Source organism: Rhizobium sp. PRIMUS64 (assembly GCF_023006465.1).
GTDB classification, from domain to species: domain Bacteria; phylum Pseudomonadota; class Alphaproteobacteria; order Rhizobiales; family Rhizobiaceae; genus Rhizobium; species Rhizobium leguminosarum.
Genome location: NZ_JALBGX010000030.1, coordinates 1 through 57671, shown reverse-complemented (window position 1 = coordinate 57671; position 57671 = coordinate 1). Strand labels below are relative to the sequence as shown.

Annotated in this window: 46 protein-coding genes and 1 pseudogene (1 of these 47 running past the window's edge); 30 read left to right on the top strand and 17 right to left on the bottom strand. The window is 58.7% G+C overall.

Translation table 11 applies throughout. The annotated features are described in order from the left end of the window. From repC to repA, 3 genes are all read right to left on the bottom strand, one after another. Window positions 1-561 carry the beginning of a plasmid replication protein RepC gene (gene repC, locus MOV76_RS14650; protein ID WP_247264762.1) on the bottom strand. Its footprint begins 705 nt before the window's first position, so only the first 561 of its 1266 coding nucleotides appear in the window; the start codon lies at window positions 559-561; its stop codon lies beyond the left edge, outside the window. Between the two features lie 239 nt (window positions 562-800). Further along, window positions 801-1841 (bottom strand): plasmid partitioning protein RepB, encoded by a 1041-nt coding sequence (gene repB / locus MOV76_RS14645; protein WP_115157772.1) that lies wholly within the window; start codon window positions 1839-1841, stop codon window positions 801-803. Continuing rightward, window positions 1826-3043 (bottom strand): plasmid partitioning protein RepA, encoded by a 1218-nt coding sequence (gene repA / locus MOV76_RS14640; protein ID WP_018448900.1) that lies wholly within the window; start codon window positions 3041-3043, stop codon window positions 1826-1828. Before repA ends, repB begins: the two co-directional genes overlap by 16 nt. A gap of 362 nt (window positions 3044-3405) precedes the next feature. Between repA and MOV76_RS14635 the strand changes: the two genes are divergently transcribed. Continuing rightward, on the top strand, window positions 3406-3600 hold the full coding sequence (locus MOV76_RS14635; protein ID WP_018448899.1) for an acyl-homoserine-lactone synthase: 195 nt from the start codon (window positions 3406-3408) through the stop codon (window positions 3598-3600). Between the two features lie 287 nt (window positions 3601-3887). Next, complete coding sequence (locus MOV76_RS14630; protein WP_026231063.1) at window positions 3888-4154, top strand: WGR domain-containing protein; 267 nt, start codon at window positions 3888-3890, stop codon at window positions 4152-4154. Between the two features lie 108 nt (window positions 4155-4262). On the opposite strand, the gene MOV76_RS14625 is transcribed toward MOV76_RS14630, so the two are convergent. Beyond that, a complete protein-coding gene (locus tag MOV76_RS14625) occupies window positions 4263-4703 on the bottom strand; it encodes an RbsD/FucU family protein (protein WP_193445187.1) in 441 nt (146 codons plus the stop codon). Between the two features lie 200 nt (window positions 4704-4903). Here MOV76_RS14625 and MOV76_RS14620 point away from each other — a divergent pair, with 200 nt between their 5' ends. The 5 genes from MOV76_RS14620 (at window position 4904) to otsA (ending at window position 11378) form a co-directional block, all read left to right on the top strand. After that, window positions 4904-5902, top strand: coding sequence for a LacI family DNA-binding transcriptional regulator (locus tag MOV76_RS14620; RefSeq protein WP_247264761.1), 999 nt, complete (start codon window positions 4904-4906; stop codon window positions 5900-5902). Then, window positions 5899-7416, top strand: a complete 1518-nt coding sequence (locus tag MOV76_RS14615; protein WP_258719772.1) for a sugar ABC transporter ATP-binding protein — start codon at window positions 5899-5901, stop codon at window positions 7414-7416. Before MOV76_RS14620 ends, MOV76_RS14615 begins: the two co-directional genes overlap by 4 nt. Then, on the top strand, window positions 7416-8459 hold the full coding sequence (locus tag MOV76_RS14610) for an ABC transporter permease (protein ID WP_018247080.1): 1044 nt from the start codon (window positions 7416-7418) through the stop codon (window positions 8457-8459). Before MOV76_RS14615 ends, MOV76_RS14610 begins: the two co-directional genes overlap by 1 nt. Window positions 8460-8512: 53 nt before the next feature. After that, the gene (locus tag MOV76_RS14605; protein WP_247264759.1) at window positions 8513-9502 is read left to right on the top strand and encodes a substrate-binding domain-containing protein; all 990 of its coding nucleotides are present in this window, start codon (window positions 8513-8515) and stop codon (window positions 9500-9502) included. Between the two features lie 484 nt (window positions 9503-9986). Beyond that, window positions 9987-11378 carry an alpha,alpha-trehalose-phosphate synthase (UDP-forming) gene (gene otsA / locus MOV76_RS14600; protein ID WP_247264758.1) on the top strand — a complete coding sequence of 464 codons (1392 nt, stop codon included), beginning with the start codon at window positions 9987-9989 and terminating at the stop codon, window positions 11376-11378. Between the two features lie 205 nt (window positions 11379-11583). Here otsA and MOV76_RS14595 read toward each other — a convergent pair whose 3' ends face one another. Both MOV76_RS14595 and MOV76_RS14585 read right to left on the bottom strand, forming a co-directional pair. Further along, a complete protein-coding gene (locus tag MOV76_RS14595) occupies window positions 11584-12537 on the bottom strand; it encodes a sulfonate ABC transporter substrate-binding protein (protein ID WP_247264757.1) in 954 nt (317 codons plus the stop codon). Between the two features lie 330 nt (window positions 12538-12867). Continuing rightward, complete coding sequence (locus MOV76_RS14585) at window positions 12868-13818, bottom strand: LysR family transcriptional regulator (protein ID WP_018247085.1); 951 nt, start codon at window positions 13816-13818, stop codon at window positions 12868-12870. 94 nt (window positions 13819-13912) lie between these two features. Here MOV76_RS14585 and MOV76_RS14580 point away from each other — a divergent pair, with 94 nt between their 5' ends. Genes MOV76_RS14580 through MOV76_RS14540 form a run of 9 tightly spaced genes read left to right on the top strand, consistent with a single transcriptional unit; the run spans window position 13913 to window position 23240 of the window. Then, window positions 13913-14776, top strand: coding sequence for a dioxygenase (locus MOV76_RS14580; protein WP_247264756.1), 864 nt, complete (start codon window positions 13913-13915; stop codon window positions 14774-14776). Continuing rightward, window positions 14773-15831, top strand: coding sequence for a maleylacetate reductase (locus MOV76_RS14575; RefSeq protein WP_247264755.1), 1059 nt, complete (start codon window positions 14773-14775; stop codon window positions 15829-15831). The genes MOV76_RS14580 and MOV76_RS14575 overlap by 4 nt, the downstream gene beginning before the upstream one ends. Window positions 15832-15885: 54 nt before the next feature. Beyond that, entirely contained in the window at window positions 15886-17166 is a 1281-nt protein-coding gene (locus tag MOV76_RS14570) for an ABC transporter substrate-binding protein (RefSeq protein ID WP_247264754.1), read from the top strand. A 51-nt stretch (window positions 17167-17217) separates the two neighbouring features. After that, window positions 17218-17937 (top strand): ABC transporter ATP-binding protein, encoded by a 720-nt coding sequence (locus MOV76_RS14565; RefSeq protein WP_247264753.1) that lies wholly within the window; start codon window positions 17218-17220, stop codon window positions 17935-17937. After that, on the top strand, window positions 17937-18656 hold the full coding sequence (locus tag MOV76_RS14560) for an ABC transporter ATP-binding protein (protein ID WP_247264752.1): 720 nt from the start codon (window positions 17937-17939) through the stop codon (window positions 18654-18656). Before MOV76_RS14565 ends, MOV76_RS14560 begins: the two co-directional genes overlap by 1 nt. Next, window positions 18643-19506: a branched-chain amino acid ABC transporter permease gene (locus MOV76_RS14555; RefSeq protein WP_047622218.1), complete on the top strand. Its 864-nt coding sequence runs from the start codon at window positions 18643-18645 to the stop codon at window positions 19504-19506. The genes MOV76_RS14560 and MOV76_RS14555 overlap by 14 nt, the downstream gene beginning before the upstream one ends. A 9-nt stretch (window positions 19507-19515) precedes the next feature. Next, window positions 19516-20601, top strand: a complete 1086-nt coding sequence (locus tag MOV76_RS14550; RefSeq protein ID WP_247264751.1) for a branched-chain amino acid ABC transporter permease — start codon at window positions 19516-19518, stop codon at window positions 20599-20601. Continuing rightward, window positions 20594-22348 carry an FAD-dependent monooxygenase gene (locus tag MOV76_RS14545; RefSeq protein ID WP_247264750.1) on the top strand — a complete coding sequence of 585 codons (1755 nt, stop codon included), beginning with the start codon at window positions 20594-20596 and terminating at the stop codon, window positions 22346-22348. Before MOV76_RS14550 ends, MOV76_RS14545 begins: the two co-directional genes overlap by 8 nt. A 7-nt stretch (window positions 22349-22355) precedes the next feature. Next, window positions 22356-23240, top strand: a complete 885-nt coding sequence (locus MOV76_RS14540) for an intradiol ring-cleavage dioxygenase (RefSeq protein ID WP_247264766.1) — start codon at window positions 22356-22358, stop codon at window positions 23238-23240. A gap of 177 nt (window positions 23241-23417) precedes the next feature. Here the strand turns inward: MOV76_RS14540 and MOV76_RS14535 are convergent, their stop codons facing one another. From MOV76_RS14535 to MOV76_RS14500, 8 genes and pseudogenes are all read right to left on the bottom strand, one after another. Next, a complete protein-coding gene (locus MOV76_RS14535) occupies window positions 23418-24947 on the bottom strand; it encodes an aldehyde dehydrogenase (NADP(+)) (protein WP_247264749.1) in 1530 nt (509 codons plus the stop codon). A 550-nt stretch (window positions 24948-25497) separates the two neighbouring features. Then, window positions 25498-26588, bottom strand: a pseudogene (locus MOV76_RS14530) (GDP-L-fucose synthase family protein). Beyond that, window positions 26581-27684, bottom strand: coding sequence for a GDP-mannose 4,6-dehydratase (gmd, locus tag MOV76_RS14525; protein ID WP_112907995.1), 1104 nt, complete (start codon window positions 27682-27684; stop codon window positions 26581-26583). The pseudogene MOV76_RS14530 and the gene gmd overlap by 8 nt, the downstream one beginning before the upstream one ends. Before the next feature lie 100 nt (window positions 27685-27784). Continuing rightward, window positions 27785-29989 carry a polysaccharide biosynthesis tyrosine autokinase gene (locus tag MOV76_RS14520; protein ID WP_247264748.1) on the bottom strand — a complete coding sequence of 735 codons (2205 nt, stop codon included), beginning with the start codon at window positions 29987-29989 and terminating at the stop codon, window positions 27785-27787. Next, the gene (locus MOV76_RS14515) at window positions 29986-31128 is read right to left on the bottom strand and encodes a glycosyltransferase family 4 protein (protein ID WP_247264747.1); all 1143 of its coding nucleotides are present in this window, start codon (window positions 31126-31128) and stop codon (window positions 29986-29988) included. The genes MOV76_RS14520 and MOV76_RS14515 overlap by 4 nt, the downstream gene beginning before the upstream one ends. After that, window positions 31122-32222 (bottom strand): glycosyltransferase family 4 protein, encoded by a 1101-nt coding sequence (locus tag MOV76_RS14510; RefSeq protein ID WP_247264746.1) that lies wholly within the window; start codon window positions 32220-32222, stop codon window positions 31122-31124. Before MOV76_RS14510 ends, MOV76_RS14515 begins: the two co-directional genes overlap by 7 nt. Continuing rightward, the gene (locus MOV76_RS14505) at window positions 32219-33169 is read right to left on the bottom strand and encodes a glycosyltransferase (RefSeq protein WP_247264745.1); all 951 of its coding nucleotides are present in this window, start codon (window positions 33167-33169) and stop codon (window positions 32219-32221) included. Before MOV76_RS14505 ends, MOV76_RS14510 begins: the two co-directional genes overlap by 4 nt. A 9-nt stretch (window positions 33170-33178) precedes the next feature. Then, window positions 33179-33355 (bottom strand): hypothetical protein, encoded by a 177-nt coding sequence (locus MOV76_RS14500; RefSeq protein ID WP_247264744.1) that lies wholly within the window; start codon window positions 33353-33355, stop codon window positions 33179-33181. 414 nt (window positions 33356-33769) lie between these two features. Here MOV76_RS14500 and MOV76_RS14495 point away from each other — a divergent pair, with 414 nt between their 5' ends. From MOV76_RS14495 to MOV76_RS14465, 7 genes are all read left to right on the top strand, one after another. Next, window positions 33770-35089 (top strand): O-antigen ligase, encoded by a 1320-nt coding sequence (locus tag MOV76_RS14495; RefSeq protein WP_247264743.1) that lies wholly within the window; start codon window positions 33770-33772, stop codon window positions 35087-35089. Further along, on the top strand, window positions 35086-37212 hold the full coding sequence (locus tag MOV76_RS14490) for a right-handed parallel beta-helix repeat-containing protein (protein WP_247264742.1): 2127 nt from the start codon (window positions 35086-35088) through the stop codon (window positions 37210-37212). The genes MOV76_RS14495 and MOV76_RS14490 overlap by 4 nt, the downstream gene beginning before the upstream one ends. A 721-nt stretch (window positions 37213-37933) precedes the next feature. After that, window positions 37934-38800 (top strand): WecB/TagA/CpsF family glycosyltransferase, encoded by an 867-nt coding sequence (locus MOV76_RS14485; RefSeq protein WP_047622230.1) that lies wholly within the window; start codon window positions 37934-37936, stop codon window positions 38798-38800. A gap of 7 nt (window positions 38801-38807) precedes the next feature. After that, window positions 38808-40301, top strand: a complete 1494-nt coding sequence (locus tag MOV76_RS14480; RefSeq protein ID WP_247264741.1) for a sugar transferase — start codon at window positions 38808-38810, stop codon at window positions 40299-40301. Window positions 40302-40346: 45 nt separating this feature from the next. After that, window positions 40347-41399 carry a UDP-glucuronic acid decarboxylase family protein gene (locus MOV76_RS14475; protein ID WP_247264740.1) on the top strand — a complete coding sequence of 351 codons (1053 nt, stop codon included), beginning with the start codon at window positions 40347-40349 and terminating at the stop codon, window positions 41397-41399. Next, window positions 41396-42442 carry a glycosyltransferase family 8 protein gene (locus MOV76_RS14470; protein ID WP_247264739.1) on the top strand — a complete coding sequence of 349 codons (1047 nt, stop codon included), beginning with the start codon at window positions 41396-41398 and terminating at the stop codon, window positions 42440-42442. Before MOV76_RS14475 ends, MOV76_RS14470 begins: the two co-directional genes overlap by 4 nt. A 94-nt stretch (window positions 42443-42536) precedes the next feature. Further along, window positions 42537-43526 (top strand): glycosyltransferase, encoded by a 990-nt coding sequence (locus tag MOV76_RS14465; RefSeq protein ID WP_247264738.1) that lies wholly within the window; start codon window positions 42537-42539, stop codon window positions 43524-43526. A gap of 245 nt (window positions 43527-43771) precedes the next feature. On the opposite strand, the gene MOV76_RS14460 is transcribed toward MOV76_RS14465, so the two are convergent. Continuing rightward, a complete protein-coding gene (locus MOV76_RS14460) occupies window positions 43772-44536 on the bottom strand; it encodes a response regulator transcription factor (protein WP_131647635.1) in 765 nt (254 codons plus the stop codon). 554 nt (window positions 44537-45090) lie between these two features. Between MOV76_RS14460 and MOV76_RS14455 the strand changes: the two genes are divergently transcribed. From MOV76_RS14455 to MOV76_RS14430, 6 genes are read left to right on the top strand one after another with little or no spacing between them, the layout of a single operon-like run. Then, window positions 45091-45597 (top strand): acyltransferase, encoded by a 507-nt coding sequence (locus MOV76_RS14455; RefSeq protein ID WP_247264765.1) that lies wholly within the window; start codon window positions 45091-45093, stop codon window positions 45595-45597. After that, complete coding sequence (locus MOV76_RS14450; RefSeq protein ID WP_247264737.1) at window positions 45594-46631, top strand: Gfo/Idh/MocA family protein; 1038 nt, start codon at window positions 45594-45596, stop codon at window positions 46629-46631. Before MOV76_RS14455 ends, MOV76_RS14450 begins: the two co-directional genes overlap by 4 nt. After that, complete coding sequence (locus MOV76_RS14445; protein ID WP_247264736.1) at window positions 46628-47731, top strand: DegT/DnrJ/EryC1/StrS aminotransferase family protein; 1104 nt, start codon at window positions 46628-46630, stop codon at window positions 47729-47731. The genes MOV76_RS14450 and MOV76_RS14445 overlap by 4 nt, the downstream gene beginning before the upstream one ends. Further along, window positions 47721-48440 carry a DapH/DapD/GlmU-related protein gene (locus MOV76_RS14440; protein ID WP_247264735.1) on the top strand — a complete coding sequence of 240 codons (720 nt, stop codon included), beginning with the start codon at window positions 47721-47723 and terminating at the stop codon, window positions 48438-48440. The genes MOV76_RS14445 and MOV76_RS14440 overlap by 11 nt, the downstream gene beginning before the upstream one ends. Beyond that, a complete protein-coding gene (locus MOV76_RS14435) occupies window positions 48437-49408 on the top strand; it encodes an NAD-dependent epimerase/dehydratase family protein (RefSeq protein WP_247264734.1) in 972 nt (323 codons plus the stop codon). Before MOV76_RS14440 ends, MOV76_RS14435 begins: the two co-directional genes overlap by 4 nt. Then, window positions 49405-50622 (top strand): DegT/DnrJ/EryC1/StrS aminotransferase family protein, encoded by a 1218-nt coding sequence (locus MOV76_RS14430; protein WP_247264733.1) that lies wholly within the window; start codon window positions 49405-49407, stop codon window positions 50620-50622. Before MOV76_RS14435 ends, MOV76_RS14430 begins: the two co-directional genes overlap by 4 nt. A gap of 84 nt (window positions 50623-50706) precedes the next feature. Here the strand turns inward: MOV76_RS14430 and MOV76_RS14425 are convergent, their stop codons facing one another. Then, window positions 50707-52215 carry an O-antigen translocase gene (locus MOV76_RS14425; RefSeq protein WP_168319847.1) on the bottom strand — a complete coding sequence of 503 codons (1509 nt, stop codon included), beginning with the start codon at window positions 52213-52215 and terminating at the stop codon, window positions 50707-50709. An 80-nt stretch (window positions 52216-52295) separates the two neighbouring features. Continuing rightward, window positions 52296-53606: a polysaccharide biosynthesis/export family protein gene (locus MOV76_RS14420; protein WP_247264732.1), complete on the bottom strand. Its 1311-nt coding sequence runs from the start codon at window positions 53604-53606 to the stop codon at window positions 52296-52298. Between the two features lie 638 nt (window positions 53607-54244). Here MOV76_RS14420 and MOV76_RS14415 point away from each other — a divergent pair. Then, the coding region (locus MOV76_RS14415) for a N,N-dimethylformamidase beta subunit family domain-containing protein (protein WP_247264731.1) at window positions 54245-57671 on the top strand (3427 nt) is incomplete at its 3' end.

Below are 57671 nucleotides of genomic sequence, written 5' to 3'. Positions count from 1 at the left end.
ATCCGCCTTCTCCGGGAATGCTTCGCAGGCATCGATGATTGCCCTGGAAAACCGCGTAACCGCTCGCCGCGCATCCTGGGTAGCCTTCAGTTCCCTTTGATAGTTGTCAACGCTCTCCTTGATCTCCGCAAGCCGCACGCGCGCCGGCGTAAAATCGAGCCCGAAGCCGCTGGCAACCATTCCGTCATTGTCGCGGTACACGAAGCGCCGGCCCGTTGGGCTGTCTCGGTAGGCAGCGATCCCAGCTTCAACGATCCTGCGGAGGCACCGCGTAACCGTGCGCTCGGAGCGCAGCGTGTATTCTGCGAGCTTGGCGTTCGAAATTGCAACGATCGGCCTGCCGGCCCCTTTCCAGTCATCGCCGCGCGAGAGGCCAAGGAGAATGTCCAGGACATGATAGGTCGTGCCGTCGATCCCAAGGATCGGCGCTGCTTTCTTCAACAGGAGGGAGATCTCCGATTTCGAGGTGTCCGGGATGTCGTTGGCCATCGCCATTCGCGCGCTTGCGAGAATGGCCGGACTGACGCGTCTGAACGATGCGATTGCCGTTGCTTCTGTCATTAGCTAGCCTGCCCGCAGCGCCTTAGCGTGCGGCTCCATCGAGATTCTTGTTGATGAAAGCCAGCAGACGGGCACAGTTTTTCGTTCCCAGCTGTTACGCAGGGGTTGATTGTGCCAGCGGTCCGTCATAGAATCAGTTTGTTAGAGCTGATGTCGACGGGACGTTTTCGTACTGTCGGCTAGGATTTTAAGGGTTCGCCGATTGCCGTCGGTGAGCCCTTTCCTATTTCTGAACCAGCCTACCGCATCGGCGTCTCCCCGTTTTGTTGCCGGTACTCGTCCACCAGTGCCGGAAGCTTTTCGATGAGCCAGGCCGACAGGCCTGGCATCTTGCTTTCCGGAATTGTAATGAGCGTTGAGGAACGCGAGGATTTCGCGGTAATCACCGCGCCGCCACCGATCTCGATCTCTTCGCCGCGATCTCCGCTGGCTGCCTTGTGTTCCAGGGCGTTCATGAGCGCGGCGAAGCGCTGATCGCTTGGGGACGCAACCCATGTCCTCGTCGACGTCACCTGGTCAATGATAACCTGGGCTGCGGCCGGAGCCCTACCGTCCTTGAAATGGGCGGCGAGCTTTTCCCACTTCGGCCGGCCAATTGAAGGCGCCGAACCGATCCTGGCGATCAGTTCGGCCGGGAACTGTTCTGCGATCCCAATCAGCATCGAAATATAGGTCAGCTTGCCGTCTGCCCTGCCGAGGGCGGCAGCAATCGTCTCCCGGCGGAAGCCGCGCGACTTGAGGGTTGCAGCGAACAGCGCCTGCTCGATGAACGAGAGATTGGCGCGTTCGGTATTCTCGATCCCTTGAGCGACCACCAACTCGTCGTCGGTGAGCTCACGGATGATCGCTTTTACCGGCCGTTCAAGAATCTGACAGGCCCGCAAACGCCTATGGCCATAAGCGACCTGAAAGTAGCCTTGCTTGTCAGGGGAGGGGCGAACGAGGATGGGAAGTCTCTGGCCGCTTTCGCGGATGCCCTCAACGAAACCCTGAAATAACGGATCTCCCTCGATGTCGAGGCGATCCCTGACAAAGGAGGGAACGACATGGGCGGAGTCAATTTCGACAATTGCTTCAGAACCGCTCAGTTGTTCACGAAGGCGGTCGTTCTCCTCTTCCACGGCGACAAAGGCCCGGTCCATCGACTTGACGGCCCCAGATCCAACTTTGACCGCGGGACCTGCCGAGATCTGTTTCGCAAGCTCAGCGGAATCGACATTCCCAAAAAGGGTTTTCATCCGATTGGAGCGTTCTTTGGCATTGGTCATGACCGTCCCCATACCGATTGGATGTGGTTGAAGATCTCGAGATTGACAGCATCGACGGAGTCCAAGGCGCGTGTGAGGGTGTCACGACCGACAGAACCGCGTGCCATTTCGTAAAGGCTCTTCTTCTCCAAGCCGGCGCTGGCAATTGCCGTCGTGTCCACCACGGCTGGCGCCAGCACGTCCTCGCCAAACAGTGAGCGCAGGAGTGCGACGACATTCACCTGAGGAACATCGTTCGGATTATGCCTAGTGATGACATATCGAATGAAATCGTGTTCAAGAATACCGCCACGTTCCTCGATCACGTGCATGACATCGCTCAACATTGCCAGGAACTGGTTCATGCTGGCAACGTCGATCATCGCCGGATGAACGGTGATCAGCAGCGAGGTGGCGGCACAGAGAGCGCCCAGCGTAAGATAACCCAGCTGCGGCGGCGCATCGATCACGACGACATCATAGTCGTCCGCGACGCTGTTTATGACGGCGCCGAGCCGCCGGAAAAAGATCCCGTCGCCGCGGCCGCCGCCGCTTGCAATCGCCTGGGGCGTCTCATGCTCGTATTCCATGAGTTCCAGGTTGCCCGGTATCAGATCGATGCCGTCAAAATAGGTATTGCGGATGATGTCGCGCATCGGCCGTCGGTTGTCTTCGTCATAGCGAATGGCCGCATAAATGGTCTCGTTCTCGCTGACATCGAACTCGGGCTGATAGCCGAACATGGCCGACAAGGATGCCTGCGGGTCGAGATCGATTGCCAGCACTCGCAAACCGGCCAGCGCGAGATAATGGGTAAGATGGACGGTCGTCGTCGTTTTGGCGGATCCGCCCTTGAAGTTTGCAACCGCGATGACCTGCAGCTTTTCGCCGGGGCGCCGGCGCGGCAAGAAATCCAACGCTTCCACAGGACGTTTGGTTGCCAGGTATCGTCGGAGTTCATTGACCTGGGCGAGCGTGTAGCTCCTGCGGCCATTCTCCAGTCGCTCCGGCATTGCGCCTTCGCCGTCCAACGACATTTGGCGGAGGGTCGATTCTGCGATCCCGAGCATGCTGGCAACGTCGCGTGATGTGAACGTGCGCAACGATTTCATCGCTTCAGGCGGATACATATGTGTCCGAAGCGACTGCAACTGCGCTGACAACATCTGCGCTTGGCGTGTAATCTTCGCAGCGGAGGATTCGCTCGTTTGCTTGCGTGTCGTCATCTGATCCATTTTCACCTCGCGACGGTTTTTCACCGATGATCGCGCATTTTCCGTCGCAAAGGTTGCAGGTATCGAGTGAGTCGTCAAACCTTCTTTGGTTAACGAAAATTTAATAAACAACTTGCTGCCAACACCGTCATCCGGCGCTCCACCATATTTTTCAACGACTTGAAGGCGTGGAGCGTCGCTGAGCGGTTGTTTTCATACCCGCACTTTTGCGGGTGGCGGTACTATGTGCACGGGCCGCCCTGGTATGGACAAGGCACACCTCCCGCGGCAGCGACGAGCGACTCGCAGATTTGTGACTGGAATCAAACCGCTTCTTTGCGCAAATCACGATCCGCGCACCAGCACAATTGCGGAGCGGGATCATGAAGCTGATAGCAATCCAGGCGCCGACGTCGAGCAAGGACGCAGCGCTTCTCGGTCAAATCTACCACCTCCGGGCGCGCGTCGTCGCGGACCGGCTCGCCTGGAACGTCTCCAGATCCAATGGTCGGGAGCGCGATCAATTCGACGAAATCGAACCGACCTATATTCTTGCCTTAGCGGATAGGGGATATTGACGTGGTGATCGGTTGCGCACGGCTGCTGCCCGCCATTGGCCTGACCATGCTTTCGCCAGGCGGCTCGACGCACATCCGTCATGATCGAAAGCTCGCGCTTCTACGTCGATACTGTGTGTCCTCGTTAAGCCGGGGAGGGGGCCTTGCGCCACCTCACGTTCGGGATGTTTGCAGATATCCTACGGCCACTCGCCCAAGTACCATCCTTCACGGAAATGAATCAGTCGCATGTGATTGATTCAAATGTGTCGTTGGACGTCGCCGTCCCGTTTGACGATGATGCCAACATGACTGTGCAGCCCTACCACCTCTATATCGAACGAGCGGATCCGGCGAAGAACATGGCGCGCTACTACGCCATAGAGATTGGGCAGACGCTGTTTGGAGAGCCCTGCCTGACGCGGCGATGGGGACGGATCGGCAGGCGTGGGCAGGAAAAGCACCATGTCTTCGAACGGGAGGAGGAGGCAGTTCGACTGTTCCTCGACCTGGTGAAACAAAAACGTGCTCGCGGCTACCGACCGAAAACAACTATCCGGTATTTGCGGGGCTGACCTCGTTCTTCTTCTTTCCTTCACAGCCGAAGCGAGGGTGCCCGCACATGAAGAGGCCGCAATGCAGCAAGGGTGGCAAGTCGCAGATTTGTTAGTCGGAGAGAACCCTCAGACCACGCCCTTCTTAAGGATGAAGTTCCCATAGGCGCGTGATTCCGCCGTCTGGATGACTGCAAACGATCGCATCGCGATGGGATAGTACGCAAACCTCTCGACCGGTTGGCTCGCTATCGAACGCCCCTCTGCTTCACTGCAAACGGCGAGGACGTCTTTGTGTACTTCCAGCAGCTCGCCTGGCGCGTCGACGGCCTCCATGTGCATCAGAGGCGTCTCACTAAACGTGTCCAAGGGCATCATCTGAAGGATCCCGCGGACTGCAGTCGGTGCATCGACACCCTCTAAAATGAGAAGCTTTCCGCTCGTGGTTTGGGTCGCTACACGAAAACCGGAGAAGTTTCGATCCACGATTGCCAGTTCGTCGCCGTGACCCATGGAGGCCATGACCCACAACACGTCGGCCGTAATGAACGGCGGCACACCCTTCAGCATGACGGTCTCCCTCCCAAGAGAATAGCAGCGACAAGAGCGATGAACGATTAGCAGAAAAAAACGATTGCGCAAACGTTTCGATGGCGCTAGCGTTATCAGATAGCGGATCCTGGGAGAGCCTCTGGAGGTTGGAATTTCGCTTGGGAGGATAGTTTGAAAAACCTGTTTGTTGCGCTGCTGGCGAGAGCTGGAGTGCGCTCATGACGACTATTTCCGAGGTGGCAAAGGCGGCCGGGGTCTCAGTCTCCACGGTTTCGCACGTTCTCAATAAGACGCGCTACGTCTCACCCGAGAAGGTCAAGCTCGTCCTCGAGTCCGTGGAGGCGATCGGATACATCCCCAATACAGTCGCTCGCTCGCTCAAACTGTCATCGACAGGTACCGTCGGCCTCGCGATTTCCGCAATTTCGAACCCTTACTTCAGTGACATCATCTGTGCGATTGAAACCGAGTGTTCCAAACGGGGCTTGATCGTGTTCCTCTGTGACACGCAAGATGACCCGGTCCGGGAGCTGGAACTGGTCCAGCATCTGCATCAGCGCCGAGTCGACGGGATTATACTTGCGCCTTCGGGCGATCCCAAAAAAGCGCTGGACTATCTCATCCGGTCCGACCTTCCCTGTGTGCTTGTTGACAGGCTGTCGGACAACCGTTTCGACCAGGTCGGGACGGATAACGTCGCCGCAATACGAACGCTCGTCGATCATCTCGTGACGCTGCATCATCGACGGGTTGGGATCATTCTCGGTCAACCCGGCTTTGCGACGACCGTGGAGCGCGCAAAGGCCTTCCGCGCAGCGATGATCGAGAAGGGAATAGAGGTAGAGGACAATTTAATCAGCGACGGCAATCGCAGCACCGCCGACGCCACTGCTTCGACGCACCGTTTGCTGGAGCTGAAGGAGCCGCCGACAGCGATTCTTGCTTCGAACAATCTGGCGATGATCGGGGCTATGAGGGCTATCCGGGAGCGGAAGCTGCGTGTTCCCGCGGACATTTCTGTGCTTGGAATCGATGATTTTGAATGGGCAGATTATTTCGAACCGCGCCTGACGCTGATGGCCCAGCCTTGCGATGAGATTGGCAGGAAGGCGGCGGACTTGCTGATCGAGCGGATAGGCAACAAGCTCCGCCCCCGCGAGACCATTCGACTGTCGCCAGTTTTGCGGGTACGTGAATCGTGTGGAGAGGCAGCATGAGCCACGTTGTTCTTTCAGCGAGAGGTGTGGTCAAGCGCTTCGGCGGCGTTCAGGCGCTTCGCGGCGTGGATTTCGAACTAAAGGTTGGCGAAATCCATGCGCTGCTTGGTGAAAATGGTGCCGGAAAGTCGACGTTGATGAACCTGTTGTCCGGTGTGAATACGCCGGACGAGGGAGAGATTTTCATCGACGGCAAACCCGCGCGATTTCACAGCCCGCGTGATGCACAAGCAGCGGGAATCGCAACGATCTTCCAGGAGCTGGACCTCGTTCCGAGCCTGACCGTGGCTGCCAATCTCTTTCTCGGGCGCGAGCTTGTCCATCGGCATGGCACGCTCGATGGCAAGGCGATGCTGCAAGAGGCGCGCAAAAGACTGGAAGCGATCGACCGATCGATCGATCCCACCCAGTTCGTCAGTGAGCTTTCGATCGGCCAGCGACAGGTCGTCGCCATCGTCAAGGCGCTTTCCTACGCATCGAAAGCCCTCATTATGGATGAGCCGACGGCTGCCTTGACCGTTGGCGAAGTAGATCGATTGTTCGACATCATGCGTGGCCTGGCATCCTCGGGCGTTGGCATCGTCTATATCTCGCATCGTCTTGAGGAAGTCCCGCAGATCGCTCACCGCGTAACGGTCATGCGCGACGGCAAGGTGGCTGGCGTCACCAAACCAGATGCTCCGCAGGCCGAACTAGTGCAGCTTCTCGTCGGACGTCCTTTGAACGAGCTTTATCCGCGCCGCGCCCATAGTGTTGGTGACGTGCTCCTGCGGATGCGGCAGGCTTCCTTCCGCCCACATCGCGCGTCTCCCGGGTGGCAAGCGCCAATCAAAGTCGATCTCGATGTTCGTAGCGGCGAAATCGTCGGGCTCGCTGGCGTTATGGGGGCGGGTCGAACCGAGCTCTTGAGCGCACTCTACGGAACAGGCGTGCCGGGCCAATGGCATGGGGACATTACGATTGGTGGCAGACCGACCAGGCTTAAATCGATCGCGGCTGCTCGCAGGGCAGGACTGGCATTCGTAACCGATGACCGGCGTGGAGCCGGTCTCATGTTGCGTATGTCTGTAGGTCTCAATCTGGTGATGTCGATCATCCGCTGGATATCACCAAGAGGCTTTATGTCTGCGCGACGCCAAGAGGACGCGATCAAAAGTTCTTTCGGCCAGTTCGACATCCGTCCCAAGAATCCCGGGATCGCGGTCGGGGCACTTTCGGGGGGGAATCAACAGAAGGTCGTCCTCGCAAAGGAAGTGCTGGGAAATCCGCGCTTGTTGCTTCTCGACGAGCCGACGCGTGGCGTCGACGTCGGCGCAAAGGGGGAAATCTACGCCCGCCTGCGCAAACTTGCTTCAGAGGGATTGGGCATTCTTGTCGCTTCGAGCGAGATGCCCGAGCTGATCGGCCTGTGCGATCGAATAGTGGTTTTGCGCAACGGCAGCAGCGTTGCTGAGTTTTCTGGCGGCGTCGACGAACACGAAGTCCTGGCGGCCGCCAACGGGAGGGAGGCCTGATGTCCGAACAGCAAATTACATCCAATCCAGCCATTCAGCCCGCCAAGCGGATGGATCCGCTTGCGGTGTTGGTCCGCTTCCAAAGCTTGATCGGCCTTATACTCGTTTTCGCCGGGGGCATCATTTTCTCACCGCGTCGGCACGGTGTCATCCTGTTCATTCAACCCGACAACATCGCCAACATCGTCCGTGCGGTGTCTGAGACTGGCATCATCGCGATCGGAATGACGTTCGTGATCATCACGGCCGGAATTGATCTCTCGGTTGGGGCGACACTTGGTCTTGCGAGCGTGGTAACAGCAACATTGATGGTCTCAGGCGGTTTTGGGCTGATCACGACGGTGCTGGCAGTGCTGCTGATGGGCATTTGCTTCGGGTTGGTCCAGGGAGCGATCTCAAGCAAGTTTCGACTTGAAGCGTTTATCGTGACTCTCGCCGGTCTACAGGCAGCCCGCGGGCTTGCACTCGTTGTGTCGGACAATCAATACATCAATATCTCTTATGGTGATGGTCCTGGGCTCGCTCCGCCCATCTTTGCCATTCTGGGCGGTCGGCTATTCGGCAACGTCGTTCCCGTGGCTACGATCGTCTTCTTGATCTTTGCCTGCATCGCCACGCTGGTGCTGAACACGACCAGATTCGGCCGTTACGTCTATGCCGTCGGCGGAAATGAGCGCGCCGCCCGCATCTCAGGTGTTCCGGTCTCAGCAATCAAGATCGCCGTTTACGCCATTACCGGCTTTGCATCCGCGCTTGCTGGCATCGTCCATGCCGGGCAATTCAATTTTGGGAGTGCCAATGATGGGACCGGATATGAATTGACGGCCATCGCGGCTGTCGTCATCGGAGGAACCAGCCTGTTTGGCGGGTCAGGTTCAATGGTCGGAACAATCGCCGGTACGATCATGCTCGGCGCTTTGGCCAATATATTGCAGCTGAACAACATCACGCCAGCGATGCAGTTGCTTGCCACAGCGGCAATTATCGTTCTGGCGGCAGTCCTTCAATCCCTCGTTCGTCGCCGCGAAGGATTGGGCAGGTAGTGTGGCGGCATCACCCGGAGGGTGGATCCGGGATCAATGTGGAGGAGAAAGTAATGACACAGAATGCACTTCGACTGTCGCATGCCGGACGCATGGCGCTCCTGGCCGGGTCATGCCTTGCTATTGCCGGCGTGGCTCACGCTGCCGATCCGCTGGTGAAGGCTTGTGCCAAGGATGGCGACTTCGTCATCGGCTTCTCGCAGGCCAACAATGCGGAGCCCTATCGCCAGCACGTCAACGATGAACTAGAGGCAGCCGCCAAGGCAGTCCCGCAGTTCACGCTGCAGATCGCTGACGGCGCGGGCAACGTCAACACCCAGACATCGCAGGTCGACAATTTCATCACCCAAAAGGTTGACCTTCTGTTGATCTCGCCTTTCGAGGCGGCTCCGCTTACGCCCGCCGTCAAGCGGGCAATGGACGCGGGTATCCCGGTCATCGAACTTGACCGCAAGACAAACGGTGAGGCTGGCAAGGACTACACAGCTTTCATCGGAGGAGATAACTACAAAATCGCGTTGGCCGCCGGCGAATATACGAGCAAGACGCTTCTGCCGGATGGCGGCGAGGCGGCCGTGCTGCAGGGGCTGCCGAGCTCGACACCAGCCGTCGAACGGCTCAACGGCTTCAAAGATGGCGTGAAGGCAAACCCCAAGATCCAGATCGTGGCGGAACAAGCGGCTGACTGGTTGCCGGATAAAGCGCAGACCGCCTTCGCGGCAATGCTGCAGGCTCATCCCGATATCAAGATGGTCTATGCCAGCAACGACATGATGGCGGCGGGTGCGCTACTTGCTGCGAAAGGTGCCGGTAAGAGCGTGAAGATCATCGGCACCGACGGCTTGCCGGGTCCAGCAGGCGGGATCGAGGCAGTCGCAAAGGGCGACTGGTCAGCGACCTTCACTTATCCGACAGGAGGCAAAGAGGCGGTCGACATGGCTAAGTCGATATTGCTGGACTGCGCATCGTCGGTGCCGGCGACAGTAACGGTCGATACCACCGCCATTACGTCCGAAAACGCGAAGCAGATGATGGGTAAGTAAAGCTCCAGACTCAACCCGGCCGGACGCGTCCGTTCAGCCGGGTTGAACCATATCCACCGGTTGGCGCGTCTGACCGAGTCGTCGCGTCATTCGACCAGTTGGTCGAAAATTTCAGCAGCAGCCGGCCTAAGTCTTCTTACTGTCCCGCGGGGCTGGTGAGGCGCCAGCCGTGACAGAATGTCAGGTCCGAGTTGGGCCAAGATCGCGAAACTGAAAAGCCAAACCTGAAAACGTCACCGAACATTGATGACCCAAAGCGATGGAATCGCCGCTAGCCTGATCGTCATGTGGCAGAAGGCGTCTGGACTGGTCATCACCGACGATGTTACCGACCAAGTATTGGTTGGCGAAGTCAAAAGAGGTAAGTCTAGCAATTCGTCGACTCGCGTCTGCGCGTCTCGGTCTCCTGCCATGTCGGCAGCTTCGCGGACTGATCGGATCATTGGCCATTCGCGGCTAGAACACTCCATGAAAGGACTTTGCAATGGCACGGCTTGTTGTCGTTTCCAATCGAGTGCCGATTCCCGATAAAGACGGCGTGGCACCGGCAGGCGGTCTTGCCGTCGCCTTGCAGGCCGCTCTCCAGGAACGAGGGGGTATCTGGATGGGGTGGTCGGGCAAGTCGAGCGGGAGCCGAGAACCGGAGAGGCTCTCGCGGCGGCAGCAGGGTAACATCACCTATGCCGTGACCGACCTGACCGATACCGACGTCGAGGAATATTATCACGGCTTTGCCAACCGCGTTCTCTGGCCGGTTTGCCACTATCGGCTCGATCTTGCGGAGTATGGCCGCAAGGAAATGGCCGGCTATTTCCGCGTCAACCGCTTCTTCGCACAGAGGCTGGCGCCGCTGATCGAGCCGGACGACGTCATCTGGGTGCATGATTATCATCTCATTCCGCTGGCGGCGGAACTGCGCCGGATAGGGCTGAAAAACCGAATCGGTTTCTTCCTGCACATCCCCTGGCCATCAGCCGACGTGCTCGTCACGATGCCGGTGCATGAGGAAATCATGCGTGGATTGTCGCACTACGACCTTCTCGGCTTCCAGACCGACCATGATCTTCAGAATTTCGCCGGTTATCTCACGCGGGAGGGCATCGGGGACGACCTCGGCGACGGCTTATTTGATTCACACGGACGGACGTTCAAGGCAGCTGCCTACCCAATTGGGATCGAGACCGCGGCTTTCGCTGAACTCGCAGGCAAAGCTTCGGCAAATAACATGGTCCGCAAGGCCCGGCAGAGCGTCGAGGGACGCGACTTGATCATCGGCGTCGACAGGCTCGACTATTCGAAGGGCATTACCCAGCGTCTGGACGCTTTCGAACGTTTCATCACCAGCAATCCAGCCTATCAAAACAAGGTGACATACTTGCAGATCACGCCCAAATCGCGATCCGAAGTGCCTGAATATGAACAGATGCAGCGAATGGTGGCTGAACAGGCGGGCCGGGTAAATGGCGCGATCGGAACCGTGGATTGGGTGCCGATCCGCTACATAAATCGGTCCAGCAGCAGAAATGTGCTCGCTGGCCTCTACCGTCTTGCGACAATCGGATTCGTAACGCCGTTGCGCGATGGGATGAACCTGGTCGCGAAGGAATATGTCGCGGCGCAAGACCCCGATCGCCCGGGCGTCCTCGTTCTTTCCCGCTTTGCCGGCGCGGCCCGCGAATTGAAAGGTGCACTGCTGGTTAATCCCTATGATGTCGAAGGCACCGCCAATGCCCTTGCCAAGGCACTCACGATGTCAATCGAGGAACGCCGCGAACGCTGGCGGGGAATGATGGATCATCTGCTAGAACACGACGTCTCTCGCTGGTGCAATGACTTTCTGAGAGATTTGATCGCGAAGACGCCTGCCGCCAATTAGGTTTTCCACGCAAACCGGACGATCGAACCGCGCCGGATCGCCGGCGCCAAAACTCACGACTGAGAGGGTTGCGTTCTGATTTGCGGCCCCTCCCAATGCACCGCGTCTCAGCTTCACACGGAGCCCGGTGTCCCGGCTGAGTGTCATGCGAGAAGGCGGCCAGACTTTCTCGCTCGAGCCAGTGCTCAGATCCTGAAGATGGGCATCACGCCTTGCCCTTGCGGACGACGTCCGCAATCGTCACCTCTTTGGGAATGAGCTTCAGTTTGAAAAAGGTGTCGGCGATGCTCTGCTGCTGCGCGACGACCGTGTCATCCAGACTCTTGATCCCGTAGGACTGACGTTCGAGCGCCTTGACGAGGACAGGTTCGGGGATGCCGACCGACGGTGATAGCTCCGCAGCCGCAGCCGCGGTGTCGGACTTGGTCCATTCGTCGATCTCGGAAATGGCGTCGATCAAGACATCGATCGCCTGGGCATGGCCGTCAACCAGCGAAGTCGTGCCGAGATAGAACTGGTGGTTGGGAACGATGCCCTCGCCGTTTCTGAGCTCTCGCGCTTCGATCGCCACTTCCGCAGCTGCCTGGAAGGGATCCCAGATGACCCATGCATCCACCGCGCTCTTTTCGAAAGCCGCGCGGCCATCGGCTGGGGCGAGAAAGGATGGCTCCACGTCCTCGTAGGTCAAACCGGCTTCTTCGAGCGCCTTAACGAGCAGGTAGTGCACGTTCGAGCCTTTGTTAAAGGCGATCTTCTTGCCCTTCAGGTCGGCAACGGACTTGATGGGACTATCCTTCGGGACAAGTATGGCTTCACCGCGCGGGGCAGGCGGCTCGTGTGCGATATAGACAAGCGGAGCGTTCGCCGCCTGGGCGAAGATCGGCGGCGTTTCCCCGGTCGATCCGAAATCGACCGCACCAGCGTTCAGGGCTTCGAGGAGCTGGGGACCGCCCGGAAATTCGGTCCATTCAACGGTGTAGTCGATGGATTTGAGTTTCTTCTCCAGCAACCCTTTGCCCTTGAGAAGCACCAGAGTTCCATATTTCTGGTAGCCGATGCGCACCACCTTGTCAGTCGCACCAGCCAGTCGAACCTGCATCAAAGGTGTTGCGATGGCACCTGCCACCACCGCAGTGAAAGCGCGTCTTGTGATCTTCATCATACCCTCCGGAATAGACGACGCTAAAATAAAGTATGTCTACATTTTTCCTAGAGTATACATGCTCCCGCGTCCCCTTCTTCCGGATTCGCTTTTTTGTTCTGCCGCAGTAACGAGCAAAAAGAACCGCGCCTGTTGCTGGCCCGATTTCGAGCGCCGATCGGAGCGTCGAGGCGTTGCTAAAAGAGCGGGTGGCTGCCGTCTTTACCGATGACGGTTTCCTTGATGAGGAATATGGCCATGAGGAAGGACAACCCGGCTGTATCTGGGTCGTCGATGTCAAGTCGAATGTGTAGTGGCGCCAACCTACACCAAATTCTTGCATCGTGTTTATGAGCCCCAGACCACTGACTGCTCATGCCGCTTGATCAGGTGCTTGAGGTTATCGAAGCCCGTGCGGATGTGGCGGGCGAAGTGATCTACGGCGGGCGTGCGAGGTGCGTCCGAACGCTTCAACAGACCGAGCGCGCGTTCCGGATGGGGGATGGGGACGGGCAGGGCTGTGATGGATTTTTCGTTACGCAATGCGAAGACGACGCTGTGCGGCATGATGGTCAGTGCATCAGCCGCCTTCATGTAGTGGACGACGCTCATGAGGGAGCCGCCCGAATAGCGAATCTTGACTTCGGTTGCGCCGAAAGACAGGAGCATGCTGCGCAGATCGGTGAGCAGCGGGCTGCCTGGCGGTGGTGCCACCCAGGGAAAATCGAGCAGGTGTGCCGGTTGAGGCCGCCGCTTCAACAGCAATGGATGGGTGACCCGGCAGGCGATGACGTTGCGGCCGGGCAGGATTTGCTGGAATTCAAGGCCGGAGCCCTCGTCGAGAATATCGATTGGACAGATGGCAAGGTCGATCTGGTCGGCATTGAGCGCGGCCCGGAGGTCTGGGAAATAACCATAGGTCTGGTCGATGCGCACGTCTGGATGCAGGTTTTGGAACTCGGCGACCATCCCGGCGATCAATGCGTCCATGAAAAAAGGCGTGCCGCCGACACGCACCACGCCGCTCCTGCCGACCCGAAAGCTTTCGACGACATCGGAGGCCTTGCGTGATGCCGACAACATGGTCTGACCGTGATCGGCCAGCGCTCGTCCCAATGGTGTTGGCTGCAGCGGCCGTCGCCCCTTGACGAACAGCGGTTCGCCGATGCGGGCTTCGAGCATCGAGAGCGTGCGCGAGACGGCCGGCTGCGATAGGCCGAGCAGGGCTGCTCCCTCGGTGACCCCGCCGGTTTTAACGACTGCGGCAAGCTGGACAAGGTGGCGTTCATCTATCTTCATAACGATATGATATATTAAACTGGAATAAAATCATCATGGGCAAAGTGATCTCGCGCTAATTTATCTCTACCAGCCATTGCTTTGGAGGAGACGCATGACGCCGGGTCCGATGGCGCTGAATTTCAGCGAGGCCAACTCGCATGACATGTTCGCGCAACGACTTCCGCCATCAAAGGAGCACAGCCTGCCGCAGGTTCTCGCGGCGGCGGTGACGCATCTTCATACCTTGATCCGCGAAGTGCGACCCACCCAGGCGGAATGGCGCCAGGTCATCGAATTCTTGACCGATGTCGGCCACGCCAGCGACGAGCGGCGCCAGGAGTGGGTGCTGCTGTCGGATCTGCTCGGCGCTTCGGCACTGGTCGAGGAGATCAATTCGCGCCGTCCGAAGACGGCCACCCCCAACACCGTGCGCGGACCTTTCTTCCGCGCCGACGTTCCGCAACTGCCGCTCGGCGGCAATATTTCGCTCGATGGAATCGGCGAGACACTGGAGGTTTCCGGCCGCGTGCAGGATCTCGATGGCGAGCCTATCGCAAATGCCGAAATCATCACCTGGCAGGCCAATGCTCAAGGGCTCTACGAAAACCAGCAGCCGGACCAGCAGCCGGAATTCAATCTGCGCGGCAGCTTCCGCACGGATGCGGACGGACGTTTCCACTATCGGACCATCAAGCCATGTGGCTATGGCGTGCCCGACGATGGTCCGGTGGGAAAGCTTCTGCGGGAGGCGGGCTATCCACTGCGCCGCCCGGCGCATCTTCATTTCATCATCAAGGCGCCGGGCTTCGAGACGATCACCACGCATATCTATGACGGCAGCGATCCGCATCTGGCCGAAGACGCGATCTTCGCCGTCAAGCCGGAGCTGGTGCGAACCTTCGAGCAGCAGGGCGAGGAATGGTTGTTGAAACTGATTTTCATCATGGTCCGCGCCAGACAGAGAGGCGACACATGAGCCGCGATTTCATCTATAGCGGCAGCCCCGCCCATATCGTCTTCGGCGAAGGCAAGAGCGCTGCCGCCGGCGAATGGGTGGAAAAGCTCGGATGCGCCAAGGCGTTCGTCCTCTCGACGCCGCAACAGAGGGCCGACGCTGAAGCGTTGGCCGCGCGGCTGGGCTCTCTCGCCGTCGGCGTCTTTGCCGGCGCCGTCATGCACACGCCAGTCGATGTCACCGAAGAGGCGATGGAAGTGGTTCTCCGAACGCAGGCCGATTGCGTCGTTTCGCTCGGCGGCGGATCGACCACCGGGCTTGGCAAGGCAATCGCCTATCGCACGGATCTGCATCAGATCGTCATTCCGACGACCTATGCCGGATCGGAAGTCACGCCTATCCTCGGCCAGACGGAGGGCGGGCGCAAGACCACCGTGCGCCATGCGAGCATCCTGCCTGAGGTTGTGATCTACGACCCCGCCCTGACGCTCGGCCTGCCGGTTGGCATGAGCGCCAGCTCGGGCCTGAATGCCATGGCCCATGCGGTCGAGGCGCTCTACGCGCAGGATCGCAACCCGATATCGACACTGATGGCGGCGGAGGGGCTGCGGGCCTTCAAGACCAGTCTGCCCGACATCGTCGCTGTGCCGCGGGATGCCGATGTCCGCGCCGATGCGCTCTACGGCGCCTGGCTCTGCGGCACCGTGCTCGGCACGGTCGGTATGGCCCTGCACCACAAGATCTGCCACACGCTGGGCGGCACTTTCGATACGCCGCACGCCGACACGCATGCGATCATGCTGCCCCACACCGCCGCCTACAATGCCGCTGCCGTGCCGGAACTTCTGGCGCCTGTCGCCGATATCTTTGGCGGTTCGGTCGGCGGCGGGCTTTGGGATTTCGCCAGTCAGATCGGTTCACCGCAGGCGCTGAAGGATCTTGGCCTCAGCGAAACCGATCTCGATCGCGCAGCCGAGATCGCCACCGAAAATCCCTACTGGAATCCGAGGCCGATCGACCGGCAATCCATTCGTGCCCTGCTACAGGATGCCTGGCAGGGCAAACGGCCGGCATGAGTTGACGACAGACATCACGCTCTCTGGGAGGAGAGAAAAATGGGAGGAGGAAACATGTTTACGAGACGCGATTTTCTGAAGACGACGGCCGCCACCGGGGCACTGGTGGCGACATCCGGGCTTGCCGCCCCCGCAATCGCACAGGATGCTACGATCAAGCTCGGTTATGTCAGCCCGCAGACGGGGCCGCTTGCCGCCTTCGGCGAGGCCGACAAATTCGTCATCGACAGCTTTCTGACGACCACCAAGTCGATGGGTCTCAACTATGAGGTCGTCGTCAAGGACAGCCAGTCCAATCCGAACCGGGCGGCGGAGGTCGCCAAGGAACTGATCGTCACCGATGAGGTGAACCTGATCCTCGTCGCCTCGACGCCGGAGACCACCAATCCGGTGGCGACCACCTGCGAGGCCGAGGAAATGCCCTGTATTTCGACGGTAGCGCCCTGGCAACCCTGGTTCATCGGCCAGCAGGGCAATCCCGGCGACCCCACCTCGTGGAAACCATTCAACTATGCCTATCACTTCTTCTGGGGTCTCGAGGACGTCATCTCCGTCTTCACCAATATGTGGGCGCAGATCGAGACCAATAAGAAGGTCGGAGGCTTGTTCCCCAATGATGGCGATGGCAATGCCTGGGGCGATAAGGTCGTCGGCTTCCCGCCGGTGCTGGAAAAGATGGGCTATGGCCTGATCGACCCCGGCCGCTACCAGAATATGACCGACGATTTTTCGGCGCAGATCAACGCCTTCAAATCGGGCCAGTGCGAGATCATCACCGGCGTGGTGATCCCGCCTGACTTCACCACCTTCTGGAACCAGGCCAAGCAACAGGGTTTCGCCCCGAAAATCGCCTCGATCGGCAAGGCGCTACTCTTCCCGCAGACCGTGGAGGCGCTTGGCAATGCCGGGCATAATCTGTCGTCGGAAGTCTGGTGGACGCCGAGCCATCCGTTCAAGTCGTCCTTGACGGGGGAAAGTGCGACACAGGTGGCAGCCGCCTTCACCAAGGCGACTAACAGGCCCTGGACACAGCCGATCGGTTTTGCCCATGCGCTGTTCGAACTGGCGGTGGATGCGATGAAGCGGGCCGGAGACCCCAAGGATGGGGATGCCGTCGCGCAGGCGATTGCGGCGACCAAGCTCGATACGCTGGTCGGGCCAATCGCCTGGGACGGCAAGGGCCTGCCGCCGTTTGCCGCCAAGAACATTGCCAAGACGCCGCTCGTCGGCGGCCAGTGGCGGCTCAAAGACGGCGGCGGCTACGATCTCGTCATCACCGACAATAAAACGGCGCCGAACATTCCGGTCGGCGGCAAGATGGAAGCTATCGCCTGATTTTGGGCGCGGGGCCCGCTAGAGGCCCCGCCTGTTCTGGGAGGAATGGGTTTGGCAATTCTCGAACTCGATGGTGTCTCGAAGAAATTCGGAGCGTTGACCGTGGCCGAGCAGATTTCCTTTGCCGTCGGCGAAGGCGAGGCGCTGGGGATTATCGGGCCGAACGGCGCCGGCAAGTCGACGCTCTTCAATCTGATCACCGGCAATATCGCCGCCGATAGCGGCAGCATCCGCTTTCTCGGCAGCGATGTGACGCGCACGCCGCCGATGGCGCGCTGCCTGTCGGGAATGGGCCGCACCTTCCAGATCCCGCAGCCGTTCGAGAAGCTGACGGTCTTTGAAAACCTCCTGGTCGCCGGCGCTTTCGGCTCGCGGCGGCGCGAGGCCGAGGTGTCGAACCGCTGCGCCGAAATCCTGGTGGATACAGGGCTGATCGACAAGGCGAATGTGCTGGCCGGAGGCCTGTCGCTGCTACAGCGCAAGCGGCTGGAACTGGCGCGCGCGCTGGCGACGGAACCGAAGCTGCTGCTGCTCGATGAAATCGCCGGCGGACTGACCGAGGGCGAATGCCGGTCGTTGGTTGCCACGATCCGCGCCATTCATGCGCGCGGCGTTGCGGTCATCTGGATCGAGCATGTGCTGCACGCGCTGAATTCCGTCGTCGAGCGGCTGCTGGTGCTGCACTTCGGCAGGGTCATCGGCATCGGCAAGCCGCAGGACATCATGGCCTCGCGCGATGTGCGCGAAATCTATCTGGGGATCGAGGTCTGATGGCGCTGCTCGAAACCAGAGGCTTGACTGCCTCCTACGGTGATATCCAGGCGCTGTTCGGTGTCGATATTACGGTCGGCGCCGGCGAAACCATCGCCATCATCGGCGCCAACGGCGCCGGCAAGACGACGCTGATGCGCTCGATCTCGGGCGTGCTCGCCAATGCGGCTTCGTCGATCCTTTACCGCGACGAGCCGATCGGCGCGCTGCCGGCGCCTGACATTCTGGCGCGCGGCATTGCCATGGTGCCGGAAGGGCGAAAGCTCTTTCCATCGCTGAGTGTCGAGGAGAACCTGCTGATCGGCAATTATGGCCGCAAGGTCGATGGGCCGTGGACGCTCGAAAGCGTCTTTTCGCTGTTCCCGGTCCTCAAGGAGCGGCGCGACAATCCGGCCACAGCACTTTCCGGCGGGCAGCAGCAGATGGTGGCGATCGGCCGCGGGCTGATGTCCAATCCGGCGGTGCTGCTCTGCGACGAGATCAGCCTCGGTCTGGCGCCTGTCGTGGTCCGCGATATCTACGCCGCCTTTCCACGAATCCGCGAGACCGGTGCTTCGATCGTCATCGTCGAGCAGGACATCGCCCAGGCGCTGAAGGTGGCCGACCGCGTCTACTGCATGATGGAAGGGCGGGTGACGCTCTTCGGCCGCGCCGCCGATCTTAGCCGCAACGACATCCACAAGGCCTATTTCGGGACGGATCACCATGAACTGGCTTGATACCATTCTCCAGGGCGTGCTGCTCGGCGGGCTCTATGCGCTGTTTGCAGCGGGGCTCAGTCTCGTCTTCGGCATTATGCGGCTGGTCAACCTCGCCCACGGCGACCTGATCGTGCTTGCCGCCTTCCTGATCCTGGTGCTGGTGACGACACTCGGGCTCGACCCGTTTGTTGCCGCCCTGATAGCGATGCCGCTGATGTTCGCCATCGGTTGGGGCCTGCAATATTTCCTGCTCAACCGCACGCTCGGCAAGGATATCCTGCCGCCGCTGCTCGTCACCTTCGGCCTGTCGATCGTCATCCAGAACGGCTTGCTCGAAGGTTTTTCCGCCGATAGCCGCCGCGTCTTTGCCGGCAGCCTCGAAAGCGCCTCCGTGAATTTGGGCCCCGTCACCGCCGGCATCATGCCGCTGATGACCTTCTTTTCGGCGGTCGCCGTCATCGTCTGTCTCAACCAGCTGATCTATCGCACGTCCGTCGGCCGCGCCTTCCGGGCAACCTCGGACGATCCGGTGACAGCAGGGCTGATGGGCATCCGGCCGCAACGTATCTTCGCCATGGCGACGGGACTTGCCATGGTCGTGGTGACGATCGCGGCTCTCTACCTCGGGACGCGAGCAAATTTCGATCCGACATCAGGACCGGCGCGGCTGATCTATGCCTTCGAGGCGGTGATCATCGGCGGGCTTGGCTCGCTCTGGGGCACGCTCGCCGGCGGCATCATTCTCGGCGTTGCCCAGACGCTGGGCGCTGCGATCAATCCGGAATGGCAGATCCTTGCCGGCCATCTGGCATTCCTCGCCGTTCTCCTGTTCAAGCCGCGCGGCCTTTTCCCGCGCGCGGTGGATTGAGGTGCATCGATGACCATGGCCATTCCCTCCTTCACCGTCGAAACGCGCACCAGGGCATCGACATTGTCCGCCGCGGCGATCATTGCCCTTTTGCTGCTTGCCTTCGCCGCACCCTTCATCGTCTCGCGCGGCATCATCCAGGACTTGTTCTTCATCCTCACCATGCTGGTCTTGGCGCAGAACTGGAACCTGCTTGCCGGTTATGCCGGGCTGATTTCGGTCGGCCAGCAGGTCTTCGTCGGCTTCGGCGCCTATACGATGTTCGGCTGCGTCATCCTGTTCGGCATCGATCCGGTCGTTGCAATCCTGATTGCCGGGCTGTTCTCGGTCGCCCTTGCCATTCCCACAGCCTTCTTCACCTTTCGGCTTTACGGCCCCTATTTCGCCATAGGCACCTGGGTGGTGGCAGAGGTCGTGCGGTTGCTGCTGGCCCAGTGGAAAGCGCTCGGCGGCGGCACGGGCACCTCGTTGCCGCGGGATGCGGCCCGCGACATGATGGGTGTCGGCGTAATGCGCGATGTCTTCGGCATGAAGGCCTCGCAGGCAGGCGATGCACTGACCTACTGGCTGGCGCTGATCCTCGTCGTCGCGACCATCGGCTTCATCTATGGGCTGCTGCGCAGCAAGCAGGGCCTTGGCCTCGCCGCCGTGCGCGACAACGAGCAGGCGGCCCGCGCCGTCGGCGTCGATGCGCGGCGAATGAAGACGCTGGTCTATCTCGCCACCGCCTTCATGACAGGCATTGCCGGGGCGCTGATCTATGTGCAGAAGGCGCGGATTTCGCCGGATGCGGCCTTCTCGGTCACCGACTGGACCGCCTATGTCATCTTCATCGTCGTGATCGGCGGCATCGGCACGATCGAGGGACCGATCCTCGGCGTCATCATCTTTTTTCTGCTGCAGAACCTCCTGGCCGATTACGGCTCCTGGTACCTGCTGATGCTGGGTCTTCTCGGCATCGCCATCATGCTGTTTGCGCCGCGCGGCCTTTGGGGACTGTTCTCAGAACGCACCGGCATCCAGCTTTTTCCGGTTCGCCGCGTCCTGAAGGGCGGGCCGCTCAATCTCACGCATAGGGGAGGGCCTCATGGCTGACATTACCACCGACGTACTCATCATCGGCACCGGCCCAGCAGGCTCCGCCAGCGCTGCCCTGCTCTCGTCCTACGGGGTCGAGAACCTGGTGATCAACCGCTACCGCTGGCTCGCCAGCACACCGCGCGCCCACATCACCAACCAGCGCACCATGGAGGTGCTGCGCGATCTCGGCCGCGACGTGGAGGATGAGGCCTATATGTTCGCGGCCGAGCAGGACCTGATGGGTGAGAACGTCTTCTGCACCTCGCTCACCGGCGAGGAGATCGGCCGGATGAAAAGCTGGGGCAAACATCCGCTGTCGCGCGCCGAGCACCAGCTGTCCTCGCCGACCCTTATGAATGACCTGCCGCAGACCTTCATGGAGCCGCTCCTCTACAAGACGGCCTGTTCGCGCGGCAGCCAATCGCGCATGTCGACGGAATATCTAAGCCATGTACAGGATGAAGACGGGGTTACGACGACCTGTCTCGACCGGCTGACCGGCAAGGAGTTCACCGTCCGCTCGAAATATCTGGTTGGCGCCGATGGCGGCAATTCCAGGGTTGCGGAACATGCGGGCCTGACATTCGAAGGCAAGATGGGCGTCGCCGGTTCGATGAACATTCTGTTTGAGGCCGATCTGTCGCGACTGGTCGCCCATCGACCCTCGGTGCTTTACTGGGTGCTGCAGCCGGGCGCCGATGTCGGCGGCATCGGCATGGGTCTGGTGCGCATGGTAAGGCCGTGGAACGAGTGGCTGATCGTCTGGGGTTACGACATCAATCAGCCGGCCCCTTCGGTGGATGAAGCGCATGCGAAGAAGGTCGTGCGCGATCTGGTCGGCGATCCGGATCTCGAGATGACGATCAAGTCGGTCTCGACCTGGACCGTCAACAACATGTATGCCACGTCAATGTCGAACGGCCGCGTCTTCTGCATGGGCGACGCCACCCATCGCCATCCGCCGTCAAACGGGCTCGGCTCGAACACCTCGATCCAGGATGCATTCAACCTGGCGTGGAAGCTGGCTTTCGTCCTCAAGGGCACCGCTGACCAGAAACTTCTCGATAGCTATCAGGACGAGCGAGCGCCTGTCGCCAAGCAGATCGTCACCCGCGCCAACAAGTCGATCGAAGAATTCGGGCCGATCTTCAAGGCGCTTGGCCTGCTTGATTCGATCGATCCGGTTAAGATGCAGCAGAACATGGATGCTCGCTGCAACAACACGGTTGCTGCTGAAGAACAGCGCGCCGCCATCCGCAAGGCGATCGCCGACAAGGTCTATGAGTTCGATTGCCACGGCGTCGAGATGAACCAGCGCTATCGATCCGGCGCAATCGTAACGGATGGGCAGGCGGAGCCGGCGTTCGCCAGAGACCCGGAGCTGCACTGCCAGCAGACGAGTTGGCCGGGTGCAAGGCTTCCACATGCCTGGGTTTATTCCGCGACAGGTGAAAAGCTGTCGACGCTCGACCTTGCCGGACACGGCAAGTTCACGGTGCTCACCGGCATTGGCGGGCAGGGCTGGATCGAGGCCGCCCGAACCCTGGGGAAGGAACGGGGCATCGATATAGCCGCACACCTGATCGGTCCGCGTCAGCCCTGGCAGGACTTTACCGGCGACTGGGCGAATATGCGCGAAATCCGCGACAGTGGCGTCCTGCTCGTGCGTCCCGACCATCATATCGCCTGGCGAAGCGAGGCGATCGTCGACGATCCGTCAGCCGAACTGCAGCGCGTGCTGACCACCGTTTTAGGGAAATGAGGCCATGATTGACGCACATGAAAAGGGTTTCTTCACAGAGGAGAACTCAGTTGAGGTGGTGACGAGCCGGAACGCCACCGCCACAGACCAGCGCCTGAAGCGTGTGATGGAGGTCGTAACACGCAAGCTGCACGAGGCGGTAAAGGAGCTTGAGCCGACGCAGGAGGAATGGATGGAGGCAATCCTTTTTCTCACCCGCACAGGGCACACATGCAACGAATGGCGACAGGAATTTATCCTGCTGTCGGACGTGCTCGGCGTGTCGATGCTGGTCGACGCCATCAATAACCGCAAGCCCTCAGGGGCTTCCGAAAGCACTGTTCTTGGCCCGTTTCACGTTGCCGACGCGCCGGAACTGCCGATGGGCGCCAACATCTGCCTCGATCAGAAGGGCGAGGACATGGTCATCGGCGGCCACATCCTCGGCACTGATGGCAGGCCGATTGCCAACGCTGTGATCGACGTCTGGCAGGCCAACGACGAAGGCTTCTACGACGTGCAGCAGAAGGGGATCCAACCAGACTTCAACCTCCGCGGCGTCTTTCGCACCGGCGCGGACGGCCGTTACTGGTTTCGCGCGGTCAAGCCTAAGTATTACCCGATCCCGGACGATGGACCGGTTGGCGAGCTGCTCGGCGCGCTCGGTCGCCACCCCTACAGGCCTGCTCACCTGCACTACATCATCAAGGCCCACGGCTTCGAGACGCTCACGACACACATCTTTGATCCGGACGACCCGTATATCCATTCTGACGCCGTCTTCGGTGTGAAGGAGAGCTTGCTTGCCAAGTTCCAGCAGGTTGAGGATCCGGTACGCGCCAACGAGCTCGGTTTCCTGGCTAAGTTCTGGCAGGTAGAGCACGATTTCGTGCTGGCTCGGCCGGAGGAGTAGGATCTTTTGGCGCAAGTCGGCCCCGTCCAAACCGGCGACCAGTCCCACTCGCGGTGAGGTCCGGACGGGCATCTTCGGCCAACCGCCCATGTCCGCAGCTTTGGTCGCGCGCGGGGTGGGAGGGTGCTCCTCGAAAGGTCGCCCCCTCGTTTCCCTCACGAGATAGGATGCTGGGAGCTACCTGCTCTGAAGTGGCGCCGGAAGCAACTCAGGTGGAAAGTCCTGGTAGGAAACCGGTCGCAAAAACCGATAGATTGCCAGCGTGCCGACTGAAGTCGACCGACCGTCGGACGTTGCCGGGTACGGCCCGCCGTGCACCATCGCCGGAGAAACCTCGACGCCGGTGCCGAACCCGTTCACGAGGAGACGACCGGCCAGGAGCTCCAACTGGGAAAGCATTTCCGCAGCATTCGACAAGTCGTCTTGGTGGACGTGCAGGGCAATCGTCAATTGACCTTCCAAAGAGTTCACGACCTGGCGCAGATCTGCTTCATCTCGGCAACGCACGATCAATCCTGCTGCGCCGAATATCTCCTCCTGAAGCTCGGGCTCCGACAGGAAGGAGGCCGAGCTCGTTTCAAAGAGGGCCGCCGCTGCCTGTTGCGGCGTTCCCTGCTTTCCCGTCGCCAGCTGCGATACGGAAGGCGAGGCCGACAGTCTGGCGACACCCTTCCGATAGGCCTCGCATATCCCCCCGGTGAGCATCGTTTGAGCCGGCGATTCCTGAAGAGCTGCGGAGGCAGCGTTTATGAACGCGTCGAGGCCGGGGCCATCGATTGCGATGATGAGGCCTGGATTGGTGCAGAACTGACCGGCTCCCAAGGTCAAGGAGGACGCAAACGATTTCCCGATCGCTTCCGCGTTGTTCCGCAGGGCGTTCGGGAAAAGGATAACGGGATTGATGCTGCTCATTTCGGCGTAGACCGGAATTGGCTGCTTCCGCTCCGAGGCAATCTTCATCAGCGCGGTTCCGCCGCGCCGGGAGCCCGTAAAGCCCACTGCACGTATCCGATGATCGGCGACCAGCATCTGTCCAACCTCAAAACCAGCGTCGAACAGTAAGGCGAAAGTTCCTGCCGGAAGGCCGCTTGCTGCGACCGCCTGCTGGACGGCGCTGCCGACAAGCGCCGAAGTTCCGGGATGAGCGGAATGAGCCTTCACGACAACGGGACAGCCGGCGGCAAGGGCGGAGGCCGTATCGCCTCCTGCGACTGAGAAAGCAAGAGGGAAATTCGAAGCGCCGAACACCGCCACAGGACCGAGAGCCACGTTGCGAAGACGAAGATCAGGCTTGGGTGCAGGCTTCCGGTCGGGATCGGCCGGATCGAACCGGAGTTCTTGGAATGCACCTTCGCGTACCTCTTTCGCAAACAGGCGCAGCTGGCCGACGGTTCTCGTTCGTTCGCCTTCGAGACGCCCGCGCGGCAGGCCGGTTTCGTCCATTGCCCTCAGGATCAGATCGTCACCGAGTTCGAGAATGTTCTCTGCAATCGCCTCCAGGAAAAGCGCGCGCTTCTCCAGCGGTGTCTCCCGATAAATGGGAAAAGCATCCCAGGCGATAGCCGTGGCTTGCTCCACCTGATCTTTCGTCGCTCCCGCAAAGCTCGGCTCCAGAGGCGAGCCGCTGGCGGGATTGGTGGCGGAAAAGCTGGCTGCGCCGCCCCGCAGAACCGCGCCGCCGATGAGAAGATCGCCGGAGACTTTCATGATACATCCTTTCGAAAACCTATTCTGGACCACTTCAGGTCCGCGTTAAAAGATCGCTTGCGGACCTTTCAACGATGATGGCTGGATGTAGATAGTCTCAGAGCGCCGCAAAACCAAGTCACGGGGTCAAAAAGTAATACTTTTTTCAGCCTCCGATATTGTCCTTCAAGATCGCTCAGCGATCGAGAGTTTCACCGCCTCGTCGAAAACCCACCGGCGCCAAAGATCGGCGAGGAAGAACTGAACGCCCTGCTTCAGGAAAGAGTGGCCACGCGATTCGAACGCGGTGCGGCCAAGCCTGCCGACTTTACTGCAGCGATTGTCGTTCGACAGTCCAGCCGAAGGTAATCTCGCGGAGCCATCCGACGTGGACTATCCGTGTAAAAGCGCGATAAGGGATATCGGCATCTCGACCGCGAAAAAATCCATTGCCGCTCTGATAATCATCGCCCACACGGTTATTAGGAAAATTAACGCTGCAATCCTAATTTCTACTGGTTGCATTATTTGCTTCCCCCAGCATGTGCGTCCCCCCCGAGACAATACCTTATTATTCCTCGCGCAAATTCGCTGTGCGCGAGGGATGATGTGCGACTGTAGAGAGAGTGGGCGCGTGCAGCGTCGAATTTTTGGCTCTCTCAAACCTGATGCCGCTTTGACCGATCAAGTCGCCGGACATAGCCTGTTGCTGCGTTCGAGATAATGCCCATCCAGGAAGGAGCGGTAAGCGTCCGCGATACCCTCCTTCAGACCGATCTTAGGAGACCAGCCGAGCGTGCGAAGCTTGTCGACGCTCAAGAGTTTACGTGGCGTGCCATCTGGCTTGGTCAGGTCGCGTGTGATCTTGCCTTCGAAACCAACGACCTTGGAGACGAGATATCCCAAATCCAGGATGGTAATGTCTTCGCCCGAACCTACGTTCACATGACTTTCGGCGGAATAGGTCTTCATGAGATGGAGGCAGGCGTCGGCGCAATCGTCAACATGCAGGAATTCGCGCCGCGGCGTGCCAGTCCCCCAGATGCATATCTCTTGCTGCTGGTTGATCTTGGCCTCATGCGCCTTGCGTATGAGCGCCGGCATGACATGGCTTGACCCGAGGTCAAAATTATCCCCTGGACCATAAAGATTGGTAGGCATGGCCGAGATGAAATCTCTACCGTGCTGTTTGCGATAAGCTTCGCAGAGCTTCAATCCGGCAATTTTAGCGATCGCATACCATTCATTCGTGGGCTCAAGCGATCCAGTCAGAAGTGAGTCCTCAACGATCGGCTGATCGGCGAATTTCGGATAGATGCAGGACGAGCCCAGAAACATCAGTTTTTCGACGTGAGCTCTATGGGCTGCGTGGATGACGTTCGCTTGGAGAATCAAGTTGTCGTAAAGGAAGTCGGCCGGATAAGTAGCGTTCGCCAGAATACCGCCGACCCTCGCAGCAGCCAGGAAGACAGCGTCGGGACGGTTCTTGTTCATCCAGGCCTCCACCTGGTCCTGCCGTCTGAGATCGACCTCGGCGCGGGTGGCCGTCAAAATCTCGCAGCCCTCGGAAGCGAGACGCCGCACGATCGCTGAGCCTACCATGCCGCGGTGGCCCGCGACATAGACCCTTTTTCCGGCAAGGCTATAGATCACTTCAGGCATAGGCAAAACCTTTGGTTACGCCTACCGACGGCACGTTTCGTGCCATGACCTTCAGATCCTCGCGAACCATCTCCGTAACCAGCTGATCAAGACTGGTCTCATGTTTCCAGCCAAGCTTCGTGTGCGCCTTCGTCGGATCGCCAATCAGAAGATCAACTTCGGTCGGACGGAAGTAAGCTGGATCGATCTCCACAACACACTGACCGGATGTCTTATCGTATCCCTTTTCCTCAACACCGTTCCCACGCCACTCAATCGGCATGCCCACCTTGGCAAAGGCCTTGTCAACAAAGGAACGAACCGAGTGTGTTTCGCCGGTCGCAAGGACATAGTCCTCCGGTTCGTCCTGTTGCAGCATCAGCCACATGCCACGGACATATTCTCGTGCATGTCCCCAGTCGCGCTTGGCATCCAAATTGCCGAGATAGAGCCTTTCCTGCAGCCCAAGATGGATCGCAGCCGCCGCCCGGGTGATTTTACGCGTCACGAAGGTTTCGCCGCGGATCGGGCTTTCATGATTGAACAAAATGCCGTTCGAGGCGTGCATGCCATATGCCTCGCGATAATTGACCACTATCCAATAGGCATAGAGCTTGGCCACTGCGTAGGGTGATCGAGGGTAGAACGGCGTCGTTTCGCTCTGCGGGACTTCCTGGACCTTGCCGTAGAGCTCTGAGGTGGACGCTTGATAGAAGCGGGTCTTCCTGGTCAGCCCTAAGAGGCGAATTGCTTCAAGTAGCCGAAGGGTGCCGGTTCCATCTGCGTTGGCAGTATATTCCGGCGTCTCGAAAGAGACTTGAACGTGGCTCTGTGCGGCGAGATTATAGACCTCGTCCGGCTGCGTTTCCTGAACAACACGGATGAGATTCGTCGAATCAGTCATGTCCCCGAAATGCAAAATAAAGCGAGGATTCTCGACATGGGGATCCTCGTATAGATGCTCGATGCGACTGGTGTTGAAGGATGATGAGCGTCGCTTGAGGCCGTGAACAATATAGCCCTTCTCCAGGAGTAATTCGGCCAAATACGCACCGTCCTGACCTGTTATACCCGTAATCAGCGCGACTTTTCTGTTCTTTGTCATTCCTGTATCCATGATTGCCCTCCAACTCGAATACCAATGCAGAAGCATATGATGCTGTGTAGTTCGCACAATATCACAAAAATGAGAGTTTAGTGCATTATATTCTAAGTATTCATGATTTTAATTTGTAGTATTTCATCAGGGATTTCGAAAACATTTCCGAGTCACTGAAATTATACAACGCGTGCCTTGCGGGATTTACATTGTTGATCGCGACAACAATTTCCGAATTTCGCGAGCTTTTCATTTGCTGCAGGCTGAACTCGACCGCGCGGCGGCTCGTCTTTCCCCATCTAACGACTGCCAGTGTTCTTTCCGCCAGGGCAGTCAAATGCACGGTATCTGTCGAGGCGAGCACAGGCGCGCTGTCGAAGATGACAATCTGGCCGGCCGCCCCCGCCATCTCGATGATTTCTGCCAGGCCGTTCGAACGGGTGCGGCGCTGGAGACTGAATTTGCCAGAGGGAATGAAGTCGATACCGCTTGGATGGCGGTAGACGATATCGCGGATATCGGCCTGACCATTCAGGAATTCGTTCAGTCCGTGCACTAGACCCGACCTGAAAAACGAATCGAGTTTTCCCCGCCGAAGGTCGCCATCGACCAGCAGCACCGGAATTGCGGCGGCGGCAAGTTCGATAGCCAGCGATCTCGCGACCAGCGACTTACCTTCTCCGCTGTGAGCCGAGGTAACGACGATACTGTTCGGCAACTTGCCGCCATTGGACTGCTTGAGTGAAAGCACCACGGTACGGATTGCTTCGTCAAACATCGGGACCGGCATATGTTCGAACATCGTTTTCGAATTTTCCCACCGCGCCAGACGCGGGATAAGTCCAGCCGGTATCGTGCGCGCCATTGCAGTTACTTGGTCGAAACTCCGGACCGTCCGATCCGACATTTCGATCACGAAAGCAGCCGTTACGGCACCCGAGATTGCAGCCAGGAGGGCACCCACCAGATAGAAAAGCCGTCCACGTCCCTGCGGCGCGAGCGGCACTGTAGCCGGTGATAAAACTTCCAATTCCGCCCCCGGCAGCATGGCCTTCGCGGCGAGGTCACGGCGCTGGTTCTCAAGCTTGTCGAGTGCCGTTTGTTCCTTTTCGGCGATTTTCTGCAGTCGCGACAACTCCGTCTGCACCAGCGCATCGCGTATGCGTTTTTCTTGAGCAACAACCAACCGGGATTGTACTCCTTCAGCTTCATGATCAAGTGCGGTGAGCTTCGCGCGCATTGTCTGGAGATATTGCTTGGTCGCAAGGTCGAGATCGGCACGGGATTTTTCGATCTCGCCACGTAAATCCACCACGGCCTCGGCATTGCCGTCATATGTCTCAAGAAGACGGGCGAGATCCTGCTCCTGTCCGCGAAGATCGCGTTGCTTTATGGCAATGCTATCGGGGACGACGATATTCTGTGCGACGACCGAAGCTTTATCCGCTGCTTCCAGCGCCGATATCACCCCCTCTACCTCAACGCGGCTTTCTTCGATTTTCCCTTCCCGGCCAGTGAGCTCTAGAAATGACTTGATCCGTTCCTCCTGAGCGTCCTCTTTCGAGACGACGTCCATCGATTCTTGGTAGTTGCGGGCAGCGTCGCGAGAAATGTCCGCGCGAGCCTGCTGTTCGGTGATGCGCTGTCGGATCCATTCTCCCGCTGTCTCCAGGCGGGCATCGACACTGCCCTTCCGTTCATCGAGGTAAATGCTGATGATCCGGTTCGGAACCGCGGCTGCGAGTAGAGGATCAGTCGAATTGAAGCTGATCTGGACAACGTCACTCTTATCTTCATGCCACACGCCGAGCGCCCTAAAATATTCCGGGATGATGGCGTTGATGTTGTCCCGATCAGGCGGAGTGGTTTTTTTTGTGTCGAACAGGCCGCGCAACGTGGCCCGGACCCTTTCAATGAACGAGATCTCCCGCAGCGCAGGATTGAATTCCTCCCGCACTTCAAGATGCAGCTCGCGGACAACACGCTCTGCGATGCTTCTGGATCGAAGCCGTTCAGTCTCCGATTTCGCGTCAAGCAGATCACTGTGGCTGGCATCGTCCGCATCAAGTGATGTTGCGAGGGGCTGGTGGACAATTAACCGGGCCCAGCCCTGGTAGGTGGGCTCCAACCCAAAGATCATAATCGCCGCGGGCGCCATGAACAGAACGGTTATCGCGATGATCATGATCATTCTTCGCCGGACGAGACGGAAGACGGATGCCAGGTCGAAGTTGTCCGCCTTGGTCTCCACCTGAAAGCGAGGATCGTAGCGCATCTGTGAGATCGGAAGGTTGCGGTCCGGCGGAACAGTGGAAATCGTCATCGTGCGCCAACCATTGCTTGAGGTTTCGCGGAAACGGTTTCGTAAAGTTTCTCGAGCGACCGCATATAGGCCCACATGCTGAAATGGTTGAGATAATGTGCGCGCCCCTGGACCGAGAGGCGGATGCAGATTTCTGGATCGGTCACCAGCTTCGCCAGGGCTGCAGCCAGGGCATCCTGGTCTCCGACTGGGACGAAGATGCCGGTTTCCCCGTCGGTAAGGACTTCGTCATGCGCCCCAACACGCGTGGTAACGACGGCGAGGCCGTGGGACAGCCCTTCGAGCACAGCCATTGCCAGACCTTCGGCGTGCGAAGGCAAGACCAGGATATCTGCACGTGCACACAGGGCCCGCGCCTCACTGGCGTCAAGCCAGCCGGGCATCTCTACCTGATTTGAAAGCGCCATGGCGTCAGCCTGACGGCGATAATCCTCGACAGGTCCGTCGCCGGCCAGCACAGCTCGCCACTGGAGTTCTTTCATGACCGGGTGGCTCAGGGCCAACAGAAGCTCCGTGACCCCCTTGCGTTCGCTCAACCGGCCAAGGAATACGATCAACGGTGTCTGACCGACGCGAATATTGTGCGCCCCGGGATCGGGGACGCAATTATGGGCAACGACCGTGCGGCGCTCGTCAACGCCCAAAAGTGTCGTCAGCGTCATGCGATCGCGCCGGCCGAGCGCCACAACGCAATCGGCATTCTGAAACATCCGACGTATGAGCCGTTGTTGGCGCGGCGAGCGTTTCTCAAAGTCGCCGGCGTAGTCGTAGTCGTGCAGGTGTAATATGTGGCAGCACCCGAACAAACGGGCAGCCTCGGTCAGGATCAGTTTTCGGTAGGTGCTGCCGCGGCCAGCGATATGGAAATGGTGAATGCGGGCTGGCGCAACAATCCGGTCCTTTGCCATCATCAGGATGGCGCTGAGCATGCGTGCGGGTGACGTCACCTTGGACCACCGAGCCCCTCTGGTATCGGTGACGAAGTGTTTCGCGCCGGTCACTTTCGCTGTCTCTGTTATATAGCCGACCAGCCTGCCAATGCCGCCGCCGTTCTCGCGGCCGCCCGCAACATAGTGGCGGACGCTAGCCGCGCTCCGTGCTGCCATGCGACTCCTGTCCGTGAGGGCCTCCATCAGCATGACCCGACCACCTCCCGATAAACGGCCGCGGCCTGGGCGCCGACCCGTTCAGGCGAATTCGGTCCTTGTGCCCATTCGAGCGCATTGGCACCGAAATTGTTTCTAAGCTCGCTATTGTCTGCCAATGTCCTGATAGCTGCGGCGAGCTCTTTGGCATCTCCGGGAGGGACCACCATTCCCAACCCATTGGGCTGAACGGTGCCCCGCAACTCGCCGACATCCGTCACGATGACCGGTTTGCCAAATGCAGCGGCAAGGTTGAGCACACCGCTTTGGGATGCTTCCGTGTAGGGAAGCACGACGATGTCGGTGTCCAGGAAAAGCTGGGCGACCTCTGTATCCTCGATAAAACGATTGCGAATATCGTAGCGGCCGGCATCCCCCATCAGCGGCTTGAAGATCATCGGATTGTCGCCACGGCCTGCGACCGTGATGCGCAGGTTGGGAAGTACGTCCTTGAGCATCGCCTCGGCCCGGACCAGATGTTCCAGGCCCTTGTAGGCAAAAATCCGTCCGAAGAGCAGGACGCGTATCGTTCCACCCGCTTCGCGCGGCGCCATCTTCTGTCGCCGGGCGAGCTCCGCATAGCGAAGGATGGAGGGATGCGACAGAACATGGACACAGTCCGGCGATTTTGAATATCGATCGAGGACCAGCCGCTTCAGTCCCTCGCCGTGGACGACAAGATGTCCGGATTGTTTCACCATCAATTCGGGGGCCCAGCCGGGCAGTGTGCGCGTATCGGAATCGCCGGGATGGATTTCCACGTCGTGAACGGTCGTCACCAGCGGGATCGGGCGCCAGAACGGCACGGCGAGGTTCAGCCAAAGTGTAGAATTGCTGAGGAGATGAATGAGGTTCGGCCGTTCCCGCCGGATCAGACGTGTAAGCTGGTACAGAAACCAGGGATTGGAGAGAGAACGGTGTCTCGGCCAGTCCAGAAGGTGCAGATCGACAGCCGGATCGATGGAAGAGGCGAGATGTGCATAGCGCCGGCGCGGTACGGCAAGCACAACGTTTAGGTGTTGGGCAACGCCGCTGGCAAACGAGATGGTATAGTCTTCGAGTTCGGAAACCAATAGCAGCGCCTTCATTTCGCTGCCTCCGACAAGCCGACGTCCAGACCGAGCCGTGACAGGCCGCGCGCCGAGCGCAAACTATCGCGCGTCCGCCTGAGCAGGTTCGGTTCGCCGGCAAAGAAGAGGCCTTCGACGGCAAGCTTGAATCGGGTGCGTGCATCGGCTCCCTGCAGCTTTGCCGACGCGATGCGATAGGGATAGTGATCCGTCAGATGTAGTCTTGCCGGCAGTTCATGGGCTGAGAGAAACAGGTTCGTAGCTTCAACGGTATGCTGCCAGTGCGTCATCCGCCTCCTTAGCGTGGTCGCATCCTCGGTCGCGCGATACCAGTTGTTATTGTGGATGCGGTAGAATCCAAGCGAATCCGGCATGGCAATAACGTCCCCCAGAAACGGATAGATCCCCACGAGCCAGGCGTCGGCTGATATGCGGAATTGCTCGGGAATGCTGCCCGCAGCATTCCATGCGCTACGTCGTACCGCGATGGCTGACGTCATCGGAAAAGGCCACCAACCAGCCGATCTCGTGAGCAGCGGCGACAAAGCGCCCGAACACAGGCTTCGAGGGATCGGCTTGGAAGTCGGCGTGCCATCGACAAGCGTTGGCTGCAGTCGGTGATAGACGAGCGATGCTTGAGGGTTGGCGCGGAACGCTGCAGCCGTCGCCGACAGCTTGCTCGGCGCCCACCAGTCGTCGGCATCCAGAAAACAGAGGATCTCGCCCGTGCTTGATCCCACAGCGGTATTGATCGCAGCGGCCTGTCCTGCGTTCTCCTGAAAGATCAGCTTCACTCGGGTGCCATACGCTTCCAGGACGGACCGCGACTGGTCGGTGGAGCCGTCATCGACGACGATTATCTCGACGTTGCGCGCGTCTTGGCTCAACACGCTGTCTATCGCCCGCCCAACGAAGCGAGCGTAGTTGTAATTATTGATAAGGACACTGAGGGCCGGCCGCTCCATGACGCGCTCTCAGGCGGGTCGCGGCGATGCACCGCCATACAGCAGCGCAAAGTTGCTTAAGAGGTCGACCTTTATGCAGCCATCAAGGTTTGGAGCCTCGGCGATGGTGATATCCAAAATATCTTGTCGGCCGAACAGCATCTCGCGCAGAGCCGGTGAGATCGCCACGACGAGTAGAGCGCCCATCGTGTCGCATAGAGAACTAGGATCATGACGCAGAAACATAGTAATCCTAAACCTTTCAGGCTTCGACTGCAGAGAGAGCCTCAGTCAGAATTGTTGCCCCATTCCAGTGGAGCCGCGGCTTACCCCCCACGCTTCACAAGACATTCATTGCCACGGTACCGGTGAACGGACATGCGCAACATCTGCTCTTAAGGGCTATGCGCGGATATGAAGACCCGTCTTTTGGGCAAAGGCCGGCTGAAGGCTTACGCACAACACAGTCTTTGGGTGGAGCGAAGGTGCATTAGGCGTAGCCCGCCCTTCACTAGGACAGGTTGACTGCGGATGTGGCTGAATGATTGCTTGAGAGCAGCGAAGGCCGACAGTTTTTTATTGCCGCGCAGCCGCTTCTGTTCAAGTCAGTCGGGACGGACAATGAGAGTAGATAGCCTCAGAACCGCCAGCGGACCAGCCATCAGTTGGCGGGTCATCGAATGCTGGGGCGCCGGCATATCCATTTTTCTTCAGGCAGGCGCCTTTCTGCCACTCATCCTGTCAGATGCGGACGGAACGCTCAGCGAATCTGCCAAATCTATACTGCGTCTTCCTTGCTTTCCTGTGTATGCATTTACAATCGTGATCCTGATACGCAATTTTCCGCAATTTTTAACGGCGCTCAGGCGAAATCTGATTGTTCCCCTGATCCTTGTCCTGCCGTTTTTGTCTACCCTGTGGTCGATAGCACCTCCAACGACCTTGAGGCGCGCAATCGCCCTTTTGTTTTGCGTACTTCTTTCCTACGTTCTAGCGATACGGTTCACGCCAAGGCAGCTGCTGTTCCTGTTATTTGTGACCCTGGGAACTTGTAGCGTCCTCAGTGTGGTTGTCTCCGTGGTGTCGCCAAGGCTCGCCAGTATGCCGGATGGTGCTATGCGGGGCGTCTTCATTCACAAGAACGTCCTGGGCTGGTACGCGGCTCTGACGATCCTGGTCGCGACGGCTGTGCTGATAGACGGGACGCTCGGCCTGCGGCGAACCGCGTTCATCGTATTGGCCGCGGGTGTGATCTGCCTTGCAAGCTCCGGATCGATGACCGCGATCATTGCAACGTCAGTGGCCTATTGCCTGATCGGCTTTTATTCCCTCCTGCAAAGAAGCAGCAGCATTGGCCGCGTCGTCATCGTCCTGTTTTTCATTCAGCTGTCTCTCGGCATTCTGATTTCGCTTCACGAATTCCTGGTTCCGGCCCTTGAAGCGCTCGGCAAGGACGCGACTTTGACGGGTCGGGTGCCATTGTGGGAACTGGTTGATCGCGAAATATCCGATCGATGGTTTCTTGGTTATGGCTACCAGGCTTTCTGGACAACCGCGAACCCGGAAGCGACGCACATGTGGTTCAAGCTCGGATGGCCGGCGCCCCACGCGCATAATGGATACCGCGATATCTTGTTAAGCTTTGGAATAACGGGAATGATTCCGTTTGTTCTGATGCTTCCCCAGGCAATCCGCCGGGGCGCGGTCCTTCACTGTCACGATACGCAGTACGGGTGGCTCTGGCTCAACGTCCTAACAATCATGATTCTGGTGATGAATCTGACCGAGAGTATTTTTTTCGTTCAGAATGACGCCATCTTCATCCTGTTTACCGCAGCCATCATCATGTTTTCGCTGTACGCGCCCGTCGTTTCGCTCAACCGTTCGCCACCTTGGCAGACGCCTTCGCGTGGCGTTGCGAGCGGGTTGCAGATATCATGAGGCGGCGTTTTGGACTGATCCTGAGCATTTTGCCTGTCATGCTCTATCCGCAGTCCGGCAATCCGGCTCCGGTCGGGACAGAGATAGATGCGCCCGAGCGCTTGCAGATGCTCGTCAGGGAGGCCACTTGCGCGGAAGCTTCCGCGACTTCGTCGCCCGAGTTGAATGGGATTTCTTTAAGCGACGTATTGACCGGCAGCACCGGGCCGCGGACGATATTTTACGTTTCTCCCGATGGCAAAGACACCTGGAGCGGCCTCCTTCCGACGGCAAATCAGCAGGGTGACGATGGCCCTTTCGCCAGCATTGAAAGAGCCCGTGATGCTGCCCGCGCGAAGGGCGGCACCAACGCAATCGCGCTCGGTAAAGGCGATTACTACCTCACTCAGCCGATCGTCTTTGACGCCCGCGATATGGGCTTGATCCTCACGGCAAGATGCAAAGATGTGCCGATTTTGCATGGCGGACGACGCGTGCGCAACTGGGCGCAGCAGGCCGATGGTCGCTGGACGGCGCCACTGAAATTGCCACCGGATGAAGCGGTCGGTGACCTTTTCGTCAATGGGATGCGCCAAACTCGGGCTCGATTCCCTAACGCTCCCGCTGATGGTGATCCACGCAAGGGATGGTTGTTTGCCGCAAAGTGCAATCCTGCCATCGACATGAGGGAAGGAAACACGCGCTTTTGTTTCCATGCCGGCGATCTTCCGGCAGTGGATGATACAAGTGGATTGGTCGTGGACATCGTTGGGGGCTATCAACCCGGAAGCCAGTGGGGCAATGATACGCTCCCAGTCGTATCCATCGATGGCGCAGGCCGGACTGTCCATACGAAAGGCACCGGCTATTTCTTTACCGCAGAAGGCAGCCGCTATTTCCTGACCGGAGCCAAGGCCTTGCTCGATGCTCCCGGAGAGTGGTGGTACGACCTTGCCGCGGGCCAGCTCCATTACATCCCTGTCGATCAGTCGTTACCCGATTCCGTAGTCGTCGCCGGCATTCTGCCGACATTCTTCAAATTGGATGGGGCCAATGGGATGGTCGTATCAGGGCTCGAGTTTAGAGATGGAGCTCCTGACGGCAGCGGTAAGTTCTATACGGAGACCAGAGGATTTGGCGCGATACGGATCGAACATGCTGATGGCGTCAAGATTGTCGGCAACAGTATCGACAATGTCGGCGTCGGGGTCCATGTGACTGAAAGCAAGGATGCGTTTATTGCCGCCAATGTGATCGCGAATGTGGCTGGCAACGGGATATACGTCGGCACAAATTATGGCACATTCGGCAAGTCGAACGGCGCCAGGATCCTTTCAAACCATATCCATGACATCGGAAAGGTTTACATTGAAACCGCCGGGATATGGTTCCAGGCGGCCGACAATGTCAGGATCGCCAACAACCTGATCGAAAACACGGCGCAGTTCGGAATCGCCGGCGGTTCGCTGTGGGGTTCCAACGACGCTGTCTATAACGCTGTCATCGAGCACAACGTGATCCATAACGCCAATCAGCAGACGGCAGATGGCGGTGCCATCAAGATGATGGGCGAGCAGGCCGACCCTCTGAACAGCACCATCCGCTCCAATCTGGTGACCGGGACCGGTCATCTCATGAACAGGGCCGATGGGACCTTCTGGCCTCCCGGATATGAGAATACCAGTGAATGGCCGTCTCCTATCAGCTGGGCGATCTATACGGATGGGAAGGCGAGCGGACTGCGTATCGAGGGGAATACGCTCTCGGGGAACGTCGCGGCGATCGGTATCAACGGCGGTTGGAGCAACCTGGTGGCGGGAAACGTCATCACACACGGATCGGGCGCGGCTTTTCGCGTTGATGACGGTACCGGCAGGGGTTGGCGTCCGCCATGGGCACGCCCTAATCGCATTGAGGAGAACGTTGTATCGGTTGACGGTGACAGCGGCGTTGTAGCGTATATCAACGCTCCCGATCTTGGGCTTGGATTTGTGCAATTCGCGCGCAACCGCTACAGCGGCAACCTGAACGACAAGAGCTTCAGGGTACATCCGCAGATCATGCGTTGGGGAGAATTTGGCAGTCTAGGAGATCTTCAGAAGGCTGGGAAGGACACGGGAAGCGTAGTCGCGCCGCGCGAGTAACAAAAGGCGCCGCGACGAGGGGTGTTCTGCTGCGATAAAGTCCGCAGCTATGGCGACTTATAACTCCTGCGCGAGGCTCGCAGGCATAGTCCATACAGGCATGTGCATCAAAATCAGGACCTAGAGATCTGGTAGGTGGGGCAGGTTTCCCGATAATGGGCGGGGCATTATTGGCAGCGAGCTATATCAGCACTTCTGCACTGAGCGTTCTGCGAACTTCAAGATGGCGATTGCAGCCTTCCTCGGCATAGGAATGGGTCCACGCATCAGACGGACCAAAGGTCACGAAAACTGCGACGCGGTGGGGAGCCTGCCGAGCCGTCGAATGATCGATCGCGTCTAGATCTTTCCGCAGCTGGTTGGTTCTGTCGGACATCTCTGAACGCTCGCCAGCCGGGGGCCTTCATCTCGCCTATTGGGTTGACCATGTCTCTCTCCCCGGCTTTGTTCGCGCTCAAACCTCACCAGCTTTGATCGCACCAGAGTGAATAGCTTCTGCGACTCTGCGCGGGTCGAAACGCTATTTCGGGCCAACGGTCATCAAAAAGAGCAAAATGGTAAGCCGTGGGGTACGTAGACTTACTTCGAATATTGTACGTCATCGCGGCATAAGACGTAAATATGAAATCTCTTCTACGTCCAATAGCTGGAGCGGCAAGTATGGAGGCAATCGGCCTGCCGGGATATTCTGATGACAGTTTCGATCGCGAAAGCGTAGGTCATGGGAAAGCAAACAGCAGGCGGCAGCCAAACTTCAGTTCTTCATTCAAAGGGTCCCTTAGAATGGACGAATGTCCTTGGTGTTCGCATTTCAGCAGTCAATCTCAAAAGCGCGACCGGATTTATTCAAAAAGCGATCGAAGACGGCAGGAAGGAATATGTGTGCGTTCGCGACGCACACGGCATCGTCCGCTGTCAAGATGATCCCGAGCTCCGGTCGATACATAACCGGGCGTTCCTCGTAACTCCCGACGGCATGCCGCTTGTTTGGGCGCTGAGACATGCTGGCCATGTGGAAAGCGACAGGGTCTATGGACCGGATCTCATGCTATCCGTTTTCGATGCCGGCAGCTCCAAGGGCCTGCGCCACTTCCTTTATGGCGCAACGGCCGAAACGCTCGAACAACTGCAGGCGCGCCTTCTGGCAAAATTTCCGCAAGCACGGATCGTCGGCTCCTATGCGCCGCCTTTTCGCAAACTGTCGACGCGGGAGGAAACGGATATTGCTGACCGGCTCAATCGGTCGGGCGCCGATATCATCTGGGTCGGGCTGAGCAGTCCCAAGCAGGAACTCTGGATGGCGCGCATGCGCGATAGTCTGGAAGCATCGATGCTCATCGGTGTCGGAGCCGCATTCGATTTCCACGCCGGCCTCAAGCGGCAGGCTCCAAGGTTCATTCAAAGAAGCGGCTTCGAATGGGCGTTTCGTCTTTTGTGCGAGCCGCGACGGCTATGGCGGCGCTATGCGCTTGTCGTGCCGACCTTCATCTCACTGACGGCAGTCCAGAGACTGGGGCTTCGGAAGTTTCCGATCGAAGACAAGGTTTTTGGATCAAGCGCGCCAAAAGAAGCAGCTGCAAAGGTGTAAAGCCATCATGTCCCTATTTGCGTCGCCAGCAATGACACCGGGTCCGTCGAAGGCATCCACATCAAATGACGTGACGTCGCGGACGATTCCGGCAGGTTCCGTGCCGCCCATAGCAGCTAAGACCGCCGATCCCTTTGCACAGGCAGCGCTGAATATGCCCGTCGCACTACGGCGTCGGCTTGCTCGGCTTGCAACGTCGTCCTTCCTGGTCGCCGGCGACATTGCAAGCTATTTGATTGCCTATTTTGTTGTCCTGTCGGCTCTCCCCAGTGGTTCGGAGGGCACGATGGTGGAGCGTACGTTCACGATCGCAGCATTCGCTGCGATTATTCTCTACGCATCGGCCGGCCTCTATCCTGGATATCGGTTGCATGAGCACGAACATCTGCGGCGACGCACCATAGCTGCCGTCAAGGTGGCTGTCCTTGCGGCATTCGGAGCAATTATCCTGCCGGAGGGGGAACGACTGCTGCTTGCCGTTATTGGGTTCCTCGCTCTCGGGCTGATTGTTCAGCCACTTGTGCATTGGCTTGCACGAGGCCTGTGCTGGAAACTTGGAATCTGGGGGGAGCGCGCGGTTGTCATAGGGGGGTACAACCTTACTCCCGCTCTCGTGGCCCATTTCAAGAACCACTGGCAGCATGGCATCAGGCCGGAGCCCTTTTCCTCTGATACTTTGGAGGCATTGCCAGATGGCGGGCCATCCATTGCCATAATTGCGGGCGACACAGGCTCAGTTGGACCCGACTTGGCGGCGATGCGTCGGAAGTTCGCCGAAGTCATTTTGCTGTCCGACACGCCGAGCCTCAAGGTAAGCGGATTGCGACCTGCGGATGTCGGCGGAGAGATCGGCATTCGCCTCACCACCGGTGGGAGGTCGGTCAACTCGGATCTGGTTCGCCGGATCCTCGATCTCGCCATCGCCATCCCTGCAATGATCGTGGTCGCGCCATTCATCGCGTTTGCAGCGGCCGCAATCTATGCCATCGATCCAGGCCCCGTCTTCTTCCGGCATACCAGGGAAGGACTGTCCGGCAAGCCGGTGCACGTCCTGAAATTGAGGACGATGTACCAAGATGCAGAAAAGCGCCTTGAAGCACTATTCCGAGACAACCCTACCATGCGCGCCGAGTGGTTGAGCCACTTCAAGCTTAAGGACGATCCGCGCATCCTTCCGGTTATAGGACATATGCTGCGCGCTTCGAGCATCGACGAGCTCCCGCAATTGGCAAACATCATTGCCGGCCAGATGGCCATCGTCGGGCCGCGTCCGTTTCCGGAATATCACCTTCTGGCTATGGACGGCGAATTTCGAAACAAGCGCCGTTCGGTCACGCCGGGGCTCACGGGCCTTTGGCAAATATCCGAACGAAGCAATGCGGATATCGAGCTGCAGCAGCAACTCGACGAGTTCTACATCGACAACCGGTCCCTATGGTTGGACTGCCAAATTCTTCTCAGCACAATCCCTGCGGTCTTCAAGCGCAGGGGAGCCTACTGACCATCCTCGTTTCCGCGAGGCAACCGTCAACAAGGGAGCACACCAATGTACGGACAAAAGCGAATTATGGTAACCGGCGGCACCGGGTTTCTGGGATCATTCCTGTGCGAAAGGCTTTTGCGAGAGGGCAATGACGTCCTCTGCGTGGACAATTACTACACCGGTTCGCGCGACAATGTGCTGCATCTTCTGGACGATCCTCGCTTTGAGGTGCTCCGCCATGACATTACCTTCCCGCTCTATGTGGAGGTCGACGAGATCTACAACCTCGCCTGTCCGGCATCTCCGGTCCACTATCAGCACGACCCCGTGCAGACCGTGAAGACAAATGTGCATGGGGCCATCAATATGCTCGGCTTGGCAAAACGCACCAGGGCGAAGATCTTCCAGGCATCCACGAGCGAAGTTTATGGCGATCCGGCAGTCCACCCTCAGCCCGAGGAGTATCGAGGCAGCGTCAATCCCATAGGGCCGCGGGCATGTTATGACGAAGGCAAGCGGTGTGCCGAAACATTGTTCTTCGATTACCATCGTCAATACGGTGTGGAAATCCGCGTGGCGCGGATCTTCAATACTTACGGGCCGCGCATGCAGACCAATGACGGCCGCGTCGTCTCCAATTTCATCGTTCAGGCGCTTCAAAACGAGCCGATCACCATCTTCGGCAACGGCACGCAAACGCGCTCCTTCTGCTATGTAGACGATCTGATTGAGGGCTTCATCCGCCTGATGGGCACGCCGGCCGGCGTTACGGGTCCGATCAATCTCGGTAACCCGGGAGAATTCCAGGTCCGGGAACTGGCCGAAATGGTCATCGAGATGACGGGATCGAAATCAAGCATCGTTTACAAGCCTCTGCCGATTGACGATCCGACACAGCGCAAGCCTGACATCAGCCGCGCAAAGCAGGAGCTGGGCTGGCAGCCGACAGTGAACCTGCGACAGGGGCTTGAGAAAACGATCGCGTATTTCGAGTGGAAGCTTTCTGGCGGAGCCAAGAGCACGCCTGGTGTCCAGTCCTCGCGAACGGCCTACACCCATCTGCCTACCCCTGCCGTCGGCCTTCCCGTTCAGGAAGCCGTATCAATCGTGCCGTGAACAGCAACGTCGATCATTGCAAGGCGAAGCTCGTGTTCTTTCGATGGGATGGTGCCGGAAACATGAATGTGCATAGCATACGAACAGGAGCCGCGCCTGCGGGAGCAAAACAGCGGTTGGGGCCCATCGTCTTTGCGGTCGATGCGGCCTACGCTGTTCCCTTGGCGACCGCCCTTAGATCGATCGCCGAGAATAACCGAAGCGCATGGCCCTTGAATATCCATGTCATTCATGAGGGAATAGGCGAAGAAATAAAGCGACTGATCTTTGAATCTCTGCCCGCAAATTCTGCAGTCATTCAGTGGCATCCCATCGCCACATTGTCCTTCGCAAGCGGATTTTCCACTCGCCCTGGCGTTTCGAGGATGACCTTCGCAAGGATCCTTCTGCCGCAGTTCCTTCCGCAGACCTGCAGCCGGGCTTTGTATCTGGATGGCGACATCCTGGTCCTGACTGAGCTTGAACAGTTGTGGAATATCGATCTCGGCGAGGCAGTGATCGGCGCCGTACCGGATTACTGGCTGGACAATGGTGTGAGCAACGGACCAGGTGCGACAGGCAGCCCTCGGGTCGAACGTTATTTTAACGCCGGCATTCTTCTTATCGACCTTGCAAAATGGCGAAACGAGCGAATAACGGAACGATCGCTGGACTATCTCGACCGCTTTCCGGCGACGGAATATTCGGATCAGGACGCCCTTAACGCTGCCTGCGACGGAAAGTGGAAGATCTTGGACCGCGCCTGGAATTTTCAGTTCGAGCCAACGCAGGCGATCGCCCGCATCGCGCTCGAGCAGAAGCTCGGCATCGTTCATTTCGTGACCAACGTGAAGCCCTGGAAATCGGGAAGCTTGAGCCCGAACGTCGCCTTCTACGATACGTTTCGGTCCCGGACCCGTTTTGCGCTTACCCGGTGGGAGCGCGTTCAGAGTGGCCTGAAGCGCGCAGGCTCTCGGCTGCTTGCCCGATCCGTCTTGTTGAGAGCGGCATGGTCCTGCACGAAATCGGCTATGCGGGCGCACGCATCAACGTCGCGCCGATGAATCGGGGAGCGAAGAACGCGTAAGAGCGAAACGAAGCCGAGTTCGGGTTCCATGAAATGCTCCGAACGAAACGATTGCCTGCGGAGGAACAAGTTTGCAACGCGTTGATGTCGTCATTCCCTGCTACAACTACGCTCATTTCCTTGAGGAATGTGTTGGAAGTGTTCTTTCACAAGCAGGCGTCGATGTGCGCGTGCTTATTCTGGATGACTGCTCGCCAGACAATACGCCGGAAGTCGGAAAGGCTCTGGCATCCCGCGACAAACGGGTCACCTATCGGCGGCACACGGCAAACAAGGGCCATATCGCCACCTATAATGGGGGAATCGAGTGGGCGGGCGGCGACTTGTTCCTGCTTCTCTCTGCGGATGATTATCTCTTGCCAGGCGCGCTGGGTCGCGCTTCGGAGCTGATGCACAATCATCCGCATGTGGGGTTTACGTTCGGGAACGCGCTCATAGCTGAGCCGAGTGGCGTCAGTAAGCGCGTCGATCCTCTCGGCGACAAAGGTGTGCCTCCCATGCAAGTCTTGTCCGGTCCGCAATTCATACGCTTGAGTGGAGCAAACAATCTGGTTCCGACACCGACAGCCGTCGTGAGAACGACGCTGCAAAAACAGGTCGGCGGCTATAATAAGGAACTGCCGCATGCCGGTGATATGGAGATGTGGCTGCGGCTCGCATCACATGCTGGAGTGGGCTACATTAACCAAGACCAAGCAGTATACCGCAGACATGCTTCGAACATGTCGCTACAATACTATGGACAAAGTATCCTTCCTGACCTCCGGCAAAGAAAACAGGCTTTCGATATTCTATTTCGCCAAGGCGCGGAAAGCCTCAGGAAAGATGAGAAACTAAGACGTTTTCTTGCCAAGGATCTTGGGAAAGAGGCGCTTCGGCTGGCCGGCAGGGCATTCAATAATTTCGATGTTGCCACAGCCGTGGCTATTCAACGCTTTGCTCTCGAGGTTTCTCCCGAAGTGCGAAATTCATTGCCCTGGATCAAGTTGGTCTGCAAGCAAACAATCGGGCCAAAGTGCTGGTACGCCTTGAATTCTATCGGGCGACGAGTTGCCGGATAAATAGGCAGGACCGGGCCGGGTTAGTTGATCGGCAAGTACGCAAACAACAGTCGGGTGGTTGAGCGCTCGATCGCTATTCATGCCAAAATCGCGGGCCAAGATCGCGGGGGACGTGATGGAGGCGCCCCGGAATCAAAAGACCCGGTGACGCATTCGCGCCACCGGGGTGATTTGAGCAAGACCGTGGTTCCAAGATACGAAAAGATTTGCCCCAACGGTTGATCAGCACAACGCCTTATTCACGCTCACGCCGAAATACTGGTTTGGCACAAGTCGTTGAGCTTGAATACGACTTCCGTCCTATTCGTAGCCTTGACCTTTTTCATAATATTGCGAACGTGCACCTTTACGGTGCTTTCTCGAAGATTGAGCTCATAAGCGATAATTTTATTCGCCTTCCCGCGTCGCAGCGCCTCCACGACTTCGACCTGACGATCCGTGAATATGCCGGCTAGCGGGCGTGCGGTCGAATTGCTCGAGTCCAGCAAGTGACGCATGGCGAACAGGGCGCTTGCAGGCACAAAAATTCCGCCTGCCACGGACAGCGCGATCAGCTCCATACACACACTGACGCTGACTGAGGCGGGTATGAACCCTTTGGCTCCGTACTCAAGCGCCCTGACGATCTGGCCGAAATCGTCGCTATCAGCCAATACGATGAGTGGCGTTGATGCGAATTCCGACGCAAGCTTCCGGATTTGCTCCGAAACGGCCGGTTCATCGATCTTTTTGCCGCCGACGTTCAGGAGGATCGCGGAAAGCGGAGGATATTCGTCGCGCCTCTGCTTCCACTCCTCAATTGATCCAAATGCCAGGATTTGCAAATCCGCCTTCTGGGCAGCCATGCATTGCGCCAGGCATTGCCGATCAAGTTCACGATTGTCGAGAATGACAAGCGAATGCGTCTGTCTTGCCGACACGACAGGTATGTTCGAATTGTTCTCCATCTTAAGGGGAAAGGCTACGTTTTCCTGCCTTAGGTCCAAATTCGGTATAAGCGCTGAATTCACAGCATCACCCTCCCCCTAAACACGTTACGCCACACTACGGCCCGAGTACCAACCCCTCTCATTACGGGGGTTTAGGAAACTCTAAAGTAGGAATCGAATACCACAATTCGCGGAACGTTACAGTAGCTAATATAGGCTAAGTGGCGCACAACTTCTATCGTAAGGCCGAAATATAAAGGAACATCTGAGGTAGACTTATATAATACTATATGGCCGGCAGGATAGTCTGCGTCGTTACACGGCACTCTGGGTGAGGTCAACTAAACGCATGGAAACAATCGGTGTCTCGGGCGTAGGTCCGGCAAGGGGTGCGGAATATGACCCCGCCACTAATGTCGGTAGATGCATGAACTAGGGCGTAAGTCGTCATAAGTAGATACGCCTTTAGGTGAATAACCTTAAACGTTTTGTTTCTTTACTCGGATGACGAAAACAATTCTCCTTGAAGTGTAGAGAAATATTAGTCCTGTCGGTGTGAAAACTTGGGCGCAACCAAGCGATTGTTTGTTTCAACCGAAAGTCTGGGCTTGTTCAGGAGTAGGGGTTTTGCAGGGATGATTGCATCAAACGTTAAGCTGGATGACGGCTGCGTCATCCACCATCGGGATCTTGTGAATCTATACGGCTGCACGATCGGCGCGGGAACACGCATCGGCACCTTCGTCGAGATTCAGAAGAACGTCATCGTCGGAAAAGACTGCAAGATCTCCAGCCATTCCTTCCTCTGTGAGGGCGTGACGCTGGAAGACGGCGTGTTCATAGGCCACGGGGTCATGTTTACGAACGACACATACCCACGCGCCGTCAATCTCGATGGCAGCCTGCAGACCGAAGCCGACTGGGCCGTCATCCCTATTCTGGTCAAGCGCCAAGCGTCGATTGGCAGCAACGCCACCATTCTGCCTGGCGTCATCATCGGAGAAGCCGCACAGGTCGGCGCCGGCGCTGTTGTAACCAAGGATGTGCCCGACGGCGCCATTGTTGTCGGCGTTCCGGCCAGGATCATCGGTCGCGTTCATGACCGATCAGTCAACATGCAAGCGCTGGGAGAAGTGCAATGATTGGTATCGCCGTTGTTGGATATGGGTACTGGGGTCCGAATCTGGTTCGTAACATCTCGGAGGCGGCCGGCGCGCAACTCATTTCAGTCTGTGATCTCAATGTCGAACGGTTAGCGGCTGTCAAAAGCCGCTACCCCGCAGTGACGATCACCGATGATTTCGAGGAAGTCCTGCGCGATCCGAGAGTGGATGCCATCGCTATCGCGACGCCCGTCTTCACCCATTTCAAGCTCGCGATGCAGGCTATGATGGCCGGAAAGCATGTCTTCGTCGAAAAGCCAATGGCTTCGACGACGGACGAAGCCTCGCGGATGGTCGAGGAGGCTGCGCGTAGACGCCTCGTGCTGGCCGTGGATCATACTTTCGTACATACCGGCGCCGTCCGCAAGATGCGCGAACTAGTCGAAAGCGGCCTCGGCGACATGTATTACTACGACTCGGTTCGGGTCAATCTGGGGCTCTTCCAGCACGATGTCAGCGTCATCTGGGACCTCGCGGTGCATGATCTCTCCATCCTCGACCATGTTGTGCAGGAAAGGCCGGTAGCCGTTTCCGCGACGGGCATGAGTCATGTGCTCGGCGAGCCGGAGAACATCGCCTATCTGACGCTTTTCTTCGAGAGCAAGCTCATCGCACATATCCACGTCAATTGGCTGGCCCCGGTCAAGGTCCGCCGCACGCTGATCGGCGGCAGCAGCAAGATGATCGTCTATGACGATCTGGAGCCCAGCGAAAAGATCAAGGTCTATGACAAGGGCATCACCATATGCCCCAATTCCGATGCATATGGCGAGAAGGTGCATCAGATGATGGTCGGCTACCGCAGCGGCGACATGTGGGCGCCCAAGCTCGATATGACCGAGGCGTTGAAACGCGAACTGGATCAGTTCGTCGATTGCATCGAGCAGAATTCGCGGCCCATCACGGATGGCCAGGCCGGACTGCGGGTCGTTCGCATCCTTGAAGCCGCAAGCCGGTCGCTCGCCCAGCGCGGCCGTATCATCGAGCTTGAAGAGGCGAGGCTCATCGCATGATCCCGTTCCTGGACCTCAAGGCACAATATCAGTCCATCAAGAGCGAAATCGACGCCGCCGTGCTCGGTGTCCTGGCCTCGGGGCAATACATACTGGGCGAGGAGGTCGCTCGCCTCGAGCAGGAATTCGCGGACTATTGCGACGTCAAACATGCGATAGCCGTGAACACCGGCACGAGTGCCCTGCATCTGTCGCTTCTCGCGGCAGGCGTCGGCCCCGGCGATGAAGTCATCACCGTGCCATTTACCTTCGTCGCGACCGTATCGGCGATCTGCTACGCAGGTGCACGACCGGTATTCGTCGATGTCGAACCCGTGACGCTGACAATGGATCCGGCTCAACTCGAGGCTAAGATTACAGCCCAAACTAAGGCCATTATTCCCGTCCATCTCTACGGTCAGATGGCCGATATGGACGCGATCAAAGCGATTGCCGACCACTACCGGATCCCGGTCATCGAGGACGCCTGCCAGGCCCACGGAGCGCAATACAAAGGCGCGCGCGCCGGCAGTATCGGCACATCCGGCTGCTTCAGCTTCTATCCCGGCAAAAATCTCGGCGCCTGCGGCGAGGGGGGTATCGTCGTCACCAACAGCGACGATCAGGCCAAGGCCATGCGCATGCTGCGCGACTGGGGTCAGGAACAGCGCTATCACCATCTGCTGAAGGGCTTCAACTACCGCATGGATGCCATTCAAGGTGCGATCCTGCGCATCAAGCTCCGGCATCTCGAAGCCTGGACCGAAGCGCGGCGCGCCCATGGACGCCGCTACTCGTTGCTGCTTGGCGGTTCGGCGAATTTAAGGACGCCTGTCGAAATCACCGACCGGCGCCACGTCTATCACGTCTATGCTATCAGAAGCCGCGATCGCGACCAGCTTCAGCGCGTATTGACCGCGGAGGGCATTCAGTCCGGGCTGCACTATCCGATCCCAGTGCATCTGCAGAAGGCCCATGCCGACCTTGGTTACAAGGCCGGCGATTTCCCAATCTCGGAAGCCGCCGCACGGGAGGTTCTCTCGCTGCCGATCTATCCCGAGATGCCGGCGTGGCACGTCGACCAGGTGGCCGCCGCGCTGGAGAACGCCTATGTCAGCTGATCGTGCGGGCGAGGCCCGGATCGTGCAGGCGGTCCATGGCCGTCATGAAAGGCCGGCGGACCCTGCCTACCAGGCCGGACTGGCTGAAGAACTCAGGCAGTCATACGGGCGCGCTGGCCTGATTGAGCTCTACGGTCGTTTCGCGGCAGGTGACGGTGTCATCGATACTCTGATGCGAAAAGCCATCTGGCAAGCCATCGTGCGGAGCTGTGGAACAGGATTGCAGGTTGCAGGCGGTGCCGGTTTCAAACATCCCGAGACGTTCGAGATCGGCAATGGGGTCTTCATCGGCGCCCAGGCCTATATCCAGGGTCGCTTCGACGGCCGATGCAAGATCGGCGACAATGTCTGGATCGGGCCGATGGCCTATTTCGACGCTCGCGATTTGGTGATCGAGGATTCCGTCGGGTGGGGACCTGGTGCCAAGGTGCTTGGCTCGACCCACACGGCACTGCCCTTGGATGTGCCGATCATTCGCACGGATCTTGAAATCAGGCCGGTACGCATCTGTGCAGAGGCCGATATCGGAACGAACGCGACCATTCTTCCCGGTGTGACCATCGGGAAGGGGGCGATCGTTGGAGCGGGAGCAGTTGTCGTTTCCGACGTCGAGCCGTTCTCAGTCGCCGCAGGTGTACCTGCGAAATTCATACGTTGGCGTTCGGATAATGATCCGATGACGAACATGTCGCGTGAGGGAAGATCATGAGAGACAAACGGGTGCTCATTACAGGCGGTGCCGGTTTGATCGGATCGCATATTGCCGATCTTGTCGCATTGGAAAAACCTCGTGAGATCATCGTCCTCGACAATTTCGTGCGCGGGCGCCGGGACAATCTCAGCTCGGCAATAGTCAGCGCGCCTGTTAAAATCATCGACGGAGATATCCGCGACAGAGCGCTTCTGGCAAAAGTCTTCGAAGGCGTCGACATCGTCTTTCATCAGGCCGCCATCCGCATCACGCAATGTGCCGAAGAGCCACGGCTGGCTTTCGATGTCCTCGCGGAGGGCACGTTCAACGTTCTCGAAACCGCCGTCAAGGCGGGTGTATCGAAGGTAGTTGCTGCCTCTTCCGCCTCCGTTCTGGGGCTTGCCGAGAATTTTCCAACGACCGAAGAGCATCATCCGTACAATAACCGGACGATCTACGGCGCGGCGAAAACATTCAACGAAGGGCTGATGCGCAGTTTTGCGGAGATGTACGGCCTGCGCTATGTCGCGCTCCGCTATTTCAACGTCTATGGGCCGCGCATGGACGTTTACGGCGCCTATACGGAAGTTCTGATCCGTTGGATGGAACGCCTGGTGGCCGGGATGCCGCCCCTCATCTATGGAGATGGTAGCCAGACCATGGACTTCGTCGATGCACGCGACATCGCCCGCGCAAACATTCTGGCCGCCAAAAGCGATGTCACGGACGAAGTGTTCAACGTCGCGAGCGGCAAGGAAATAAGCCTGCTGGAACTCGCGAAGATGCTGAGCGACATTATGGGTTCCTCACTCGAACCGCAGCACAAAGAGGCCCGCACGGTCAACGGCGTGACCCGTCGTCTTGCCGATATCAGCAAGGCCGAACGGCTCCTCGGCTTCAAGGCGGAGATCTCTATGGAGCAAGGGCTTCGTGATCTCGTTGCCTGGTGGCAAACGCAGACCGACGCAGGGGGGCAGGCAGCATGAGCTCATCTCAATTCACAATTCCGGTCGCCAAACCCGTCCTCGGGGAGGAAGAGGCTGAGGCTGCGCGCCGCGTTATTCTGTCGGGATGGGTGACGCAGGGGCCGGAAGTCGCGGCTTTCGAGCGTGAATTCGCTGCCTTTGTGGGCGCCGCGCACGCTTGCGCCATGTCCAATTGCACGACCGCGTTGCATCTGGCCCTGAAGGCGGTCGGTGTATCCGCCGGTGATGAAGTCGTCACGGTCAGCCATTCTTTCGTCGCGACCGCAAACGCGGTTCGGTACTGCAATGCGGTGCCCGTTTTCGTCGATATCGAAGAAGATGGTTACAACATCGAAGCCAGTCTGATCGAAAAGGCAATCACGCCTCGCACCAGGGCAATTCTCAGCGTGCATCAACTCGGCATGCCTTGCGATCTCCGCGCCATCGTGGAGATCGGCAAGCGCCATCAGATACCGGTCATCGAGGATGCAGCCTGTGCAACGGGAAGCGAAATCCTGTGGGACGGCCGTTGGGAAAAGATCGGCAAAGCGCATGGCGACATTGCCTGCTTCTCTTTCCACCCCAGGAAGGTCGTCACGACAGGCGACGGCGGCATGTTGACGACGGCCAATCCCGAATATGACCGGAAGTTCCGGCTCTGGCGCCAGCATGGCATGAGCGTCACCGATGCCGTTCGTCACGGCTCGAAACAGGTCATCTTCGAAGACTATGACGAGTTGGGTTACAATTACCGGATGACCGATCTTCAGGCGGCCGTCGGACGTGAGCAGTTGCGGCGGCTGCCGGAGCTGGTTGCCCAGCGCAGACGTCTTGCCGAGCAATATTGCGAACGTCTGTCGACAATTGCCGGACTTTCTCTGCCGGTCGAGCCGCGCTGGGCTCGCAGCAACTGGCAGAGCTTCTGCGTGAGATTGCCCGATACGGTCGACCAGCGGGCCGTCATGCAGACCCTGCTCGATCAGGGTATTTCGACCCGGCGTGGTGTGATGAACATTCATCTGGAGGGAGCCTATTCCGGTGAAAGCTCCCACCGCGCTGCCACGAGCCTGATGCGAAGCGTATCTGCGCAGCAGCAAACGATAATACTGCCGCTTTATGCCCAGATGACGGTGTCTGACATGGACCGGGTTGTTGAGGCACTTCGCGCAGCCCTTGCGGAAGCGACCGTCGGAGCCGCCAGCGTGCAACATGCCATGGATATCGCTGTCGCCTGAACCCGCATTTGCCCGACGTAACAATCAGCATAACGAAGAATGCGCGTATCTCCGGATGCGCGCATTCTTCGTGCGCATTCTTCGTTATGCTGATTTCGTGATCCATCCGCGGATGGTTGCTGGCACGGACTCCGGTGGAAGCAGGTCGATCAGCATGCGCAGGGAATAGAGCCCGCAGAGAGCGACGGCGGCGAAGCCAATCATCGTCGCCGCCCATAGCGGCAAAATCGAGAACATCAGGAATACCAGTCCCGATGCGGGCAAGAAAAGCAGCCCGTGTCTGCGATTGGCGGCGGACCAGCGAAAACCGGTCAGCTTCCGCACGATCACATAGATCAGGATGCTGTGCCAGACATAGAGGCCAAAAAACGCCATACCGGCTCCTTGCGTACCGAGCAGCGATACGAAGAGCCAGGCAAGCCCCACATGCACGACTGCCGCCGCAACCTCCGTCCAGAAGAAAATCGCCTGGGTACGCTTCGCCACGACGATGAAACCCATCGGCCAGGAAATAATCCTCAGCATCATTCCAAGGCAGATCCAGCGCAGAAGATCGACTGCCCCATGAAATTCCGCCGAATAGAACAGGCTCATCATGAGCGGCGCAAGCGTCAGGGTGCCGAGCAGGCCGGGACCAGCGAGCAGCATGCTGATTTCCGCCTGTTCATTGACCAGGCGATTGCATTCGGCATTGTTCTCGGCTGCCGCAGTCAGGCGCGGATAAAAATCCGTTCCCATCGCCTGCAGGATGAAGCCGGCATAGAGACCGCCAAGGCCCCAGGCCGCCTGGTACAATCCAGCCGCCATGACGCCACCCTCCTTCAGCACGATGAGCCGGATGGCATAAGCTGCGCCGAAGGTCAGAAGCCCGCTTGCCATGAAGACGAAGCCGAGCCTGAGCAGTGCCGACACTTCCCGACCGAACTGGCGCGTGGGCATTGGCGAGGGATGCGGGCAGATCCGCCGGCTGTACCACCAGGTCGGGAGGATTGATGCAGCCGCAATCACAACGAGGGACGGTGCGATCGCCTGCAGGCCGAACAGATAGATCAGCGGGATGCTGACAGCTGTGCCGATAAGCCCGGCAAGCACGTTGATACGAGCAAGATCGGCAATGCCGCGCAGGCCCTGGATCAATGCAGTCTGCCCTGCAGAGACCAGGCGAAAGAAGATTGCCAGCGACAGCAATGCAATGCCACCGGCATGCTGGTAGTCGCCGAAAGTGAAATTTGAGATCGGGAATGCCAACGCGGCGAGAAGGAGCGCACCAAGCAATCCGAGCACTATCGATATGCGTCTCAGCACTGTTGCTGATCGTGCGATCATTTCTGCGTCGTCGGTGCCCGCAGCTTCGGCAATCTGGCGCACGCCACTGCTGCCCACGCCAAGCCCGGCAATCGCCTGCGCGATATCGAGGATCGACCCGTAAAGGCCCATCAGTCCCACGCCTTCCGGCCCGAGCAGAACAGCCATGGCTTTGTTTCTGACAATGCTGAGTGCGACGTTGACGAGCGAAGACCCGCCCATCAACATCGTCGATTTGAGGATCTGGGTGTAGGTCTGGCTGCTGGGTGGGGTCATGCGCAAAGTCATCGGATGCCCCTAGCCGTTTATTCCGTGCTGGCGTTCAATCGCCCGCCGCAGGGTCGATGGCAGCACATGCATTTTGCGGATCACCGGCTTACCTGACTGACATGCGCCTCTGTCTGAACAGGCACCGCAGCGGCGTCTTCGGACGACGCATCCGTGAGACGGGGCTGGGTTACCCTGACCACGTCGCCCGGCGCCAGTTCCGTCGTTTCGGAGGCATGGAATTGATCGACTTGTCCCTTGTCCCGCCGGCTCACGCTGAAGGTCAGCGGGAGTTCTTCATCGCGGTTATTCACGTTAGGGCCGGTCGACAGTTCTCCGAGAAGCAGTTGTTGCGTGGTGTCGCGCTTCAATTTGAGCTGATCGAGATTGGCCTTTTCCACCTGCACTTCGGAAGCGATCTCGCTCCGGCGGGTGTCGGAAAGTCCCTCGAGATTGCGCGTCGTCTCGTTGATCGCCTGGCGGCCCCGCATGATGGCCGTCACGAGGTCGAGCCGGTCGGAGCGATAGGTGGTGAGCAATCGTTCCAGATCCATCTGGCGTGAAGTGATCGTGAGGCCCTTCTGGACCAGCGTCTTCACGCTCGTCAGTTGCTCTTCGACCGACCGGATATTGTCATCCGAGCCTTTCAACTTTTCTTCCAGTGTATCGATTTCCGCCGTCAAGAGATTGCGCAATTCGGCGAGAGCCACCGACTGCTTGTCCAGCGCGTTTGCACGAGCCTGAAAAATGACCCGCTCCTCCTGGTAGAGACTCTCGGCATATTGCCGATCGGCAGCCGGCGGCTGATCGAAGACGATCTCCTTCGCGCCGGCCATTTCCGTTTGCAGACGCGCGAGCTTTGCCGAGCTGCGCAGCAGCGAATGGTCGATTTCCCGCAAGTTGCCGACAAGAGTGATCGTCTGCGATCGCTGCTGCGCCGGCGCCCGCAACGGGCCGCCGCTCATGGCCAGGGATTGCAGGACGCTGAGACCGGAGTGAAACTTATATTCTCCCGGCGCCATCACATCTCCGACGACGTAAATAGACGGATAGTCGATAATGTCGATGGTCACCGCAGGTGTCTGGGCCAAACCCATCTTTGCCTGAAGGCGCTTGCCAATCTCGTTGGTGAGGCTGGCATTGTCCAGACTTCCAACCGACAGCGACCCCAGAAAGGGCAGGGAGACTTCACCTGCATCTGAAACCGTATATTCGCCGCCAATCGCATCCCATCGCTCAAACTGGCCCTTGGCCGGCATCCATTGGACGACCGTCAGGCGGATTTTTGTTTGCGGAGCCAAAGGGGCGCTATCGGCGAGAACCGGCGACACGGCTCCGGCAAGAAAGACGAGTGCGCTGATGACAAACGTGGCGCGAAGGAACGGGTGAGGGGCACGGTGCGATAGATTCATTACATGTCTCGCCTTCAAAACATCCTTCAACGGACGCTGGTCCAATGCCTTAAGCGCTGTTCGAACGCCGGACGCCAAGCCCGAAACCAGATCGCTAGTGTGCAGCCTGGCGAAGCCTTGAGGAAGGTGGAGGTCGTTTACTTTGCCTAATCACAATTGATGAGGTGGGGAGAGTGCTTAAGCCTCAATCGAGCAGAACACATATCTTCGGCGCTACACAGGGCGTCGCCTCGGGTGCGCTAGCCTCGAAGAACCGCAATCCCCCGCGGCAGAGCCTTTATGCTCGCATCGCCAAATTTTGCCGGACGACGATATTGACCGGCGGCGTCGCCTTTCGTTCGACAACTCGAAGCAGCGCCAGCGGTGCGGCACAAGGCCGTTCTCGTGCCAGATCTTGACGACCGAATAAGCCGCCATCTCAGCCGCCTATGCGGCTTCAAGCCTTGCACAGCATGTGGCGAATCTTCGCGCGTCTTATCCATCACGTGGGCGTGCAACAAGGCCGGTTGCCCAAAGGATGCCGCCTGTAGAGCGAAAGGCGTAGCATATACTCTCTCATTTTTCGACTACAATTCAGGGCCGCGTATCGAGCGGTCCTCATAGATTCGATCCTGATAATCTCGCGGGAGGTGCCTGCCATGTATCGCAACGCTCGTCGGTGGACCTCGCGCTCACTCCTAGTGGATTCGTTGATTCCCGGATGGCTGACCATCGGCGGCAAGGGAAGGCCGCGCAAGCCTGCCGAAAGGCACGAGGACAGTGCTCAACTTGCGGCATCCGTGCAGACCGCGGATGGAATCAAATACGGTACCCTTGTCGACAATCCCCCCAACAACGCGGCGCTCAACGAACATGACGCTGGACATAGAGTGGGCGTGATCGGTGAACCGGACCCTTGGGCCGATATCACTCGCGTACCGCCGCCCTTGCCCGACGCTTTCGCAACAAATCGCGAGATGGGGGGGCGAAGCCGTGAGACTGCCGCGTCTGTGTTGCCCGCCCACACGCCTGGTTTTGCAGGTCTCGAGCGGAACGCGAACGGAGTTGCATTCGGTGCTCAATCGTCCCTTTATCGCACCTACGCTGGAATGAGCCTCATAGGTGATGATCCTCTAGCTGCGTATCTGCCGCAAAGCCCTGCAACGACAGTTTCGGGGCAGGGTTCTGCTGCGGTGACGGGCGAGCTTGCGCACTCAGGCAAGGTCGTCATTCTCGAATCGAGCCCGTCAGCGCAGGCGACTACGCACCAGGCTGGCGCTAATTCGCTGGCGTTTGGCATGCCCTTTGGTGTGTGCGGATGCGGCTACTTTACCTCCCCCACGCGGATTCTCGATTGGGCGCATGGCGGCGCCTTGCTTCAACAGGACGGTCAATTGTCGGGAACCAAGCTGACCGAGGGCCCGGATTATGTGGAGACGATCAAACGGGCCATCGGCGCCTCGGTCAGCGATCCGCTTCTCGACCGTGATTTGTCCCCGCTCTCGGGCTGGCGCGGGACCGCAACGTGGACGGATTCGACGATCTTGAACGGATCGTTGCCCGGTGGCGGAGAAATCGGAACGGGCACGTCCACATCCAAGGGTATCGGCATCCTTTCCGGCTCGGTGACAACGCCACCTTCTACACAGCGGTCGTTGGCAACGCAAAATCTGGCGGCCGCGGCGGCGGCGGCCAGCAACGCGATCGTGCTGGAAAACCAGAAGCAGGGTAACCCGGAGAGCGAGTGGGGCATCGACGGTGCCGGTAGCTCCAACATCGAGGGGTTTGCGACCGACATCAGCGTCGACAACGGCAAGACGGTCAGCTTCAAGATCAATACAAATTCCACTAACTACCGGATCGACATCTATCGGCTCGGCTATTATGGCGGCATGGGCGCGCGCAAGGTCGCGACCATGCAGCATACCGGTTTGCAGACGCAGCCCAATCCGTTGCGCAACGCCTCGACCGGCACGGTGGATGCCGGCAACTGGGCAGTCTCGGCGTCGTGGACCGTACCCGATGATGCCGTCTCGGGCGTCTACATCGCCAAGCTCGTGCGACAGGATGGCACCTCTGGCGAAAATCAAATCCCGTTCATCGTGCGCGACGATGCCAGCCACAGCGACATCGTCTTCCAGACTGCAGACGAGACATGGCAAGCTTATAACGGCTGGGGTGGCGCAAACTTCTATGGCGGCAATGGTCCGGCGACAGGCCAGGGGGCGGGTCGTGCCTATGCGGTCAGCTACAACAGGCCGATTGCGACCCGCGGCGGGGTCGGCACCTATGCCGGTCCGCAGGACTATCTGTTCGGCGCCGAATATGCAGGCATCTACTGGCTGGAACAGAACGGCTATGACGTCTCCTACCTGTCGGGTGTCGACGTCGACCGTTATGGCAGCCTGTTGCTCAATCACAAAACCTATGTTGATGCCGGGCACGACGAATACTGGTCTGGACAGCAGCGAACAAATGTCGAAGCCGCGCGCGATGCGGGCGTCAACCTGATGTTCTGGAGCGGCAACGAGGTTTATTGGCGCACCCGTTGGGGCAATGCCTACAGCGCCGACGGCACGCCCTATCGCACACTGATCTCCTATAAGGAGACCTGGTCGCCCACCGCCAGCATCGACCCTTCCAACGAATGGACGGGCACATTCCGGGATCCGCGTCTCAGCCCACCTGCTATCGGCGGCGGAAACCCGGAAAACTCGCTGACCGGACAGTTGTTCAAGGTCGACGATGTCGGCAGCAATCTCCAGGCGATCGCTATTCCCTATGACGACGCCAATCTGCGTTTCTGGCGCAATACCAGCGTCGCCAATCTTCAGCCTGGCCAGACGGCGACGCTCACCAAGAACTATCTTGGTTACGAATGGGACGAAGCTGTAGACAACGGCTTTGATCCGGCCGGCCTCGTGAAGCTGTCGTCGACGACGCTTCCGGTCAGCACTTACTTGCTCGATTACGGAAACACGACCGGCAATGCGACCTCGACCCACAATCTGACGCTCTATCGCGCGCCCAGCGGTGCATTGGTATTCGGCGCCGGCACTGTCTACTGGACATGGGGCCTGAGCGACAACCACGATCTCACGGCGACGCCGACGGACCCGCGCGTGCAGCAGGCAATGGTCAACTTGCTTGCCGATATGGGCATTCAGCCCGGGACGCTGCAATCCGGGCTCGTCGCGGCAACCGCTTCGTCGGACCATGTTGCACCGACCTCCGTCATCACGGTACCCGCGACAGCGGCCGTTGGATCCACCGTGACGATTACGGGCACCGCTGCCGATACGGGCGGCGGCGTCATCGCCGGCGTCGAGGTTTCCACGGACAACGGGGCAAGCTGGCATCCGGCGACGGGCGATGAGAACTGGACTTATACCTGGTCGCCGCAGACAGCGGGCACATACACCATCCGATCTCGCGCCGTCGACGATAACATCAACCTGGAAACACCCTCGACGGGACGCACGGTCACCGTCAGCGGGCCGAGTTACACCTCTCTCTTCGGCGCGGCGACGCCGGCGGTCGTCAACACCAACGATAGCTCAGCCGTTGAACTCGGCGTCAAATTCCAGACCTCCGTGGCAGGCACCGTCACCGGCATTCGTTTCTACAAGGGCGACCTGGATACTGGCACGCATACCGGTTCATTATGGTCGAGCACCGGCACGCGGCTTGCGACCCTCACCTTCACGAATGAGTCAGCCAGCGGTTGGCAGACTGCCTATTTCACCAGTCCGGTGTCACTGACAGTCGGACAAACCTATACGGCGTCTTATCACACGAATAGCGGTCATTATTCCACGACCACCGGCTACTTCACCTCGAACGTAACGAGCGGGTCGCTCACGGCGCCGGCCAGCGGCAACGGCGTCTACCGCTATGGCAGCAACAGCCTATTCCCCACGAGCACGTTCCAGTCGACGAACTATTGGGTCGATGTGATGTTTACCACACCGAGCTCGAACACGACGCCGACGGCGGTTGCCGATGCGGGTGATGCGACGGAGAAGGGCGGGGTCGCCAACGGTTCGGGTGGCGTGGTGGCGAGCGGCAACGTGCTGACCAACGACA

Coding starts and splice junctions, on each gene's coding strand:
- repB (WP_115157772.1), bottom strand. CDS start 1,841: ATGGGGACGGTCATGACCAATGCCAAAGAACGCTCCAATCGGATGAAA.
- repA (WP_018448900.1), bottom strand. CDS start 3,043: ATGGATCAGATGACGACACGCAAGCAAACGAGCGAATCCTCCGCTGCG.
- MOV76_RS14635 (WP_018448899.1), top strand. CDS start 3,406: ATGAAGCTGATAGCAATCCAGGCGCCGACGTCGAGCAAGGACGCAGCG.
- MOV76_RS14630 (WP_026231063.1), top strand. CDS start 3,888: ATGACTGTGCAGCCCTACCACCTCTATATCGAACGAGCGGATCCGGCG.
- MOV76_RS14625 (WP_193445187.1), bottom strand. CDS start 4,703: ATGCTGAAGGGTGTGCCGCCGTTCATTACGGCCGACGTGTTGTGGGTC.
- MOV76_RS14620 (WP_247264761.1), top strand. CDS start 4,904: ATGACGACTATTTCCGAGGTGGCAAAGGCGGCCGGGGTCTCAGTCTCC.
- MOV76_RS14615 (WP_258719772.1), top strand. CDS start 5,899: ATGAGCCACGTTGTTCTTTCAGCGAGAGGTGTGGTCAAGCGCTTCGGC.
- MOV76_RS14610 (WP_018247080.1), top strand. CDS start 7,416: ATGTCCGAACAGCAAATTACATCCAATCCAGCCATTCAGCCCGCCAAG.
- MOV76_RS14605 (WP_247264759.1), top strand. CDS start 8,513: ATGACACAGAATGCACTTCGACTGTCGCATGCCGGACGCATGGCGCTC.
- otsA (WP_247264758.1), top strand. CDS start 9,987: ATGGCACGGCTTGTTGTCGTTTCCAATCGAGTGCCGATTCCCGATAAA.
- MOV76_RS14595 (WP_247264757.1), bottom strand. CDS start 12,537: ATGAAGATCACAAGACGCGCTTTCACTGCGGTGGTGGCAGGTGCCATC.
- MOV76_RS14585 (WP_018247085.1), bottom strand. CDS start 13,818: ATGAAGATAGATGAACGCCACCTTGTCCAGCTTGCCGCAGTCGTTAAA.
- MOV76_RS14580 (WP_247264756.1), top strand. CDS start 13,913: ATGACGCCGGGTCCGATGGCGCTGAATTTCAGCGAGGCCAACTCGCAT.
- MOV76_RS14575 (WP_247264755.1), top strand. CDS start 14,773: ATGAGCCGCGATTTCATCTATAGCGGCAGCCCCGCCCATATCGTCTTC.
- MOV76_RS14570 (WP_247264754.1), top strand. CDS start 15,886: ATGTTTACGAGACGCGATTTTCTGAAGACGACGGCCGCCACCGGGGCA.
- MOV76_RS14560 (WP_247264752.1), top strand. CDS start 17,937: ATGGCGCTGCTCGAAACCAGAGGCTTGACTGCCTCCTACGGTGATATC.
- MOV76_RS14555 (WP_047622218.1), top strand. CDS start 18,643: ATGAACTGGCTTGATACCATTCTCCAGGGCGTGCTGCTCGGCGGGCTC.
- MOV76_RS14550 (WP_247264751.1), top strand. CDS start 19,516: ATGACCATGGCCATTCCCTCCTTCACCGTCGAAACGCGCACCAGGGCA.
- MOV76_RS14545 (WP_247264750.1), top strand. CDS start 20,594: ATGGCTGACATTACCACCGACGTACTCATCATCGGCACCGGCCCAGCA.
- MOV76_RS14535 (WP_247264749.1), bottom strand. CDS start 24,947: ATGAAAGTCTCCGGCGATCTTCTCATCGGCGGCGCGGTTCTGCGGGGC.
- gmd (WP_112907995.1), bottom strand. CDS start 27,684: ATGGATACAGGAATGACAAAGAACAGAAAAGTCGCGCTGATTACGGGT.
- MOV76_RS14520 (WP_247264748.1), bottom strand. CDS start 29,989: ATGACGATTTCCACTGTTCCGCCGGACCGCAACCTTCCGATCTCACAG.
- MOV76_RS14515 (WP_247264747.1), bottom strand. CDS start 31,128: ATGCTGATGGAGGCCCTCACGGACAGGAGTCGCATGGCAGCACGGAGC.
- MOV76_RS14510 (WP_247264746.1), bottom strand. CDS start 32,222: ATGAAGGCGCTGCTATTGGTTTCCGAACTCGAAGACTATACCATCTCG.
- MOV76_RS14505 (WP_247264745.1), bottom strand. CDS start 33,169: ATGGAGCGGCCGGCCCTCAGTGTCCTTATCAATAATTACAACTACGCT.
- MOV76_RS14500 (WP_247264744.1), bottom strand. CDS start 33,355: ATGGGCGCTCTACTCGTCGTGGCGATCTCACCGGCTCTGCGCGAGATG.
- MOV76_RS14495 (WP_247264743.1), top strand. CDS start 33,770: ATGAGAGTAGATAGCCTCAGAACCGCCAGCGGACCAGCCATCAGTTGG.
- MOV76_RS14490 (WP_247264742.1), top strand. CDS start 35,086: ATGAGGCGGCGTTTTGGACTGATCCTGAGCATTTTGCCTGTCATGCTC.
- MOV76_RS14485 (WP_047622230.1), top strand. CDS start 37,934: ATGGGAAAGCAAACAGCAGGCGGCAGCCAAACTTCAGTTCTTCATTCA.
- MOV76_RS14480 (WP_247264741.1), top strand. CDS start 38,808: ATGTCCCTATTTGCGTCGCCAGCAATGACACCGGGTCCGTCGAAGGCA.
- MOV76_RS14475 (WP_247264740.1), top strand. CDS start 40,347: ATGTACGGACAAAAGCGAATTATGGTAACCGGCGGCACCGGGTTTCTG.
- MOV76_RS14455 (WP_247264765.1), top strand. CDS start 45,091: ATGATTGCATCAAACGTTAAGCTGGATGACGGCTGCGTCATCCACCAT.
- MOV76_RS14450 (WP_247264737.1), top strand. CDS start 45,594: ATGATTGGTATCGCCGTTGTTGGATATGGGTACTGGGGTCCGAATCTG.
- MOV76_RS14445 (WP_247264736.1), top strand. CDS start 46,628: ATGATCCCGTTCCTGGACCTCAAGGCACAATATCAGTCCATCAAGAGC.
- MOV76_RS14440 (WP_247264735.1), top strand. CDS start 47,721: ATGTCAGCTGATCGTGCGGGCGAGGCCCGGATCGTGCAGGCGGTCCAT.
- MOV76_RS14435 (WP_247264734.1), top strand. CDS start 48,437: ATGAGAGACAAACGGGTGCTCATTACAGGCGGTGCCGGTTTGATCGGA.
- MOV76_RS14430 (WP_247264733.1), top strand. CDS start 49,405: ATGAGCTCATCTCAATTCACAATTCCGGTCGCCAAACCCGTCCTCGGG.
- MOV76_RS14425 (WP_168319847.1), bottom strand. CDS start 52,215: ATGACTTTGCGCATGACCCCACCCAGCAGCCAGACCTACACCCAGATC.
- MOV76_RS14420 (WP_247264732.1), bottom strand. CDS start 53,606: ATGAATCTATCGCACCGTGCCCCTCACCCGTTCCTTCGCGCCACGTTT.